This is a genomic window from Mesorhizobium sp. M4B.F.Ca.ET.143.01.1.1, from assembly GCF_004792275.1.
Lineage (GTDB): Bacteria > Pseudomonadota > Alphaproteobacteria > Rhizobiales > Rhizobiaceae > Mesorhizobium > Mesorhizobium abyssinicae.
On sequence record NZ_SRSR01000004.1, the window covers coordinates 1 to 53,785 of the forward strand.

Genomic DNA, 53,785 nt, shown 5'->3' on the forward strand with positions numbered 1-53,785 from the left:
GCACCACGCCGCAAAGGCGGTCGCCCGCTACAGCGCTAGTTGAAGAGCGCGCGGGCGACCGCCTTTGCTCTCTCCAGCGCTTCAGCTCTTGTCGTTGTTTATCAGCGGTTTTCGACCGTCGTCGACAAAGCGAGGTGGACAAAGCCGTTGCGGACTTTGCCAGTCGTTGGCCGGGCCGCTTCGCAACAAATAGTCAGATCAAAGAGCACATAACTAACTCGCTAGGCGAGGAAGCCGGAAAGAATATCAAGGGGTTCCAGCATGTCGTGAAACGGGCGGGAATGACGCCAGTCAGCAAGCCGCTATGGATTAACGGTAAAGCCGAACGTTTCGTTATCGTGCGGGGTTTTGATCCGGCCGGATTTGAAGGGAAAGGCGGGGGCGAGATAATTAAGGAAATAACCGACGCCTACGGTAAATTTACGCTGCAACCACGCTAGCCGCCAAATTATAGAAATTTAGCGCGACGTAATGCAAATTACGCACGACGAAATGCAACGAAATGAGACAACTTCCTTACAGTACTTACACTACTTACAGCTATCTATGAGCTTATAGAAATCGAAAAGGTAGTAGCAATCTGTAGAAGGGGTATGGGCTCCAGAAGCTACTAGGAAGCCTGTAAGTAGTGTAAGTACTGTAAGGCGAAGGTTCCTTACGTTTTTTTGTGCCGCGCAGCCGTGGATACCATCGCGGCGGAGCAATCGTCCGCCATCGAGCCAGCAAACCCGCCGTCTGCGTCCGACAAGTGGACCTTACCCGCCAAATTACCGGTCAAAAATAAGGAATGAATAACCCGTGTACGAACTAACCCTGCCAGCCACACCGGACGGAATTAAGTTCGCCAAGCTCGGCGTCGCCTTTGATGCCGCGATGGAACATTTCCGGGACCGACCATTTGCGCGTCCGCTCCGTCGAGCAACGTTCAATTTTGGCGATGCAAATATCCAGATATTCAGCGGATATGACGACACGCACCGGAACGTCCGGACGACATTTTGGGTCGAGAAGAATTATTGCAGCTATCATTTCCTGATCGACGCCAGAGAATTAATGACCGGCAAGCGTGTGGTAGCAGTGGGCAGCGTAGGCGGTCCGAACGATGCAAATATCGTGTCCGGCAACAATTATTTCTTTGTCGGCATGGACGAAACAATCGTTCACACGCTTGATGAGAAAAACAACCACGGCTTTGCCATGACCGGACCGAATTACGTTGCGGAATTGTTAGACCGATTGCTCCAGCCGTGGAAGGCTTATTCGGTCGAGCGACAGAACAAGTTACAGCCAGTAACGCCAGAAATTGCACGTGCGCTGGTCCGTCTAGGTTATCGATCTAAGGATGCAACCACTTGGGCGGCACCGGGCGCAAATATCGGTAACATTCAATAGTAATTAGCAGTTGTGGATAACTTTCCGCTTGTCTTTGCTTGTCGCGACGGTCAGTCTTATTGCTTTCGCTTAAATACGACTAACTCTAAGCGGAAGGAATACAGACTATGGCAATCAAGGGTTTCAACAAGGTAGCGGGCGAGACGAGGGGCGGGCTCTATCAGTGGTCCAGCCCGGCGGGCGGGTCGTATAGCTGGTATTGGCCTGCACAGTTCGCTGGGGTAAGCGGCGACCTGGATTCTGTCGCTACGGCGCTCGGGACGGGCCTTGGCGCGGCGGCAGCGTCCATTGCCGCCGCAGACGGGCAATTTAAGCGCGTCGAGGACGTGGCGCGCGTTGGGGCGGAAGCTTGCTCACGCTACTGCGGCCCCGGCTTCCGCGCTGTGCGCCAAGCCGCCATCTCCGAACGCCAGACCGTAGCGGCGGCTCGCTATAGTCTGAAACAACCAATCGAAGCCACGGCGACCCCGAACGGTAATGCCGTGGACGTTCTACAGCGCCAAGAAATTAGGCAGATGCTCCGCTCGCAATTCGGCAATGATCTTGGCGCCGCCTACAAATGGTGTGTCGAAGGCGGATTGACCGTACTCAACGCGGTCGTCCCCATGATCGCGTTGACCCAATTCAAGGACGATCCACAGTTGATTGCCTTGCTGGAGGAAGCGTTCGCCGTGGAAAAGACGCTGAAAGTCATGGGTAACGAACCGTCGGACGATTTCTCGACCGCCGCGGATCCGTTGAAGACAACGATGGACAATTCATCGATCCGTCTTCTGGCGAAGGGTAAAGTTGATCAGATCAAGCTCCGTTCGGACGCCGTGGACGCCGCAAACAAGCTCTTGATCGCGACGATCAATTTCACCTCGCAATCGTCTAATTTGAGCGAGACGGAATCGTTCAACTTGTTGATGGGTAAATCCGCCTAGTAATTTGCCGATAATACTAGGCGTGTCGCCCCGGCGATTTCCTTCCTCCTTTGAATCGCCGGGGCGGATTTTCGCCGTAAAATTACCGAAAAATGGCTGACACGGGTGTTAAAATACAATGGTAAATCTTACGCCCAATATCGGCAAAGACGACGGAACCGGTAAAGACGAGCGATCCGGCAAATTCTTGCCAGGTCACAAGGGATTTAAGAAAGTCGGTTCGCGGTCGAAAGTTTCCCGGCAAGCTATCGACATGGCAAACGAGCACGCCGTCACGGCTATGAATATGCTTGTCGGCGCGATGATGGGCGGCGACTTAAAAGCCGCCGAAATCCTTCTCAAGTACGGTGTTGACGCCTTCCTGCCCAAGTCGAGGACCGTAGAGCTTCCCGACGTTCCGGAGAATCCGACAAGCGAGGAATTGGCTAAAACCGTCCTGCAAGCCGCATGGGCCGGGGAAATCTCCCCGGACGAAGCGAAGCAATTGCTAGAGGCTATTACCGCCTCCAAAAATATCGTTGAAGACGCCGACTTGCTCCGTCGAGTGGAACGACTCGAAGTGACCAAGCGAGGCTAAACATGCGTCCCGCTGCCCGTCTCGCCCTGGCTAAACGTCTCGACAAGATCGCTCCCGGCCGAGACGGTCGCATCATGCGCGACGGGCAATTGTCCCGCGACGCACAAGCCTTGCTTGATGCGGTAAATATCACGCTCGCAATGCACTCAACGCCGGCTGATAAATACGCCTACAGCCTGACAAATGAAGGGGCTGCATTGGCCGCCCAATTGTTCCAAGCAACCACACCCGCCGAAAGCGTTGATGTAATTATCCCGACGGATGAACCGATAATCGCACAGGCCAAATACCGGGATTGGGCCGGTTGATTTCCAGCCACAGCGCGTGAGCATCGGTTGTCCGAATAGACGCCAGAGCAGAGGATCGGCGACAAATCCCCAACGAATTCAAAGGCCCACGATCCCCATCGACCCAAACGGGAAGGGCAGGGGTATAGGCGGGGGTAAATTTGATTTCCGCTGGTCAATTCCTTGGCTGCTTGGTGGATTTCCAGCCCTACAGGTCCCGCCTCGGTCGCAGCGCTACGGGGCGCCTATTCACCCTTCGTTCACTATATTAGCGCAAGCTGATAAACGGACATGGAGGGTACAGCGTACATGCCTAAAGCCCTAGCGCCGATACACCCCTCAGCGCTGGGCTTTTTAACCTCCAGAGGTAACGCTACGGGCCTGTGGCCCTTCCCCTACGGGTGGGGTGGGTAGTGCTTCAATGGTTGGCCTTGCCGGGATGTCCTGCCGCTGCCATTTGCTTGTTGAACGCTGCGGCCTCTTGCTCCGTATCGAATGGACGGGCGGTAGCCGTTCCATTGGGAGCAATGACAATAGCCAGGTATGGCAGGCCATTCGCTGGCGGGTGATAGACCGCATAGATCGTGCTGCGCTTCATTCCCTCATGCTATCGGGACTCAAAGACTTCGCCTAGCCTTGCGTTGAATTCAAAAGCCGATCCCGGTGAGCGACGTGCAGAAGCTGCATCTGCTCAAACAGGGTCAAGAGGTCTTCGGCTAAGTCTGCCCTGAAGCCCTTGTGATGGAAGTCGGCAACAATCTCGCGCTGGCGTGCAATGTGTCGCTCGCCCAAAAGCACATGCTGCTCCAGCATCGCCAGAACGGTTTCCTTCATCGCTAAGCGATATCAGATTTCTCGCGCTTCTTATAGGGACCGCGCTTGCCGGGCGTCGGCGACAACAGGGCCGCCGGCTTTTCACCTTTAGGGACGGCGGACGTTTCAAACATGGTCCGTACTGGTTTCTGCAACAGGGCTTCAGACAACTCGAGCAAGCTGTAGCACGTCGCCATCCGTGTGGCGGAGCGCCCTATTGAACGCTCTGTCGCGGCAACGATCCGGAGAGCCTTGAGATATAGCTTTCGGGTTCCGAACAACGTGGCGGCCATCGCCTGCACCCCTGCATTCATAGGCGCTTCGGTCACCGGCCTAAAATAGGAGCCAAATTTTTCAAATTCAAATTGAGACCTCTTGAGCGGGGCTGCGATGCGCCGGACGCGCAATGTCGAACACTCATCAGTTGAAAGTGCGCAGGAAGTCCAGATGCATTTCAAGTTCGCGTTGCACCGCCTCGAAGTCTTGCAAGAGACCTCGGGCCACTTCGGTCCGGTGGCCGTCGAGCGTCATCTCGTCGATGAGTTTGCGCTGGCGAGCAATGCGTGCCCTGCCTTCGCGAACGTGGCGTTCTCCCTTTTCCACCTTGGTCTCGGTGCTCATGCTGAGACAAGACAGCTGATGGCCTTAGGTTCCGCCGCCCCAACGGAACATTTGCTCGCTCCTAGAGTTGGTCGGCATGGACACTTGGACTTCCCTCGATATCAGCGCCGCAGCCCTGAAACGGGCGCAAAAGCTTCGCGAGGAAAATGACCATGTCCGGAAGCAGGCGGCGGCGGAATTGGCCAGGGCTCGCGAACTGATTGCCGATATTGCCGAGCTTCTGGGTGCTCGCGGCCTGAGGCGCCGTTGAACCGCGTGTGACCCGCGGCGTCAATCCGCTGGAACGGACAAGGCCAAGGAACTTAGGTCAGCTCTATCAAATGCCTAATGAGGTCATCGGGCATAACGGGTTTCACAAGACGCCGAACGCCCGAAAATTCGCTTGGGACAATGGTCCGGTCATACCCGGTGACGAATATGAACGGGATACCGTGCGCCTGCAATTCGACCGCGACGGCGAAAGTCGCGGCAGCACCAAGCTTTATGTCAACCGTGGCGCATTCGACGTCCTCGCTGGCGATTTTCTTCGATGCATCTTCAGGATTAGCCACCGGGCCAATGACCCTGCCGCCAGCTTCCCTGATCGCCTCTTCGAGTTCCGCTGCGATCAGATACTCGTCCTCTACGACAAGGACTCGGCGTCCCTGCAGGGGCGCTGCGGGCTGAAACTGGCCTGAATTAGTGGGAACGACGGAACACAACATCGACGGCCCTATTGGGTTGTCGGGTCATAAATAGAGTTTACACCTGTTGGGGGGATTTGCGAGTCAATTTGGCGAGAACCGAATAGCCCGGCTGCTCAGCAGCATGACAGAGCGACAAGGATCGGGCGCCGGGCTATTCAGTAGGCCCGCTGCAGGGTTGGGGAGCTGGCAACGGGGATTTATGACGTGCTTAACGTCGTGACAGGCCACACAGTTCCCGACAATTTTAAGCTTTCGGCTGCATCGCCTTTTTGAGGGGCGCGCCGCCGGGAGGGCGGCCGTTGAAGCCCGCTCGGAACCTACGCACGTCGCGCCAATATCACGATATGTCCAACGTCCTTTATCCAGCCCCAACCAGCACGAACGCTTGATAGCAAGAGCAGCAAACATTCAAACAGGCGTTTCTAGCGGTGTGTTCGCAATTGGTGCGGACAAACATCGACCCACATACGCCGCGCCACCTTCGCTGCGGCGAAAGTCCATTCGTGATCGATTAGCGTGAGCGAATGCTCCAACCGCTTCGATGCGAGAACTTCGTTGCAGCAAAGCCGAATGATATGAAGATTGTTGAAACGGTCGCCCTGTGGTGTCACGCCATATTGCTTCGCCATTTGCTTCATATCCCCGTCAATCGCGACAAGGATTGCGTCATTCGCGAGCGCGGTAGCGCACACCACTTCGTCAACTGTTTGCTCTGGAAGAACGTCGCGATGGTAGATCACCATGTGCCCATATCGAGCAAAAACCTTGCCCACGGAATCAGGAACGCCGGCGTCAAGAAGGACTCGGAATTGGCCATTTGCGGCGTTCAAGCAGCGGCATCGTAGTTGATGGCGGCGCGAACATCCTCCTTAGTGAGGGTCGGATATTCCGCCAGGATCTGGTCAATGGAATAGCCTGCTTCGGCAAACGCCTTGACGCTACGGACCGGGATTCGTGTCCCGGCAATCACCACTTGGTTGTGAACGACCCCACGTTTCTGTTCAAGTTTGCCGACAGTTGAGTTTTGGCGCTGCCACATTGCTCGAACGGCGGTTTCCATGCCGCCAGTGACAACCTGGAGCGCAATTTGAAGGATGCCCTGTCCGGAAAGAATATCCTCCGGCATTTTGGTTTCCGGGTTGATGAAGCCGACTCGCCTGTTCAGCACATGCAGCGTGGTTTTTGCCCACATGTCATCGCCTAGGTGAGCCAGCTTAGCCTTCACCTCACGTAAATGAGACAGGGGCACATTCGATTCATTGCGAAGCGCATCCAGGACTTTGAGGGAGACGATATCCCTGAAAGAATATAAACGGCTGTGGGCTTTACGCCGGTCCTTATACGCAAAGCTTGGGGCAAAAAAATCTATGCGGTCCCAGTAGCGGAGTTGCCGCTTACTGATACCTGTAAGGCGTTCTGTCTGGTCCTCGGTGAACGCCGCGAGGACCACGTTTGCGTCGCTGCCGACCATGGCTGATCTTAACCCCACATGTTGGCGATAAGAAGGGACAATGCGCCTGTAATGAAGGCCAGTTCTCTCTTGCCGAAGCCTTAAATTCTGGTGGGTAAGAGGACTTTATTTCGCAGACCGCTTACAACGCGGTTGCTTGCCACCCCGCCCGGTTGTCGCATCTGGTCGCATGCCGTCCGAATCAATGCCATTCCGAATAATGGGCATTTTGGCGGGTAAGAATATAAAAAATCAGAATTAAGCAACAAAATCAATAGCATGTGGCGGAGGGAGTGGGATTCGAACCCACGGTGAACTTGCGCCCACGCCGGTTTTCAAGACCGGTGCCTTAAACCGCTCGGCCATCCCTCCAAGCCTTGATTTCGTTAGCTTTCTGGCGCTTTGCGCTCGGCCATTTGGGCCGCTGCTACCATTTTGCTACCGAACTAGCTTTAGCTACCGGGCTTTACCGCGCTCCTGATCGCCGCGTCAACCGCCTCGGCAGCATCTGCCTGCATCCCCGGCATGACGTGCGAATAGAGGTCGAGCGTGATGCCGATCGTCGAATGCCCTAAACGCTCGCTGGCGACCTTCGGGTGAACGCCGGCCGCGAGCATCTGCGAGGCGTGGGTGTGGCGCAGATCGTGGAAGCGGATGCGCGGCAGCTTCGTCTTGCCGAGCACGCGAATCCATTCGTGCGTCAGCGAGCGTGGCTGCAGCGGCTGGCCGTCGACCTGGGCCACAACAAAGCTATCGGCATCTGGACGGATGCCGAGGCGCAACTGTTCCTCTGCCTGCCGGGTCCGGTGGGCCTTCAACTCGGCGACGGTGGCGGCTGACAGAGCCACGGTTCGCGCCCTACCTGATTTCGGCTCCTTGTAGCGCACGCCGTCTTTGGTCTGTTCGGCGCTTTCCACGATCGCCAACTGGCGTAGGTTGTCGCCAAGGTCGACGTGGCGCCAGCGTAGGGCGAGGATCTCGCCGCGACGCAGTCCGCACTTCACCGCCAGCAACATCGGAATGAACATGCGGGTCGAGCGAAGCTCTTCGATGAGCTGCGCGGTCTGTGCAGCGTCGTAGGCCAACATCTTCTTGCGCTCGACCTTGGGCGGCGTCGTCGCCGCTGCCGGGTTCCGTGACAGCCGCTCCCAGGTCACTGCCTGGCTCAAAGCCTTTATGAGAACGCGCCGGTAATGGTGGATCGTCCTGGGCGCCAATGGGGGCAGGGGCTTGACCTCCTCGCCTTCCTTGCGCTTGCGATGGTCGGCACGCGGCTTGGTCAACGCCTCAGAGAACGCGGCGTCGATGCGGTCGGTCTTCAGCTTGGCCAAGGTCACGATGCCGATGAGCGGGGCCAGACCCTTGCGGCATATCTCGGTGTAGCGCTCGAAGGTCTTTGGCGCGACCGACGGCTTGATGAACCTCAGCCACTCGTCCAGAAACTCGGCAACCGTCTGTTTGGTAGGCTCGACATAGTTGCCTTGCTTCATCTCAGTGATGAGCCGGGAACATTCCTCCTGCGCCTGGCGCTTGGTGCCCTCGAAGCTGTGCCACTTTCGGCGGCGCTTGCCGGCCTCGTCGTAGAGATCGAGGACTATGGCCCACTTGCCGGGGCTGCGTTCCTTGATGTGGCCTTTCATTGCTTGACTCCGTTCCTGTCCTCCATCCGGCGGCGTATTCGTGTCGCCCAACCAGACTTCAGCCAAAAGGGCTCAAAGCCATATTTTCGGGCGAAGGCGCTGGGGTCGGCTTCTTCTTCAGCCTTCATTTCGCTGATGCGCTTTTCGAGGTAGGCTTCCTGCTCTTCGTCCGAGAGTGCTTGGTACATCTCGTTTTCTTTCAGAGTCTCGTGGAACGAAATGAGCCCGATATATTTGTTTTCCTCCGAGTATTTTTTTTGCTCGGCGGCTTTGTCCACGGCCTCATTGGCGTCGGCGATGCGCTTTTGCACAGCCTTGTCAGCACCCTTGAGCGTTCGGGCAGTAATGATGTCGATGATGACGTTGTAAAACGTCACCAGAATCGCCTGCAGACCGCTGACGCCGTCCAGACCGTTGGAATTGTGCTCATATCCTTGTTCCATCGCCTCACGTAGTTCGCCCTGGGTGAACAGCAAGTCAGATGTTTCCGGGTTAATAAGCAGTCGCTGTAGCCATATCGCGTCCTTCATTTGTTCCGACATGACAGTGACGCCGTCGGTAGCGAGGTCTACGGCCTGCTCAAGCTCGTTGCTTATGAATAGGCCAATCTTACAGAGGCGGCGGATCGCATCGGAGCGGGTGTTTATCCGATTCGCGAACCGCCACTCCTCAATCGCCGCGATCTCTTCTTCCGACATCATTATCGGGACGCGGTTTTCGCGTGGCTTGACCACCTTCGTTTCCCCTTCCGTGCCTTTCTATCCTCTCTTTATAAAAAATCGGCACAAGAAGCACAAGTGGCATTGCTCGGAACGGACAAGGAACTTATAAGAAAAAAAGGCACAAGTGATGCCGGAAACGATTCGAGCAGAAGGAATGACGGGCTATGACGCTCGATGAAGCGCTCACCCAGGCGACTGTGTCCGTTCAGACGGCCGGTCATGTGTTCTTCAAACTGGGCCGCAACGCCTCTTATGAAGCTGCGAAGCGAGGCGACTTCGAAACGATCCGAGTAGGCGGCAAGATCGTGGTCCCCGTGGCGCCAATCGCCGCACGGCTTGGCCTTCGGATGAAACTCAGCGGCGTAGAAGGGGCGGGCGTCCCGACATGAATGACGATGTCACAGTCGAGCAGGAACGCGCCTTCGACGATTGGTGCGAACTGGCTACCCGAGCCGCAGAGACCAAGGCCCTCGTCGATGCCGTCGCGTCGGGAAGGGCGTTCGCCAGGTTCCATTATCTCTTCATTGAATCCGAGCGCGGGGCGAACATCTCGCCACTGCGCTCCGAAAGTGCAGCATGATCAAGAAGAAGGATTTCCCGCTTATCGAACTCGCCAGCATCCGAACCGATGGTGGCACGCAATCGCGAGCCGTCATCGATAAGTCCGTGGCGTTCGAATATTCCGAAGACATTGCGGACGGTGTTTGGTTCCCGCCAGTCATCATCTTCCATGACGGCGAGGCCTATTGGCTAGCCGACGGCTTCCACAGATACGAAGCCCACGCAATGGCCGGCAAGAAGAAGATCGCCGCCGACATCAAGCAGGGGACGCGCCGCGATGCGATCCTGTTTTCTGTCGGGGCCAACGCAACCCACGGCCTGAAGCGCAGCCGAGCTGACAAACGGAGGGCGGTCGAAACCCTTTTGAATGATCCAGACTGGTCGTCTTGGTCGGATTGGGAAATCGCCAGAAAATGCAACGTCTCCAACCATCTCGTGAAAGACGTGAGAGAGGATCTAGGTAGGAATTCTCCCAGTGAGCGCACCTACAGAGACCGACACGGAAACCTGTCCTCGATGGATACTTCCCGCATCGGCAAAGCCAACGGCGGCGACGCCAAGAGTGGGGCAGCCGGATCCGAAAAGCAGGCGCAACAGGCGGAGCATGATCGCCAGTGCGACGAAGCCCGAGCGGGTCTCCCCGATGCCATCAAGCAACATGCTGCAGCCCGTGACGAAGCCGCCGCGCAAGCCAAGACCAGCAAGGTGGCGCCGGCCGACGATCTCGCTGACCGTGTTGCTGAACTTGAGGAAGCCATCCAGGGCCTTGAAGCTGACAACGCCGCGCTGAAGGCCGAGAACGCCAAGTTCGGCGATATGTGGGTCCAATATCAGAAAGGCGGGTTCGACTCGGTCATTGCTGGCAAGGACGAAGAGATTCGCTCCCTCAATGCCCGGCTGATCCAGGAAAGCGAAGACAAAGCTGGCTGGATGAAGCGCGCCAAGTCCTGGCAGAAGCGCGCTACCGATCTCGGCTGGTCCACCGACGTCGTGATCCCCATCGACCAGCAGTCCGACGAGGTAATCCGGCTTGACTGACGTGTCCGATCTCGTCGACCGGATAAGGTCGTTCGGCGCGAACATCGTGCTGGACGGCAATTCCCTGCGCGTCGTCAATCGGCAGAAGCTGCCTCCGGCGGCTGGCGCCTACGTCGCGAAGCACGGAAAGGCGATCGCCGAATATCTGCGGTCTGATGAAAACGTCGAGTTCGAAGAGCGCGCAGCCATTGTCGAGTTCGACGGTGGCGCGCCTCGCGAATGGGCGGAACAGTTCGCTCGCTACCTCACGAAGACGAAACCGGCGACCGCCGGCGCTATGGAATGGTCATGGTTCCTTACGATCTGCGGCCGGATGATCGACGAAGCCCCGAGGGCCGCATGAACGCGCTTCTTCCGATGCACCAGCAGATCGAGCTTCGTCCGCATCAAGTGCGCACAGAAGAGCTGTTGCGCCAGCGTATTCGCGAAGGCGCCCGACGCATCATCCTTGTAGCGCCGACGGCGTTCGGCAAGACGGAAACGGCGATAGACCTGGTGACCAAGAACCAGGCCAAGAAATCTCGAGCCTGGTTCATCGTCGACCGCATCACCCTGATCGACCAGACCAGCGAGCGCTTCGCGAAGTACGGCATAGATCACGGCATCATCCAGGCCGACCACTGGCTGACCGACCCGACAAAGCCTGTGCAAGTCGCCTCGGCACAGACAGTCGGCCGCCGCAAATATCCCGACGACGATCTGCCGAAGCTCATCATCGTTGATGAAGCGCACTGCGAATACCAGACCACGCTGGAGCTGATCGAGCGCGCGAAGGACGCGATCGTCGTCGGCCTGACCGCAACACCCTTCACCGACGGCATGGCCGACCATTGGGATGCGCTGGTGAACGGCGCGACAACGAACCAGCTTCTGGCCGACGGATGGTTGACGCCGCTCAAGATCAAGGCCTGCGTCACGCCGGACATGAAGGGCGCCAAGAAGGCGTTCACCGGAGAATACGACGACACCGACGCCGGCCAGCGCGGCATCACGATCATCGGCGACGTGATCCACACCTGGGTTCAGCAGACGCAGAAGCATTTCGGCGGCCCGGTGAAGACGATCGTCTTTTCGCCGTCGGTCGCGCATGGTGAGGAGCTTTGCCGCCAGTTCGCCGCGGCCGGCTTCAACTTCCAGCAGATCAGCTATCTCGACGCATCCGACAACGAGCGGCGCGAGAAGATCGAAGAATTCCGCAAGCTGGATAGCGCCATACACGGGCTTGTGTCGTGCGCCGTGCTGACCAAGGGCTTCGACGTACCGGACGTAAAGTGCGGCATCTCCTGTCGACCATACCGTAAGTCCTTCAGCTCGCACGTTCAGGAGTTGGGGCGCGTGATGCGCATCGCCGACGGCAAGCAGTTCGGGCTTTGGCTGGACCACTCCGGCAACTGCGTCACGTTCGCCGAAGACACCGCCTGGCTGTTCGAGCATGGGGTGGACAGCCTATCGAGCGCACAGAAGAAGGACAGCGAAGCGCGCGAACCTGCCGAGCGTGTGAAGCAGAAATATTTCTGCGGCGAGTGCGGCCTACAGATGGAGCCGCACCATGACACCTGCCTGTCGTGTGGTTGGCGCCGGCCAAAGTACGGCGAGATCCAGGTGGTTGAGGGCGAGTTGATCGACGTCGACTTCTCGATCAGGAACGCCTTCGAACCTCGCAAGGGCCTGCGCGCCAAATGCCTCGATGATCCACGGGCGATATGGAACACCGCCCTGGCTTACTGCTTGTCGAACGGCAGGAAGGGCGACGAGGCCTCGCGCAAATGGGCCTACGGCATTTGGCGCGGCATCTATCCCGGCAGCAAGCTTCCCTACGGACTGTATGAGACGGCTTGCGAGCCGACAAAGGTACAGGTCGACGAGTGGCAACTGGTCGAGCGTGAAGTGAAGCGCTTCCGCAAAGGTTCTCAGCGGAGGGCTGCGTGACCACCATCGACCAAGCCATCAGCAACGCTTGCGACCAGGCCGGCATTCTGCCGCCCAAGGCGATGACGCGCTTCGGTCAGTGGCTGAAAACCGACACGCTGGCGGGCAAGTCCGGCAAGGGTGACGGGCGAGTGATCGTCAACGAACTGAACGTCACCGCCTGGAACTGGCAGACCGGCGAAAAGGTAACCGTCTGGCTGAAGAATGATGTTTCCCCGGTCGAGCGCCGCAAGATCGCGCGAGACATTGAGGCGGCCAACAAGAAGAGGCTTCAGCGTGCCAAAGAGGCGGCCGGCAAGGCACAAGCGATGATGACGAAGGCCTCACCGTCGCAACATCCCTATCTGAGCAGCAAGGGCTTCCCGCACGAGCGGGCGCTGGTCATCGCGGCCGACGCGGTCAAGGCGATCGGCGGCGAATACAGCTCCTACCTCCTGCCGGACAACGGCGGCGAGCGGGCGATCCTGATCCCGGCGCGCATCGGCTCCAACGTGTCGAGCCTGCAACTGATCTGGGAAGACGGAACGAAGAAGTTTCTGGCCGGCGGCGAGATGGAGCGCGCCTGCCATCGTGTGTCGGCCGGATCCTTCACATGGTTCTGCGAGGGCTACGCGACGGCGCTTTCGCTGCGAGCCGTCGTCAAGGCGCTGCACCGGAACGACTGCATCCTTTGCTGCTTCTCGGCTTACAACGTTCTGGCGGTCGCGCGGTCGACCAAGGGGCGCCGAGCAATCCTCACCGACAATGACAAGCCGCTGACGCAATACGGCGGGCTCGGCACCGGCGAGTATTTTTCGCGCCAGGCCAACATCCCCTTCCTTATGCCGCCCCAGCTCGGAGACGATCTGAACGACGTGCATCTTCGGGAAGGCATCTTCCCGGTGCAGCGCCTGGTGTCCAACTTCCTGCGGGAGGCGATCATGTAGGAGTCGATCGGCCGCAAGGTGCCAAGGCCATGTGGGTAGCGGCGTCATCGCCTGAGCCTGCATCCGGGAGCGGTCTGGTAAAGCCGTTCGTCGCGCCGGACAACAGCGACAACATATTCTGCACCAAGCCCCGGCCGCGCCGGGCGGAGACAATCCGGGATACGAGACCGGCTCCGATCGCAGAGGCACCATTACCCACACAGGACGCACCCGGAAACGAGGTGCAGCCTCTCCTAGATCGTCTGGATGGTCTTTGAGAGGTGCCGCTGCCAGCCGAGGCAGGTGTAGGGCCGACAGGGTAACCCCGGTCCGCGTCTCATCATAGACAATCACCTATCCAGATGTGCGCGTACCCCGTCCCGATCGGCACGGTAGCGCGTCACGCTTCGCTCCTGACGGGCGAAGTGTGTCCGGAGAAGAGGATGCCGGGATTAGGGCAGGCCCGAAAACAGAGGTAGAGATGACACAACAGCAGCCGCTTAGGTTCTATCAGTTCTCATCCTTCAACAAGCGCGGAGGCAAGACACACCCGCGAGTTGCCAGGACGAGGAATCGCATTCTCGATTTGTGGGAGGGCATGGCCAGCTATTCGACCATTGCCGAGGAATTGGACATTTCCATCAGCACGGTGGTCGAGTGCATCGCGAGGGCCAAGCGCCTCAAGGACCCGCGCGCCGACCGACCCTTTCGGCACCGGAAAATTCAGATGGCCGAAAAGCGCCGTCGAGAGATCAGGCGATTGCTCGACGACGGGTATCGGCCGCGCGAAATCGCCAAGCGTCTAGGAGTTTCAAAGAGGCTTGTCCTAATCAGGATGCGAGAGAGCGACGCGTCTACAGTAGAGAAAACTAGATGAAGGGACGGAAGACAGGCGGCAGGATCGCCGGCACGCCGAACAAGGTCACGGCCTCCATCAAGGAAGCCGTGACGGAAGCGTTCCAGAAGGCGGGCGGCGTCGACTATCTGGTCAAACTCGCTGCCGAAGACCCTCGCACATTCTGCGGCCTGGTCGGCAAGGTGATGCCTCTCCAGGTAGACGCAAAGCTTGACGGGCCGCTTACGGTTCAAGTCCTGAAGCTTGCGGGGTCGGATGGCGACGATCCAGCTCCCAAATAATGGCTGGCGCCCTCGCTGGTATCAGCGCAAGGCCTGGGACACATGGGAGCGCGGCTGCAAGCGTCAGCTGCTGTTCTGGCATCGCCGCGCGGGCAAGGACGAGATCAACCTGAACATGCACGCGGTGTCCGCACACGAGCGGCCCGGCACCTACTGGCACATGCTTCCCGAGGCCGCACAGGCGCGCAAAGCCATCTGGAACGCAGTCAACCCTCACACCGGCAAGCGGCGCCTGTTCGAGGCCTTCCCTGAACCGCTGATCGAGAACATGAACGACAACGAGATGTTCGTTCGGTTCAAGGTAGGATCGACGTTTCAGGTCGTGGGCTCCGACAACTTCAACAGCCTGGTCGGCGCGCCGCCGGTCGGCATCACGTTCTCGGAATGGGCGTTGGCCAATCCTGCGGCATGGGCTTACCTGTCGCCGATCTTGGCCGAAAATGGTGGGTGGGCATCCTTCATCACCACGCCTCGCGGCAACAACCACGCCAAGGGCATGCTCGACGCGGTGAAGGGCAACGTGTTCGACCCGGTGACGAATCCACGCGGCTGGTTCAGCGAGGTGCTGCCGGCGAGCGCCACCGGCGCCATCGACGAAGTCACGATCGAGGAGCAGCGGGCGATCTATGTGGGCCTGTTCGGCAAAGAGACGGCCGACATGCTCATCGATCAGGAATACTACTGCTCATTCGCGGGTGCGCTGATCGGCTCCTATTGGGGCGCAGAGATAGCGCGGGCCGAGCGCATGGGGCGCATCGGCACGGCGTTCGACATCGATCCCAGGCATCCGGTGCATACCGCGTGGGATCTCGGCAAGGCGGTCAACAACCCAATCTGGTGCTTCCAAGTCATCGACGGCGTACCGCTGATCGTCGACTTTTACGTTCCCGACAGCGAAGACCTGGAGGATTGGTGCAAGTGGCTCGACGAGCAGGGCTACCACGGCGACGACTTCGTTCCGCACGACATCCTGCATCCGCAGTGGGGAACGAAGCGAACCCGGCTCGACACGCTGAGGGCGCACGGTCGCAAGCCGAAGATGGTCGGCATGGTCAGCCTGGCCGAGGGCAACAACGCCGGCTTGCAGACGATCAAGGTGGCGCGCTTCAGGAACACCGACAGCGTCAACGACGGCGTCGAAGGACTGAAGGCCTACCGGCGCGAGTACGACGACGAGAAGAAGACGTTCCGCGACATCCCGGTCAAGAATTGGGCCGAGCACTACGCATCCGCGTTCCGCTACCTCGGCCTGGCGTGGCGGCAGGCTATCGTGGCGGCCGAGAAGCCAGCAGGCGACAAGGGCGCATATGTCGGACAGCCCGACGGCACGATACGAAGCCAGCAGACCGTCAAGGAAGCGGTCGACGCGATGGTTAGGAGGCGCCGGGCTCGTGGCTGATGAAACCTTCTTTCGGTTTCCGAATTAAACCCCTATGGCACTATATTTCTTCGACTTTTATGACGATGACGTTGCTCAACTCGACACCGTAGGGACGGAGTTGTCTAGCTTCGATGCCGTCAAGCAGGAGGCGGTGAAGGCACTCGTGGATGTTATAAGAGAGGTCCTGCCGGACGGCCCCCACCGGGAGTTGTCATTCAAGGTCCGCGATGAAGCCGGCCGCCAACTTATGCAGGTGATGATGACGTTCCATCTTCAGGGCGCCTAATCACTCGGCACTCCGGCGCTATTGAGAGGGCTCGCAACCGTGCCGCTTCAGGCGGGCCGCTCGCGCGCCGAATTCAGCAATTTTCTGAAAGAACAGCAATTTCGTGAAAGCCGCGCACGTGCAGGCTTTCCAAGCGGCTTAGATTTTCGCGGGCTCGCACTGATCATTGCTCCATCGATAGATTGGAGCAGCTATGCCGCGCGCAGGTGGTGTCTATTCAGCCCCTCCGGGCACCAAGGGAACGCCGAACACCCCGATCGAGTCGGCGAAGTACAACGCGCTTGTCGACGATCTGGTGGGGGACGCGAACGCTGCGCGGCCCGTCACGGCTGGCGGCTCGGGATCGAGCACCGCGGTAGGTGCTGCTGACAACTTCAACGCAGCTGGCGCGGACATGGCATCGGCCGCGACTGTCAACCTGGCAAATACCACAGGTACGCTGGTCAACATCACAGGCACGGTGCCCATCACGGCGCTCGGTACGCTTCCGGCTGGTGCCGAGCGGGATCTGGTGTTCGCCGCGTCGTTGACCCTCACGCACAACGCTACCAGCCTCATCCTGCCAGGTGGTGGCAACATCACCACGGCGGCAGGCGACGTCGCACGCATGCGCTCGCTTGGCGGCGGCAACTGGCGTTGCTTCGGTTATACGCGCGCCAACGGCACACCGCTTGCCATCGCAGCATCGTCGAGCATCGCTACACCCACCCTGACGTTGAAACAGAGCGCCGCGCCGACTCCTACAGCAGAGGGTGATATCCAGTGGGACACTGACGACAACGTCCTGGTGGTCGGCGACGGTGCGGCGCAACAGATTTTCGTTCCGCTACCGAGCGGCGCGGTAGCGGGAGACTTGCTCTACCTCTCGGGTGCCAAAGCCTACACGCGAATTCCCAAGGGGACGGCTGCCCAGCAACTGCGCATGAATGCCGGTGCCACGGCGCCGGAGTGGTTCACGCCCGACACATCCGGCATCGCCAAGGCGTGGGTTTCGTTCACGGTATCCGGCTCGACCGTCACTGTTCGGAAATCATTCAACGTGTCCAGCGTCGTGAGAAACGCGTCGATGGACTACACGATCAATTTCACGAACGCGATGGCGGACGCGAACTATGCGGTCGCGGGAGCCTCTAAGCCACAGGCCGCCACAGAAGCGTGGGGTGTAGCCCCATTCTCTGTGGCCTCACTGCTTGTCGGTTCTGTCCGGGTCATAACCAAACCGGCCGGTGTTTCTGGCGACGCCGAGTTTGTCAGTGTCGTGATCTATGACTGACCAACTCTTCATTCGCGGATGGGAGATCAACCTCTAATGGACCGCAATTTCCAGCGGGCGCTTGCGCTTGTGCTCAAATCTGAAGGCGGCTGGTCGGACAATCCGGCCGATCCCGGTGGGGCGACGATGAAGGGCGTCACGCTGGCGAACTTTCGTCGCTACGTGAAGGCCAACGCGACCAAGGCCGATCTTCGCAAAATCTCGGATCAGCAGATCGCCACGGTCTACCGGCGCTTCTACTGGGATCCTGTCGCCGGCGCCGAGCTGCCCGATGGAGTGGACTACGCCGTCTTTGACTTTGCGGTGAACAGCGGTCCAGGCAGGGCGGCGAAGTACCTCCAGGCGGTGTGCGGCGTCGGCGTGGTCCAGGACGGCCGGATAGGGCCGGCCACGCTTGCCGCGGTGCGGGCCAAGCCTGCCGGCGTCGTCATCGACACGCTATGCGATGCCCGACTGGCGTTCCTCAGGCGATTGCCGACCTGGCAGACCTTCGGCCGGGGCTGGCAGAGCCGCGTGGTGGGGGTGCGCATCCAAGCCATGATGATGGCCGAGCCTGTTTTCGTTCAGCCCGTGCCGACTTCCACGGTCTCCGGCGCGACGCCGCCGAGCGTGCCGCGAGCTCCTACGCCTGCTGCTGCCGCCAAGGAACGCAATCCGCTCTGGGCCGCGCTGTTCGCTTTCCTCAAAGCCATCTTCGGAAGGAAATGACCATGCAGAGCGCAAAGCCTTGGTGGCAGTCTCTGGCGGTTTGGGCTGGCGTGTTCTCGCTGCTCAATTCCGCAGGCCTCGCCGGCATCAACATCGACTTCTCGACAGGTGACTTCAACGGCAACATTCATGAGCTAGGCGCATCGCTGATCGGCTTCGTGACCAGTATCGGCATGATCTGGGGCCGTGTCCGCGCGAAGGCGAGGATCGGCAAATGATCGAAATCGCGACCGCGCTTCTGGAATCTCTGTTCCACAATCCGACCATCATCGCCGCTTTCATCGGCATCATCGGGGCGATCGGCTGGGGCTTCCACCAACGACTTTCCGGCGCCAAGGCCGAACGCAACAGGCAGGCTGTGGATCGCCTGGCAGCCCGTGACGAGGCAGACAAGATCGACCAGGCCGTTGCCGGCATGTCTGACGCCGAGGTTATGAAGGAGCAGGCCAAATGGTCGCGCCCAAAATCCTAGCCCTGGCTGCCTTCATAGCCCTTGCCGCCTGTCAGCACGCGGGCGGCAGTTTCTGCGACCTCGAGAAGCCGAACCGCAATCCCGTCGTCGACATGACGCCGACAGAAGCGCGATCGGCAATGGCACACAATCTCAAGGGCGCCAAACTATGCGGCTGGAGGCCATGATGCACGAATTCCTCGACTTCCTTGGCATCAAAGGCCCCGTAGTGGCTGCCGGCCTCGCTGGCGGCATTCTGCGGGCGCTGTCGCGCCATCGCTACAAGATCCGTGAGATGATCGCCTCGCCGATTTGTGGGGCGTTGGCGGCGGCCTACCTGACGCTGCCGACCGTGGCCTATTCCCAAGCGATCGGTCTGCCTATCCCTGATGCCAAGGATGAAACGACCATCCTGGCCGCCGCTTTCCTGATCGGAGTGTCGGCAATGTGGATCTCGGATATCCTTTTCGAGTTCATCGTGCGGAAGCTCAGGCCGGCAACCGAAGAATGATCCCCTTCGCCATTGAAGTCGTCGTAAGCACCAACTCGGGTGTCGACGGTTTCGAAGATACTAGCGATTCGCACTTCTGGAAGGAATATGCTTCTCTGCTAGTATCTTGGGGAGGGGCAGTATGCGAATTGTGGTTGCAGCAACTGTTTTGCTTTTTTCAATTGGGGCAGCGTCCGCCGATGAAGTCCAAAGCGCTTTCTTCGTGCCGAGTATTGGAGGGGAGCCGGCGAAGGTATTTTACGATGGCACCGATGAGTTAGGTCTAGTCATTGGTGGAAAGTTCGATGCGCCACCTCAGAAATGCCCTAGTGGCGCATACTGGATGACCACCAAGGATACGCTTGTCAGTTGCGCTGGGCAGATAGAGTTCGAACTCGCCCCGCTAGATCCCAAATCATTCGCGGCGCTAAGTGCCCAAGACAGGATAAAGCTTGCCGGAGTGAGAAAGCTAGTCCCGGTATTCACGAGTGGGACAGAGACGGATGAGCATCCGCCAATGAGAAAAGAACCGTCACAGAAGGGGAAAAGGCCATGACTGAAGGCACGACGGTCCCGGACGAAAAGATGGAAGGTCGAAGAGAGCGCCTATACGGCTTTAAGACGGACGTTAGCGCCAAGCTCAGCGACATTGTAAGGTTCATTGGCTTGGGCCTAGTGGCCATTTTCTACACCATCAAGACAGGAAACACTTACGTCTCCTTTGGTTATCTCCAACTTGGGCTTCTGTATCTTGTCGGCCTTAGTGGCGTTTTTGCAATCCTGCTAGATTACATCCAATACGCGAGCAACTATGTCAGTGTCGATGAGGCTTTGAATAGGCCGACCTTGCGATACGACAAGGACTCCAAATCCTATCGCAGGGCCGAATTTGCGTTTGCCTGGAAGCAGCGTCTTACCTTATCCGGGGCGCTCGCGCTCATCGCGTTGGTAGTGCTGACGTGAAGTCTATCGCGCGACCCACCGAGCTGGGCGCCGCCTCCACTTTCTCAGGGCATACCCCTATTAGAATATTCTAATTTGCATTATTATCTACTGCCGTGCGGGAAACACGTGAGGGGCAGGAACATGCAACTACCTTCCAAAGTGACCGTTCTAGCTGTGTGCTTGGTCGTGTGGACGCCTTCCATTGGTGTCTGCGCAGATATGCTACAGTCTACATTGCCCGCGCCGGATGCCTTTGCCCAGCAATTGGTCGGCGCCTACGGGGCCGCTATTGGTGCACATGTTGGGTGCCATGATCGTACCTCTTGGGCACAAATCAATGTGCGGGGCGGCAACTTAGTGGCAATAAATGAGTGCGGCCAAGGTGCCAATCTCACGCTCGATGGGAACCAGACGATTCACTATGGCCCCACGATCACCGGGCGTTACAATGACTATCTGGGTGTCATTTATTTTTCGAACGGCGTCCAATGGGTAAAGGCCGGCGGTCTGGTTGCGAAAGCGCTCGGTGATTACCCTTATGTTGCTGATGGCTTATGCCACGACCACTATTGGCATGCGAGTGTCGAAGTAGTGCAGGGACGGTTCCTAGCCAGAAACGAATGCCACCAGATCACACAGCTTCAGATCACCGATAACGGAAACTTTATCGCTACCGGCTGGAGGAAAGCACTGGGCGTCCCTGACTATAACGGCACGGTCTCTTGGAACACCGGCACGGATTGGTACAAAACCAGCCCCTAGTCTGGGGCATAGGCTCATCGCGCGTCGAGCGAATGCAAGCGGCTTAGAATTTCGCATTCGCCGCCGCCATCCTGCCCGCCATGGCCAAGGCGGACAAGCGAACTTCCGATCAGCAGAAGCAGGGCGAGACCCTTCGCAAAGAGGCGTCGAAGTGGCTCGCGCGTGTCGAGGCGGCCGGCAAGCTTGAAAAGCAGTGGATGGACGACGCCGAAAAGGCGGTGAAGGCCTACACCGGCGAAACCAAGTCCGACGACCTGAGCACGTCTGCCACGCTCGGCAACACCTACGACTTCAACATTCTTTTCGCCAACGTCGAGACCATCGTTCCGGCGATCATCAACAGTCCGCCAGCGCCTGACATTCGGCGCCGCTTCGCCGACGAGGATCCTGCAGCAAAGGACGTCGCAGAGCTGATCGAGCGCGCCATTCGCAAACAGGTCGACGATTCCAAGCTCCAGGTCGAACTGGAGGGCGAGGCGCAAGACGGCTTCCTGGCGGGTCGCGGCATCATCCGGCTTCGCTTCAAGAGCGACATCGTAAAGGACGAGACGACCAATGCAGAGCTAGCCAAGGCGAGCGACGAGCGGGACGGGGGCAAGTCAGAGGAAGCCACGACCGACGACTACGGGGCAGCGGCACCAGGCGCAGCGCCGGGCGAACGCCTCGCGAACGAGTGCATCGAATTCGAAGCGGTAAGCTGGCGTGACTACCGGCACGGTCCGGCGAAGCGCTGGAAAGATCGGCCGTGGGACGCATTCCGCTTCGTCGTGCAGCGCGAAGATGAGGGCGCGGTCTTCGACGCCGGCCTGATCAGCATCCAGACCGACGACCAGGAGAAGAAGGCGCGCGGCGAAGGCGATAGCGACCTGTGCGGCTGGGAAATCTGGGACAAGAGCAGCCGCAAGGTCATTTTCATCGACGACAATGGCGTTGTCCTGAAGAAGGTCGACGACCCGCTTGGCCTGAGCGATTTCTTCCCGATCCCGGCGCCCGTGCAGCCGATCGAGCTGACCGGCAGGCTAATGCCGGTCAATCCGTTTTCGATCTACAGCAGGCTCGCCGACGAGTTGGACCTGACGACAAAGCGCATCGGCGTCATCACCCGGCACATGAAGGTCAAGGGCTGGTATTCCGGCGACGCTGGTGACATCGCCAACATGCTGGCGGCCGATGACACCGAATTCGTGCCGATCGGCAATGCAGACATCTGGGCGGCCAATGGCGGCCTGTCTGGTGCGGTCGCGTTCTGGCCGGTCGAGAAGTTCATTCTGGTGCTGAGGGAGCTCTACAGCGCCCGCGAACAGACCAAGCAGGCCATCTACGAAATCACCGGCATTTCCGACATCGTGCGCGGCGCTTCCCAGGCGAGCGAGACCGCCACGGCGCAGAACATCAAGACGCAATGGGGTTCGCTGCGCATCCAGAAGATGCAGCGCATGATGGAGCGCTGCGCACGCGACATCTTCGTCATGATGGCGGAAATCATCCCGGCGAAGTTCTCGCATGAGACGCTGCAGCAGATGACCGGCGTCCAGATCATCCCGACGCAGCAGGATCTGACGCCGGTGCAGCCGCCGCCGGCGCCACCGCCCGGCGCTCAGGTGCCACCCGAGCAGCAACAGCAGCTTCAGCAGGCCATGCAGGCGGCTCAGCAGGCCGAACAGCAGCGGCAGGCTAAGTTGGCCAAGCTGGAGTCGATCCAGCAGCTTCTGACGCAGCGCCTGGCCATGATGTACCGCATCGACGTCGAGAGCGATTCAACAGTCAAGGCGGACCTGACCAGGCAGAAGGCAGAGACGGCCGAGTTCATGCAGGCGGCCGGCGCCTATTGGGCCGCCGTCGGTCCGCTGATCCAGCAAGGCGAGATGTCGAAGGAAGTGGCGGTCGAAATCTTCGCCGCGAACTCGCGCCTCTTCAACCTCGGCAAGTCGGTCGAGGACGTTCTGGAAAAGATGGTGACCGATGCCAAGGCGCAAGCCGGCCAGCCTCCGCAGCCCAGTGCCGAACAACAAAAAGCTCAGGCGGACGCGAAGGCGCGAGAAGCGGACCAGGCGGCGAAAGTCGCTGATGCAAAGACCAGGCAGGACGCCGCTGCGCAAGACATGCAGTTCAAGCGCGAACAGCACGACATGACGATGGCTGAGAAGCGTCTGGACCTTCAGACGAAGCGCCAGGCCGCGCGCATCGACCAGAACCAGGTCCTGCTCGCCAACGGCATCGTGCCACCGCCCGACCCCGAGCAGATCGACGGCCAGGCGGTGCTGAAAGAGATGGCCGCGCAGCGCGACATGTTCGGGCAGGCGCTTGCCGCGCTCATTCAAGTGCTGTCGCAGCCGAAACAGATCGTCCGGGACGCCCAAGGCCGCGCCGTGACGGCGATCCCGATGCAGCTCCCACAATCAGGAGCCCAGGCAAATGGCTACAACCAGTGAAGTCGAGGTAGGGATGGCTGCCATCGCGCAGCGTCTCAGTGACCAGCGTCAGGTGATGATCAAGGTGAAGGCGAACGCCAGCGTGGCCTCGACGGCCCTTGCTGCGATCCCGAACGACTTTGCCGACGTCATCGCCACCGTCAATGCGTTCGGCACCAGCAACGCCTATGAGGCCGCCGTGAAGGCCCAACTCGCCAAGATGACGGCCGAGTTCACCGCCCTGAAATCGAAGGCTGATGCTGTCGCCGCGGTGGATCTCAATAGCTGATGTTCGGCGATAGCGGCCAGTTCTACCCTTACCAGCCGATCCAGTTCATGGATGGATTGCTGAACCCGTTGATTGGAGTGGCTCCAACATTCGATGTGGTCGGCACTCCTACGAGCGGCGATAACGGCTCATCCAACACCACCTCCACCACGGTTACCTTTCCGACCGGGATCATAGCCGGCGAACTGCTCCTGTTGTGGTTTGCTTCTGACAACCTCATCACACCAACTACGCCGTCCGGCTGGACCAGCTTGTACACCGCCTCTAACGGCGGCATCCGCTTTACCGGCTACTACAAGCAGGCCAGCGGCTCAGAGGGCGCTTCGATGGTCGTTTCTCATGGCAGCTGCCAGACTGCCTGGGGATGCCTGCGCGTCACTGGGCAGACCAGCTCCGTTCCGGAAGCTACGTCGGTTGGCGCGAGCAGTTCTGCTCCCAACCCCCCTTCACTGACACCTTCCTGGGGCTCTGCTAGTGACCTTTGGTTCGCCGCGGCGGCGCAATGGGGCTTCTCCATCACTGCCGGTCCAGCCGGATACGCCAACGTCATCAACAAGGCGAAGGGCACTAACAACTTTGCGCTCAGGGTCGATTATCTGAAAGCAACGGCGACGAGCCAGGACCCTGCCGCATTTGCCTCTGGCGGTTCCAACTCCAACGGCGCCAGTACAACGGCGGTGCACTGAGATGCGCATTCCGAGCGGCAAAACCGACCAGGCCATTTACTTCGTCGCCGTCGACAGCACGGACCTGAAGACCCGGAAGACCGGCCTGTCGTCGTTCACTGTCTATCGCAGCCGCAATGGGGGCACCGCGACCGTCTACACCACGCCGACCATCACCGAACTGTCGGCGGCCAACATGCCGGGGGTCTATTCGCTGCTGATCGACGAGGACACCACCATTGCGTCGACTTCGGACGCGGAAGAGTATTGCGTGCATATCACGCAAGCGAGCATGGCCCCGGTGTCGCGTGTCATCGAGCTTTTCCGGCGAGACACGACGAGCGGCACCACAGCGTTGGTCGACGCCAATGGTCGCGTCGACGTGATCAAGATTGCCGGCACCACACAGACAGCGCGCGACATCGGCGCGAGCGTGCTGCTGTCGTCCGGCACCGGCACCGGCCAGGTGAGCCTTGCGGCCGGCATCGCAGCGGTGAACGTCACGCAATTCGGCGGTGCCGCCGGAACCTTTTCGGGCGGCAGGCCAGAGGTCAACACCACGCACGCCGCCGGCACCGCCTGGAACTCTGGCGCGATCACGGCGAACACCTTTGCGGCCGGCTGTATCACCGCCGCCAAGTTTGCGGCCAATGCCCTCGATGCGGTCTGGTCGACCGCCACGCGCGTACTCACCGCCGGAACGAATATCGTGCTGGCCAAGGGAACCGGTGTCACCGGCTTCAACGACCTCGATGCGGCCGGTGTTCGTGGTGCCGTCGGCATGGCATCGGCCAATCTCGACACGCAGCTTTCGACGCTGTCGGGCAACGACACCACCATCAACAACAACGTGCTGGCGGTGAACACGAAGCTCGGCGCGCCCGCCGGCGTATCCGTCTCGGCCGACATCGCCGCCATTAAGTCGGACACAGGCGCGATCAAGGCAAAGACCGACAATCTGCCCGCTGCACCGGCTGCGGTGGGCGACATCCCGACGGCAAACCAGAACGCCGACGCGCTGCTTGACCGGGCTTCCGGCGTCGAAGCGGGCATGACGCCTCGACAGGGCTTCCGCCTCTGGTCTGCGGCGCTGCTCGGCAAGGCGAACGGTCTCGGGACCGGAACGGCCATCTTCCGCGATACCAACGACACGAAGGACCGCATCAACGCCTCGGTCGACCAGGACGGCAACCGGCTGGCGGTCATTCTGGATCCGAGCTGATGTTTGCTGACCGCTATTTCGGCAAGCGCTATTTCGGAAATCGATACTTCGGCCCGCACGGCGCCGACGTCGATTCACTTTTCAAGCCGGGCGGCGGCTACTATCGCAAGCCGATCAAGTACGTCCGCGATGGAAAGGTTGTCGACCTCGATCAGCCGCCGCCCGCACCCGAAGTGGTCGAGTGGCCAGCCCTTTCGACGGATGTTGTCGCAGCGCTTCTCGCCGGCTTCCAGGCCCCGCCGATCGAGTTGCCGGACACGGCTGCATTGGAGCGGCGCCTTGGCCGCATGGTGATCGATGGGGAGATGGCCGCCATGCGCGACGATGACGACGCCATGCTGCTTCTGCTCATTTGACAGACAATTGCTGACAACTTCTAGCGTTTTAGTAGCCGCTGAAACGGAACGTACGCCAGATTTTTCGTGAACGGATCGAGTTCGTCGACCATCCGACACAGTTGAAACTCAAGCGGCTTAGAATTTCGCGCGACGCCTCGCACCCTGTACCTGCCCGAAAAGCAGGACAGGAAATTGGCCAGGTACGTTTTCCGCGATGGCATCTTCGTCGACCGGCAGACCGGCGTTCCGATGGAAAAGCCGTTCGCTGGCCAGATCGTCATGCCGAACGTCATTTCCGACATCCCGGATTACGCCTCGCCGATCGACGGCCGAATGATCACGTCGCGCTCTGAGCGCCGCGATGATCTGAAGCGCAACAATTGCGTCGAATACGAGCCGTCCCTGTCACCGACGAAGGGCAAATTTCGCAACCCCGATTTCTGCAAGAAGCGGGGTCTTCAGGTGTCAGAGGAATTTCGATGAGCACTACCGTAGCAGAAAGCTTAGCCAACAACGCCCCACCTGCCGGCGCACTCGCCGAGGCCGCGAACAGCAATGCGGCAGCGGCCGATGCTGCCGACGACGCGGCGCTGGAAGCCATCTGGAACAAGAACGAGCGCGACAACGGCGCCGAGCGGGACGAAGGCAAGTTCTCCAGCCCGAATCCCGAGAAGAAGGCCGACGCGAAAGCTGACGCCGGCAAGGTATCGCCCGAGGGCGGTGGCGGAGAGGAACAGGCCGGCGGTGGTCTGACGCCTGACGCAGGGTCGGTTCCTCTCCCGGCCAACTGGCAGGGCATCAAGGGCGGCGTTGCCGAGAACGTCAAGCAGGCTTGGGAGAAAGCGCCGGCCGAGCTGCGCAAGTTCGTCGCCGAGCGCGAGCAGGAGCTTCAGGGCCGTCTGTCCGACCACGGCCGACAGGTTTCGGTTTACAAGCCCATTCAGGAAATCCTCGATCGCAACGGCGGCTACTTCGACCCGAACACGGGCAAGAAGATGGCTGACGGCAAGGTCGTCACGCCAGCCCAAGCAATCGAGTATCTTTTCAACGTCCAGCAGAGCATGGACAAGGCTCCCGTTGAAACGATCATGAGCATCATCGACGGCTATGGCATCCGCGACAAGATTGCGGGTGTCTTCGGCCAGACCGTCCAGCAGGGCGAAACCGAATTGCGGCAGGAAATCGCCGGGTTGAAGCAGATGCTCGCATCTGTCCACAACTCCGCGAACATCGACGACCGCATAAACCAGAGGCTCCAGGAGCGCGACGCCACCACCGCCGCCAATGAAGAGTTGGGCCGCTTGTCAGCCGACAAGCCGCTCTACTCCGAAATCCCTGAGAAGCGGATGGTCACCTTCATCAACGATGCATGGGACCGGCTTGGAGCCACCGCCTCGAAAGAGGCCGTGTTCAACCTGGCCTATGACATGGCAGTCAACGCCGATCCCGATCTGCGGGCCAAGGCAGCCGCCGCGAAACCGGCCGCTCCCAAGGACACCGGAAAGGTCGACGCGGCCAAGCGCGCCAACTCCGTCAACATCCCCTCAACAGCGTCGGGCAAGGCTCGGGTTCTCTCCGAAGATGAAGAACTGGCCGCTGTCTACGACCGCAATCAGAAAGGCTGACCCCGATGGCTGGTCCGTCGACTACCTTTACTGAAATGGTGTCCACCACCCTTCGCAACAGCGCGACGGAAGTGGCGGATAATGTTTCGAAGAACAATGCCTTCCTCAACCGGCTGAAGAAGAAGAACAAGATCCGCAACCTTGACGGCGGTACCGAAATCCAGGTGCAGCTCGAATACGCGGAAAACAGCACCTATCAGCGCTATGCCGGCCTCGACACGCTGAACACCAACGGCTCGGACGTCGTCACCTCCGCCAAGTACGATTGGGCGCAGGTCGCCCTGCATGTCGTGTCGAGCGGCAAGGAGCTTCGCCAGAACTCCGGCAAGTTCGCGATGATCAACCTGGTGAAGACCAAGAAGAACAACGCGCTCAAGACGGCTGCCAACAACTTCTCCGTCGACCTCTACTCCGACGGTTCGCTGGCGAACCAGATCGGCGGCCTGGCCAACATCCTGCAGACCAACGGCCAGGGCATCGTCGGCGGCATCGACGCCGCGACGTGGACGTTCTGGCGCAACAAGTTCCGCGAGGCCACCGGCACCAACCTTGCCGCGACCCCGAACGCGGCCAATGCTGCGACCTTCAAGGCGGACATGAATGCCATCTGGCTCACCCTGAACCGCGGCGCCGACAAGCCGGACCTGATCACGTTCAGCCATGACTTCTACTCGCTATACGAGACCGGCGAGCAGCAGCTTCAGCGGTACATGGACGCCGACATGGCTCAGTCCGGTTTCATCGGCCTGAAGTACAAGACCGCCGACGTGATTTTCGACGACAACACGAATTTCACGACCACGGCCGAGAAGGGCTACTTCCTCAACTCCGACTACCTCTACGTCGACCAGCACAAGGAGGCGCAGTGGACGCAGGACGACGAGAAGAAGCCCGTCAACCAGGATGCGGTTGTCATCCCGTTCTATTGGATGGGCAACGTCGTCTGCACGAATCGCTCGCTTCAGGGCGTGCTCTTCGACGCGGCATAAGGAGCAAGTACGATGACCTCTTTTGTTGGTATCGACGTCACCAAGACGTTCACCGCCGCGCAGCTCACCGGCACCGAATCCGGCAAGGCACCGAAGATCGGCGACACCTACGAAGCATATGACGGCAAGGTCTACCGCTTCGTGAAGTACAACCAGGGCGCCGGTGCGATTGCCGCCGTCGTCGGCAACGTCGTCGGCTTCTACGCTGCCGGCGGTGTTTCTGCTGGCCAGTACAACGAAGTCACGTCCGACGTGTCTGACACCGCCGCCAATGGTGCGGGCGTTCTCGCCGGTGCGCCCGGCAACGGCGAGTACGGATGGATCCAGGTCAAAGGCCCGGCAACCGTCACCACAGCGCTCGTCTCCGGCGGCGATGGCAATGCGCTGATCCTCTCGGCCACCACCGACGGCACCCTGAAGGTGGCCGCCGCCGTGACCGACACGGTTTGCGCCTACGCGATCGACGCCTCGGCGAAGATCATCATGTGCGCATTCCCGTACTGACCGCACCTCGGGCGGGCTGTAACGGCCCGCCTGCCTTTCCTCTCGCAAAGGAGTGCCAGAGATGGCCGACAAGAACGAAGCCCCCGCCGAACCCGTCGCGGTCGATACCCAGGCCGGCATCTTCCCGAAATTCTGCAAGCTTTGGAACGGCGGCGAGCACCGCAACGCAATCAACCTCGCCAATGCCGAAAAGCTGTCTGAAGCCGAGTGGGCGGCGCTGCACGTCGAGTTTCCCCGCATCGTCGCAGTGATCAACCAGTAGGGCGCCGCTGGCGCCCATAACGTTTTCAGGAGCCGAAAAAAATGAGCGAAGCGCAGCCCCTTATCCGCGTGATCGGGTTCAAGACGAGCTACGAGAAGCTGCCGGTCAAGGGCGATCCGGTGAAGGAGAAGTGCGACCATAAAGGCTACAAGCTCGACGCCAGCAATCGGCGCATGCTTGAGCTTCAGCCCGAGGACTGGGTGACCTATTCGCCCTCGCATTCGCCGCTGAACACGCGCACCACCGAACGCATCCGGCATCTCATCCCCGACCCGTCGCTGATGGGCGAGGATCAGGACGGCGAAAAGCTGCGTTTCATGACCGCGCGCTGGAACCAGATCGAGCCGGCCTATGTCGCGTTCAAAAGCGGGCAGGAAATCCCGCTCAACGGGACCGCGCTCGCCGCCTGGTCTGGCGTCACTCCCGAGCAGGCCGAAGTGCTGCGCACCGCCGGCATCCGCACGGTCGAGGAAGTCCGCGACCTGACCGACGGGCAGCTTGACCGCGTGCGTCTTCCGGACATGCGTGATCTGCGCAAGCAGGCGGCGCTCTTCCTCGAGAACAGCGACGCAGCCAAGGCCGCCGAGCGCGAGGCCGCGAAGGATGCCCAGATCGCCGAGCTGGTCGAGCGTCAGGCCGCGATGGAAGCCATGATCGAGGAACTGACCAAGCCGAAGAGCAAGGGCAAGGAAGCTGCCTGATGTCCATCCTCGACGTGGTCAAAGGCGCCGCGACAGTGCTCGGCATGGAAGTGCCGACGCTGGTCTATGGCGCGACCGGTCGAGAGATGGTCGAGATGCAGGAACTGGCCAACGTCATGGCGTCCGAAATCGCGGATGCCCACGACTGGCAAAAGCTGCTGATCCTGAAGACGCTCACCGGCGACGGCGTGTCAGATGCGTTCGACATGCCGACCGACTTCCGGCGGATGCAGAAGACGTCGTCGCTCTGGTCGTCGCGTTGGCAGTGGGCAACCGAACACCTCACCAGCCCGGATCAGTGGCTTGAGCTTCAGGTGACGCCGATCGCCTCGGTGAACGGCTACTGGATCATCTTCGGCGACCAGTTCCACCAGTGGCCGGTGATGGCGAACACCGAAACCGCCAAATTCTTCTACGTGTCGAATGAGTTGGTGATGGCAAGCGACACGTCGAAGAAGACGATATTCACCGAAGATGCCGACAGCTTCCGGCTTTCCGAAGAGCTGCTGAAAAAGGCGATCATCGCCCGCTGGAAGCAGAACAAGGGCCAGGCCTACGAGCAGGATCTGGACGACTACCAGGACATGCTCCTGCGACGGATCGACAGCGACTGCGGTTCCAAGCCGGTCGTGTCCGGCCAGCAGCCCGTGAGTTGGCGCGGCCGGCGCGTAGCTTGGCCTGGCACGGTCACAGGTGCAGCGTGAGGTACGAGCGGTTTCCCGGCCGCCGGAAAGCCGATCCGGCCCCTGCGCGCGCCATGGCGCAACCCTTCACGTTCGGCGCGCCGGTCGCCGGCTGGGTGACCAATCAGAGCCTGGTGAAATCCAAGCCGTTCTCGGCTCAGACGCTTGAGAACTGGCTGCCGACGTCGACCGGCATTATGATGCGCGGCGGCTCGGTCAAGCGCGCCACGATCGGCAGTGACCCTGTCGAGAGCTTCATCACGTACAATGCCGGCGGCACCAAGAAGATTTGGGCGTGCGACGAGACGACGGTTCGCGACGTCACCGCGCCCGCCGATGCTGTCACGCCGCCGGCCGCGTCCGTCACCGGCCAGACGTCGGGCTATTACTCCTACGTCAATTTCACGACGTCGGGCGGCTCGTTCGTCGTGGCAGTCAACGGGACCGACTTCCTGCAGCTCTATTCGACGACGTTCGACTGGACGGCCGTCAACGGCCTCGCGACCTATCGCCTGAACTTCGATGCCCAGACGGTCAACTTCATCAACGGCCAGGTCGTGACGGGCGGCACGAGCGGCGCGACGGCGACCGTGGTCAAGAACGTCGACAACGGCGCGACCGGCTCGCTGATGATTCAGTCGATTACCGGAACGTTCGTCGACAACGAGACGATCACCGGCGCCGGCGGTGGCTCGGCCACGGCCAACATTCCAGGCGACGTCGTTCAGGTTTCGGCCGCGATCACCGGGGTTGCGACCAACGCGCTGTCTCATGTCTGGCTCTATCGGAACCGCCTGTTCTTCATCCAGGGCGGCACGATGAAGGCCAGCTATCTCCCGGTCGATTCCGTGACCGGCGCGCTCGGGACGCTGAACCTGTCCGGCGTGTTCCAGCGCGGCGGCTCGCTCTTGTTCGGCGGAACGTGGTCGCTCGATGCCGGCGATGGCATCGACGACAAATGCGTGTTCGTCACCACCGAGGGCGAGGCGGCGATTTTCGAAGGCAGCAACCCGGCCGGCGCGACCGCTGCTGAGTGGAACCTGGTCGGCCGCTATGACCTCACCACGCCCATGGGCAAGCGCGCCACGATGCGCGCCGGTGGCGATCTGATCGTGGCAACGAAGGAAGGCATGGTTCCGATCTCGGCCGCGATCAACAAGGATGCGGCCGCGCTGTCCCTTGCCGCCGTCTCACGCAACATCGAGCCGGACTGGAAACATGAAGCGGCCCGCCGCCTGTCGTTACCTTGGGAGGTAATCAAGTGGCCGGACATGAACTATGCCATCGTCTCGCTGCCGATCACGGCCGAGGGGCAAGAGGCCTGGTCGTTCGTCGTCAATCTTGAAACCGGCGCCTGGTGCAAGTTCGTCGGATGGGCGACCCGCTGCATCGAACTGCACGATAGCCGGCTGTTCTTCGGGACGAACGACGGCAAGGTCTTCGAAGGCGAGATCAACGGCAACGATGACAGCGGGCCGATCTACTACACCTATGTCGGCAATCCCGACCACATGAAGACGCTTGGCCGCCTGAAGACCGTGCACCAGGCGCGGCCGACCTTCCTCGCCTCGACGCCGTTCAACCCGAAGATTTCGTTCTCGGTCAACTACACGGTCACGCTGCCGACCGCGCCGGACGCGGCGGATGGCGGTACGGCTGACCTGTGGGATTCCGGCCTGTGGGACGTTGCCCTTTGGGACCAGGCGGCACCGGTGGCGACTGTCAGCGGTGGCCAATGGATCTCGATCGGCAAGACCGGATACGTGCTGCAGCCGCAGGTGCAGGTCACCGGCTTTCTCAACCGCCGCCCTGATGTCGAATTCGTGCAGCTCGACGTGACATTTGAAAATGGCGGGGTGGTCGTATGAGCTACGACATCGCCATTGAGAACTTCAACGAGGCCTGGCCGGAGCTCGAACCGCTTAGCCGCCGGCATTACGGCGAGATGCAGGCGCGCATGGCGGCCGAGGGCATGACGATCGGCGAGTTCAAGCCGCGCCTGAACGTCTACGGCTCGGCCAGTCATCTGCTCTGCTTCGTGGTCAGGAACGAGGGCGAGGCCGTGGGCTACGCCTTCATCTGGATCACGCAGGACATGCACAACAGCGAACACATCGCCATGGAGGACACGATCTATATGCGGCCGGATCACCGGAACGGCATCGGACGCCGTTTCACCAGGCACATCCTGGCCGAACTCAAAGCGCGCGGCTGCGTCAGGGCGCACGTGACCATCGCCACCGATCTGCGCGTTGCCAAGATGTGCGAGCGCGTTGGCTTCAAGCGGTCGGCAATCGCAATGACCTATTTCCTTCAGGAGGCCTGACAAGATGTGCGCGCCCGATCCTCCCGCCCCGCCGGATCCCAAAGAAACCTCTGCGGCGTCGACTTCCACGAATGTCGGCACGGCTGTCGCCAACGCGAACCTTGGCAACGTCAACCAGGTCACGCCTGACGGTTCGCTGACCTATAAGCAGTCCGGCACCTATAAGTGGAACGACCCCTATACGGGCAAGTCCTACGACATCCCGACCTACACGGCGACGCAGACCCTGTCGCAGACGGGGCAGGCGATCAAGGACCAGACCGACCAGGCCAAGCTCAACCTTGGCGAACTGGCCGCTGGTCAGTCGTCGTTCCTGAAAGACTGGTTGTCGAAGCCTGTCGACCTGTCGAACGACGCGACCGAGGCCCGGCTGATGGACCTCGGCATGAAGCGGCTGCAACCGGCGCTGGACGCCCGCCGCGCGGCAAATGAGGCGGACCTGATCAACCGAGGCATCCGTCCGGGTTCCGACAACTACGCCCAGGCGCAGAACATTCAGAACCAGGGCGAGAACGACGCCTATGATCAGCTCCTGCTGCAGGGTCGTGGCCAGGCCGTGCAGGAAGCGCTGGCGCAGAACTCGGCGCCGATCAACAACCTGACCGCGCTGCTGTCCGGTTCACAGGTGAGCCAGCCGAATTTCGTCAACGCGAACATGCCGACCATCCCGACGACCGACGTCGCCGGCCTGATCAACACCAATTACAACCAGAAGCTCCAGAACTGGCAGCAGAGCCAGGCGAATACCCAGAACATTCTGGGTGGCCTGTTCTCTCTCGGCGCGTCGTTCATCTAGGAGGGGATCATGGGTTTCATCTTCGGTCCCGGCCAGCAGTACCAGACGCCCGAGGAACTGGCGAAGGCTCGCGCCGTTGCCGAGGCGCTGCTCAACCAGCAGCCGATCGCGCACAATGTTGGCGAAGGCCTTGCCGTGGTCGGACAGGCGATCAGGGGCAGGCGCGACCTGAACCGCATCATCAAGGCGCAAGGCGACATGCGTGCCGGCGGTGACGGTGTCTTTTCGGCGCTGTTCGGCGGTGGTGCACCGGCAGCAACGTCGACCGTGACGCCGCGCGGCGGCGGTGCGGTCGCTTCGGCCCTTGGTGGCGGCTCGATGGGCAGCGCTCCGGACCTTTCCGGCAATGACGTCTACAACGGCTTCATGGATACGGTGAAAAGCAAGGTCACCAATCCTTACGGCCTCGCTGCCGTCGCCGCGACCGCCAACGCCGAAAGCCGCTTCAGCCCGAAGAACGCTTTCGGTTCCTGGTCGGACCCGAGCGAAAGCGGCCAGGCTGGCACTGCCGGCGGCATCCTGTCCTGGCGGGGTCCGCGCTTCGCCGCGATGCGTACCTTTGCCGGCAGCAATGGCGGCGATGCAAATGCTCCGTCGCCCCAGCTTCAGGCGCAATATTTCCTGCAGGAAGACCCCGGCCTGATCGATGCGCTGAATGCTGCGAAATCGCCGGAAGAAGCGCAGCGCCTGATGAACAACGCCTGGAAATTCGCCGGCTACAACCGTCCCGGTGGCGAGGCCGCGCGCCGCATTTCCATGGCCAATTCCTTCACATCGCGTTTCGCCGATGCCGCGCCGGTAAACGTGGCGAGCCTCGAACCGGGCGCGGGCGTGTCGGCGGCGCTGAACAAGCGTCCGGCGCCGGACGGCCCGGCGGCGGTCGCACAGCCTGTTCAGTCGCCGCGCGCGGCAGAACCGCCTCCGGTGGCCGCGAAGCCGGCTGCGGCGGCGCAGACGGTCGCACAGGCCAATCCAGCCTCCGGTGGTCCGACCGTGCAGCAACTTCTGCAGGCCTCACAGGATCCACGCCTGTCCGAGCAACAGCGAGGCGCCGTTAACCTGATGCTGAAACAGAAGCTCGACGAGCAAAATCCGGCAAACCAACTCGAACTGGAAAAGAACCGGCTGGAAGTCGAGAAGCTGCGCAATCCGCAGATTGAGCCGGGTGACAAAGCGCGCCTCGATTTCGACCGGGAGAAGTTCGCGGCCGAGCAAAGCAAGCCGATCGAGGTTGGTGGCGTCCTGGTCGATCCCAAGACGCACGAGCCCGTTTACAGCGGCCAGCAAACCGATTGGGAAAAGCTGGACGAGCGGACCCTGTACAACAAGCGCACGGGCGAGACGCGGGCTGTCAGCATCGGCAATGGTCCGAACGCTGGCCAGTTCCGGTTCACGGGCAATTCCGTCGAGGCTCAGGCGCTCAACGGCCTGATGGATGGTGGCGGCCTTACGGTCGAGCAGGCGCAGCAGCTCGCCGCCGGCAAGACGATCAGCGGCCCGAATGGCGAATTGCTGTTCCTCACGCCGCAGGGCGTGTTTGGGCAGGCTTCTGCCGGTGGTCCGGCTATGCCTGTAACGACCAAGGCGGCACCGTCCGCCGTGCCGGCACCCGAAGCTCCGAGCGCGCAAGCGAGCCCGCGCGCGGCCAATCCGCCGCCGAGCGAGAACGCCGGCATCCTGCCTCTCACGGGCGCGAAGCAGAAGCCGCTGAACGAGCAGCAGCAGCGCGACAACAAGCTGTACTCGGTGGTCGCACCCGAGCTGCAGATTGTCGAAAAGAACTTCTCGGCCCTGTCCAATCCGTCGGATCAGGCCCTGTCGGCTATCCCGCGCGGATCCGACTTTGGCGCCGAGTACCTGAAATCGCCCGAGTATCAGCGAGCGTCGAACTCGCTGCGCACCATCATCGCATCCTACCTCTACAGCGTGTCCGGCGCGACGGCGGCGCCGGCCGAAGTCGAGAACCAGGCGGCCATCCTGACGCCAAAGCCTGGCGAGGCGAAAGCATCCCTCGACGACAAGTTGGCGCGTATCCGGCAGATGGTCGACGCAATCAAGAGCGGTGGCGGTTCCGCGCCGGCTGGCAACGCGGGCACCGGTGGCGGCACGACCAGCAACGGCTTGAAGTGGAGCATTGAACCCTGATGCCTACGCTCAACATCCAAGGCCGCAAGGTACAGGTAGACGAGGGGTTCCTGTCGATGACGCCCGAGCAGCAGAATGCGGCGGTCGAAGAGATTGCCAAGTCTCTGCCGTCAGCAAACGCTGATGTTTCCGCGGCGGATGCCCGCGCGAAAGCCGGCATGGCCGCTGCTCAAAAGATCATGGATGCTGGTGGCCCCGAACCGGGGAGCGGTCACGACGCGCCCGGAATTGCCTCTCCCCGCGCCATGGGCGCGTCGGGAACGTTCCTCAATGCGATCGGCGAAGGCATTCCGATTGCCGGCCCCTATGTCGACAGGGGCCTGACTGCCACGGCGGCGGGTATCGGCTCGCTGCTGACCGGGGAGCCTGCTTCCGAGGTCAACCAGGAGATGACCGACATCCAGCAAGAAAGCCGTGCCGCGCACCCGATCGCGCGCACTGCCGGCAACGTGACGGGCGCCATGGCCGGCACGCTTCCGGCGATGGCCGCAGCGCCTGAATTGTTCGGCATCGGAGTCGCGTCGACCCCGTTGCGGTTGCTGGCCAGCACAGGTTCCGGCGCAGCTATTAACGGTGCGGATGCAGCCGTGCGGTCAGGCGGCAACCTTAAAGAAGCAGGTATTGGAGCAGGCATCGGTGCTCTGACAGGCTTTGCCGCCCCATTTGTCGCTCCGCTTGTCGGCAAGGGCGTCAAGGCCGTCGCCGACCGGGTTCAGCTCAGCGCCATTGCCAAGGCGCTTGGCCTGGACAAGAGCGCCACCAAGATTCTGGCGAGCGCTGTCCGACAGGATGCCGTAGAGCCCGGCGCACTGGCGCAGCTCGGCGACAATGGCATGTTGATGGATCTCGGCCCGAACCTGCGTCATACCGCTGGCGCCATCGCGGCAACGCCTGGAGAAGGCAAGGCCATCGTTCGCGGCGCGATTGGTGCGCGCGATGCCGACGCCAACTGGCGCATCCGGTCCAGCCTCAACGAGACGCTTGGCGAGGCTCCTACGCCGTCGCGCATCATCGACCGCGCGACCCGCAACCAGGCAAGTCTACAGCCGGAATATAGGGAAGCCTTGCGCGAGGCCTCACTGGTCGATTCTGCACCAATCGCCCGCTATCTCGACGCCGAGGCCCAGACGCTGCGCGGCGAGGCGCAAAAGGGCGTTCTGCGGGTTCGGAACATGCTCAACTACACGCCGACGCCCGACGAAATAGCCCGCGCTCGCTCCGGCGGTCAGCCGCTGCCCGAGCCTGGGCTGATCAGCGACGCCGGGACGCTGCTGAACGCGCGGCACGCCGTCGATGACCTGCTGGAAACCACGCAGGGGAGCAACGCCCTGAACGCCCTTCAGACCGCACGCCAGGCGATCGATGATGAACTTCGTGCCGCGGTGCCCGGCATCAAGGAAGTGGATGCGAAGTACGCCGAGCTAGCTCGCCAGAAGGACGCCGTTCAGCGCGGCCAGACGGTGCTTTCCAGCGGCCGGGAAGCGCCGCGGCCCGACGAACTCGCCGAGGAAGTCAGGCAAGCCGCGCTGCCGCAAGGTTTGCAGGTGGGTCCGTCGGCCGTGCCGCTTCGCCTTCGTGAGGGCGCCCGCGCGGAGATCGAGCGCATTGTAGGCACCAACGCGAACGACCGCGTCGCGCTTCAGCGCCTGATCAAGGGGGAAGGGGATTGGAACCGGGCGCGCCTGTCGACCTTGTTTGGCTCCGACCGGGCAAAGGCGATTATCGATCTGCTCGACCGCGAAAAGCTCTTTGCCGACACGTCGAACATCGTCACGCGCAATTCCGAGACGGCGGCGCGCATCGCGGCCAGAGATGCCATCGACGGCGGTGGCAGCAGCGGTTTCGGCGTGCGCGAGGGCTTTATTGCCGGCGGCGCGCGCGGCGCAGCACGCGCGGCGGGTACTCGAGCTGTAGAGACCATCATCGACGCGCTGCGGAACGGCGGGAACGACAAGGCAATTACCGATATGGCTCGCAGCCTCACAGGCGGCCCGCAGCAGAGCGCCGTGCTCGATGCGCTGATGCGGGTTGGCCAGGGATCTAGGCTTCAGCAGTCACAGGTCGATCGTGTGGCGCGCGCTCTGCTGCTCAGCGGACCGGACGCCGTCGGTCGCCCTTGAACGGCGTTGCTTGCGGTCTTCGTAGATCCAGACCAGCAGCACCAGGAACATTCCGAACATCATTCCAAGGCTAAAGTCGAGCGACAAACGGCTTAGAAACCAGTCGGCACCTTGGTGGATGGCGGTCAGGACGGCAATGGTGATCACCGCTGCGATTAGCTGAAGGACGGTGGTTCGCGACATGGCGCGGAACATAATGCGAAACCCTAGAAAGCGAAAGGGATGCCCTGGCGCGCCGCTCTTGGAACAAATCCGACGAAGCGCTGTTGAAAAGGTGTCTGCGATTGTTCCCCTCAAAGCTTTCGCAGACTGGGTGGAAACACCGGCCCGCGTCCTTTGCCGAGAGGGCGCGGGTTCTCCATTTTAACGGGTCGCTGGATTCTTCCTGTATCTTTGACGGAAAACACCGCCGCTCCCGCCTTGCTTCTCAAAGTTCGGGCGAGCGCGGGGGCGATTGGATGGCGGGCCTTTTTTCGTATTGACAACGGAAGGCCGCATGGCGATGACAGCATCGATTCAAACACGGGGAACTGCATGACAAAGAAACCATATGTGAAGCCTTCACTAGCGAAGAAAGCGAAGCTGTCGACCGTGGTCGCATTCAGCCTGTCCGGGCCGCTTCCACCGACCTGAGACATCTGCGTGGGACCGGCCCGCTGGCTTCGGCCGGCGGGCTTTTTTGTTTCAGCCGATCGCTAGCCTCCAGATACGCAATGTCTATTAGGTACGTCAGCAGATCTTCACCATCCTCACGCATCCGATGGCGGATTACGCCCAGCAGGGATGCAACAAAGCGCAAGTTCTCCAGCTTGCTTGGCGAATCCATGATGCGCCTCCTAAGTTGACGATTCGTGCTATAATATTAGCGTATGCTTTCGCGAACGTCCCGCCCGCAATATTTGGCATTTTGAAAAGGCGCCCTTAAGGGTCGGCGCCCGGCGATAGCGGGAGTAATCTCCTACCTTCTTCAATGGCTCATGTCGTCTTCCGTTTCGGCGCCACGTAGCTGGTGACAAGCCGCACCGTGTTGAGCTTGACCGTGACTGGAACGCCAAGGTTCACCGTCACTCTGTCCTCGTCGACATGCGTGACGTCGCCCACCAGCTCAATCTTCTGCCCGCTGCTCACGTTTGGCGACCGATCTACGATCGAATGCGGCTGGTGGTAGGAAGGGATCAATACGGCGATCCGGTCCTCTGTGACGCGCTTGCGCACAGTAGCGGTGATTGCGACCTCGTCGCCGACTTTGATGCTGCCCTTCGCCATGCCGATACAACTCCGACACGGCAAATAGGTTCGCAAGTGATTGCTAATGTATGGTTGCAGGATTGTCAGAGAACTGACGGATCAACTCGTAACTGGCCGTGGCCGTTGACGCCATTGCATGACCTGCAAATAGGCCGCCGCGGCTGCGTCGCATTGATGGCGAGATGGGCCATTGGAGTGCAGGATGACTTCGGCCACGCGTCTTGGAATGCCGTGCTTCGCTGCAAAAAATCGACCTCATAGGGAAACTGGTCCGAGTCCGGGTCGCTGCTGTTCAATTGCTTGCCCAAATGATCCTCCGCCGGTGCCTGGGATCACATAGAACGAAGTCGGCCATCATTGGTTTCGGCCGCGCCGTGGTTTTCGTCAATGTGCTGGTGCCGGGGGCACGTATGTGGGCGAGGACACCAATCTTTAAAATTGTCTGGAACCATCCCACCCCATGGTATACTGTTCCCCTAGCGGTCGATTTCTCAGGAATGTAGCCGCCCTCATTGAAAGCCCGCCCGTGGCCCCTCCATCGTGGCGGGCTTTTCATTGGGACGGGCCACTGAATTAAGCGAAAACTCATGCCTGGAGCGTACTAAGCAGAGATGCCTTCACGCCAAACCTTAGTAGAGTACGCCATCCTCGCCACGTTGATCGTGGCAACAGCATGGATCGGGCTACACGACTGGTCATGGGCTTCCCAGTAGGGAGCTAGCCATCATCCTTTCGGAGGCAGAGTGCGCGGTGCCCCCCGCGTAGATTAAGCGAGCCGGGCGCTCGAAACAAAAGCTACCTTCAGCGGTTCTTCTTCATTGGAGGTAACAACCCATGTGCCCAGCAATCGACAATGGGGGTGATCGCCAAGCCCATCTAAAGCTGCTGGCAGAGCGACTGACGAGAGAAACTGGCATCAAGGAGGAAGAGGCCAAGCAGCTGATCGAGCTGGTTGGAACCGATTGGAATTCGCTGCTTCGCGAGGCTAGGTTCCTGAAAGGTCGACACTAGACGGTTGCCGGCCCGGCACTAGCGGATCCGCTGGATGCGGCCCTTTTCGAGACGAAAAACACCGTTATGACCGCCTTGCTTCTCAAAGTCGGTTTGTAGCTCATCCCAGGTGCCAAGATACTCTCCACAATCGTCGCAAGAAATCGGCGTCTCGGGACGAGCGTCATCGGGAATTCTCAGCCGGATGGTGAGGCAGTAGGGGCATTCCAACCGATGATCGAGGTATTTGGTTGCCATCGACCCGTTCAGGATCCATTCCACAAAGTCAAGATCAACGGTCTCGAAGCCGGTGAAATCGCGGACCATTTGCGCGGCGAAGTCGCGCCATCGGCTTTCGGGAATTTGCTCTTCATCAATCGCTCGGCGAAGGGCGTTTCGCAGGATATCGCTGTCGAGTGACGATACCTTGTCGCGTGACATAGCCTACCCCCCCGCACATAAGGCCTAAGCATCCCACCCGCGCATAGCTCCTGTTTGGTGCGGGCGACTTGGGGGGATTATACGCCGTCTTCAGGAATCGGCGAGCGGAATGTAACGACAATGGCCCGCACCGGAGAGGGGACGGGCCACAGCGTGGCCCAGCGGTCGGGGGTGTGGGGCTTGGGGTTCGCCCGCCGGGCCTACCGGCAAACTGGATAAGGGGACGTTTGTCGGCGGGCCGCATTATAGGCGGACATAACGGGATATAGAATAAGCAGCTGCCGTTAGGGCCATAAGCTGCGGTGACGGCCTAAGCCAAGCGGCGCTTAGAAACGGCCTGCAATAGTTCCCCTTCGTCCGTGAGCCCGTTCCGGAAAACGCTCACGATGTCCGCTGCGAGGTCTTCCCTCTGTTCCTTGTCTTGTTGTGCTAAGCGGAGTTCGACGCACAACTGGTCAAACACGCGCTGGAGCAAGTCCAAGTCAGCGGGTTCGAATACTCCGCTGTAATGCGATAACGGCATAACGGCAGCCCTCAAATTGCCGTCCCTTACCCTATTATTCTGCCACCAACTACGACCAACCTCAAGGCGTCCAGCAGATCCAAAAGGCCCGCCGCCAAGGAGTTAGCGGCGGGCAGTTCAGGGTTACCGCAGATGGAGGGGATAATCTCCTGCGACTGCTACCAATGAACTGGCGGGCCGTTGTTTCCTGTGCTCAGACCTATGCGTGCGGCCATCGGACCTCAGTCGCCAATTGGGACGTGAGGCGAGCTCGAGTTCACCTTCCCCAAAGGCATACCTTGCGGGCTGCCTAGACAGGGCGCACTGTAACGGGGCTTCGACACCTCCTCGATGTCGGTGCATGGCCCGGCCCGCGAAATCCTGTGTCACCTCGATAAAGCGAGCCGGGCTGTGGGTGTCTTCCCCGGTGACTTCCCGCCCGGTTCAACAGCGCCTCAGGCCGCGAGTATCCAGAAGCTCGGCAATATCGGCAATCAGTTCGCGAGCCCTGGCCAGTTCCGCTTCCGCCTGCTTCCGGACACGGTCATTTTCCTCGCGAAGCTTTTGCGCCCGTTTCATGGCAGCCGCGCTGATATCGAGGGAAGTCCAAGTGTCCATGCCGACCAACTCCAGGAGCGAGCAAATGTTCCGTTTGGGCGGCGGAACCTAAAGACCATCAGCCGCCTTGTCTCAGCATGAGCACCGAGACCAAGGTGGAAAGGGGAGAACGGCACGTTCGCGAAGGCAGGGCACGCATTGCTCGCCAGCGCAAACTCATCGATGAGATGACGCTCGGCGGCCACCGGACCGAGATGGCCCGAGGTCTATTGCAAGACTTCGAGGCGGTGCAAGGCGAACTTGAAATGCACCTGGACTTCCTACTCACATTCAACCGATGAGTGTTCGACATTGCGCGTCTTGCGCATCGGAGCCCCGCTCACAAAGTCTCAATTTGAATTTCAAAAATTTGGCTCCTATTTTGGGCCGGTGACCGAAGCGCCTATGAATGCAGGGGTGCAAGCGATGGCTACGCTGTTCGGAAACCGGATGCGCTATCTCAAGGCTCTCCGGATCGTTGCCGCGACAGAGCGTTCAATAGGGCGCTCCGCTTCACGGATGGCATCATGCTACAGCTTGCTCGAGATGTCTGAATCGCAGTTGCAGAAACCAGTACGGACCATGTTTGAAACGTCCGCCGTCCCGAAAGGTGAAAGCGGCCCGGCGGCGCTATTGCCGCCGAAGCCAGGCAAGCGCGGTCCCTATAACAAGCGCGAGAAATCTGATATCGCTTAGCGATGAAGGAAACCGTTCTGGCGATGCTGGAGCAGCATGTGCTTTTGGGCGAGCGACATATTGCGCGCCAGCGGGAGATTGTTGCCGACTTCCACCATAAGGGCTTCAGGGTAGACTTAGCCGAAGACCTTTTGACCCTGTTCGAGCAGATGCAGCGTCTGCACGTCGCTCACCGGGATCGGCTTTTGAATTCAACGCAAGGCTAGGCGAGGTTTTTGAGTCCCGGTAGCATGAGGGAATGAAGCGCAGCACGATCTATGCCGTCTATCACCCACCAGCGAACGGCCTGCCATACATGGCTGTAGTCATCGCTCCCGATGGAACGGCTACCGCCCGTCCATTCGAAACGGAGCAAGAGGCCGCAGCTTTCAACAAGCAAATGGCAGCGGCAGGACATCCCGGCAAGGCCAACCATTGAAGCACTACCCAGCCGTAGGGGAATGGCTACAGGCCCTTTAGCGTTACCTCTGGAGGTTAAAAAGCCCCAGCGCTGATGCAGGCCGATTCTGGGCGAGAGCGGGTTTAGTCAAGAGATTGCTAATTTATGCGAACGGCATAGGAACAAACGATCCCCACCCTCGTTGAAAGGGCTGGCCGGATGCCCTTGTGTCCCAATCCCCTCTTCCGGCTAGCCTTGAAGCCAAGCCCGCTGCTGTCCCCTCGGCAGCGGGTTTCGCATTAGTGCCACAGCATGTAGGCGCCCATGCCGGCCATTAGCAGACAGGCAGCCATGCCCATCATATCGCGCTGCCTGTATCGCCAGATCGCGCCGGCAAGCATCGAGGCGGTGATGGCGGCGATGTAGATCGGAATGGCCATACTTCGTCCTGCGCTCAAATTGCAAACCTGAAGACCGAATCTTCGTCGGTCAACGTGTCGATCCGACGAAGATCCTCTGTGCCGGCCATGGGCGCATCCAGCGACAGAAACTTGAACCTGTCATAGACCTTGTTGTACCGGCGGAGATGTTCCGCCACGCTTCTGCGGATGCCGTCCATCTGCAGCTTGCCTTCGAGCACGGCCAGCATCATCTCCCCGGCAACCTCATCTCGGATGAATTTCGGCAAGGCAGCCGGGATCGCGGCATAAACGGCTTTCATCAGGGCTTCGGGAGAGTGGTTCGCTTGCAGTATCGACCGCTTGCGGGCATATGCGGCCCTCTGTTGTGCCAGGATTTTGTCGCGGTCGAGACGATAAACCTCACGATGGCGGGCGTTTATCTCCGCGCGATTCTTGTCATGGTATCGTTTTGTGGATGCGGCAGCTGCTTCCGGATACCTCAACCGATACTGGGCCTGTCGCGCTATAAGAGCGTCCCGGTGCTTTTCTCTATATCTTTTGTCGGCAGCGTGTTGCCTTTCGCGTGTACCTGGCTTTGCTAAATATCTTTGCCGAGATAGGCGGACTTTTTCGGGATTGCGCGCGCGGTAGGCGCGTCGTTGCTCGCGTTTTTTTTCAGCTCGTTCGGCATCGGTCACAGCGCTCTCCATTGCTCGAGAGCCCGCCGCCTGAAGCTGACAATGACAGAGACGTCTGAGTCGCTCTAGCAGAGCCTAGGTCTGCCGGAGTTGAACGCCAGGGCGTCCATGGTTCAGGAATTCGACCCCGCGAGTTTCCAGCACGCGCTGGACTGCCTGGACGTTCTGTGCTCGGCCGGCAATTGGCCCGGCGCCGGCAGCTTCCATGCTGCGGATCGTGTTGACATTGACGTTAGCAAGTTCAGCCACTTCCTTTTGTTCAACTCCGACCAGTGCGCGGGCGGCCTTGAGCTGATTTCCCGTAGTGAGCATCCGTCCCTCTCAAATTGGTGTTTCTAGTTACCATACCTAGAAACCCATTGACAACCTCTATGCCTGCTTCTAGGTTATCAAACATAGTAAATCAGTTCCGATAACCAGTACGGAGAGAATGTGATGCCGAACACAACTGTTCGGGCAACCGCCGAAGGTTTGCCCGCAATCAACCGCCGCAAGGCGCTCGCCTTCCTAACCGGTGGCATTGCTGCTGCCGCCGTGACGGCATCACCCGTTGTCGCTAATGAGCCGCAGGCCTCAACCGTTCAAAACGTTCTGTCAGCCTGCCATGCGGCGGAAAATCGCCTTTGCATCTGCGAGGCTCGCGAGGCCTCGATCGCCGAAGCTCTCGGGGATGCATTGTTCCCTGAATGGAAGACGCCTAGCGGCGTCGCTTCTCGTTGGTCACACGTCCCGATCATTTTCCGCACCTCAAAAGCCCTAGAAGCCGAAATCGAGAGCAGGCGGGAGCTGATTGAAAAGTCCTTTGGGGGTGGTCTCATGAACCGGCCCGCCTATGAGCGATGGATGCGCGACATGGAGGCGCAAGGCGCAGAGGGCTTGGCGTGGCTCCGAGGGCAGGAAGCCGTCATCGACGCAAGCGGGTATCACGACGCGTCTGACCAGACCGATCAAGCCTTCGCTGAAGCGCGCGCTGCCTTCCAGGCCGTGATGGAACTGCGCTGCCAGACCATCGAGGATGTTCGCGCCAAGGCTGCCTGCATCATCCGCGTCTATCACCGCCTCGGCGTTGAAATCGACGGTGACGACCTCGTCGCCTGCATGACGTCGCTGTGCGAGGAGGCGTGACCATGGGCGAGGTAGTTCAATTCTGCCTTCGGCCGGCGCCGGGCGCCAAGGACGAACTCGCCGAACTCTTGGTCTGGATCAAGCCCGCCAGCGACTGGTGGACTGGCCGCATGCAGATCGAGCTGGCCCATCATTTTCGTATGACCGCGGACTTTCGGCGCATACTCGTGGCGCACGCATTGGGCAAAGGAAGCCCGGAGGCCGCCGAAGCGAGCCGGCTCGCAGAGAAGGCCTTCCAAGCATGGCGGGTCGAATGCCTGAAACAGGTATTCATCCCCGCCGAAGCCGTTCGTCACCTTCGATGGAAACAGGACTGGTTGCGGCAGCATGGCGGCGGCACTCCTGAAACGGCGCTGGCAATCGCCCGCGACGAGGCGGCGCTGGTTGATCGCCTCGGAGCGGTCGCGCGACAGCAGGCGGGACGTGCACGCCGGAAGGCGGTGCGGGGATGAACGCGCCGGTCGCCTTTGGCAAGAATGTCCGCCGTGCCGTCGAAGACGAGATCGAGCGCCTGATAGCTCTGTTGGATCTGATGGAGCCCGACGCCGATCTGGAGCCGTGGCTTGCGGGCGGTATCGAAGTCGTCGGCACCGATGACCGCGAGCAAGACAACAGCGACATTGAAGAGGGCGGCGATTCGGAACGCAGCCTCGGTTGGCCGGAGCCGTGCAGCCAGGGTCGCGACGAATGGGAGCGGCAACGCATTCCGTACATCGCCGGCAGCGACAGTAACGACTAGAACGGGGCCAGAACGTCTTGCTACCATTTTGCTACCGAACTCGGTAGCACAGGCTGGCATAGGGCGGGACAGTTGAAGCCGGCGCGGGGCCGGAGCGTTGAAAACTAAGGACTGTGAGGGACTGGACGGGGTAGGCCGGGACGGCTGCAAGCGAATTTCAAGACCGGTGCCTTAAACCGCTCGGCCATCCCTCCATCGTGATTTTTCAATCACTTGGGTGCTTTCGTTGATCTCTGACGTTGCCCTTGGCGCGCCAAGGCACGAGATCATCATCCGCACCGCACTGCTCTAGTGCGGGGCGTAAAGACCTGTCAACCGCGCCAGGATCGAGTGGTTACATATTGCCGAACGGCAACAGCTTCCAACCATCGGTCTGGCCCCGATTGACAATGCGGCGCAGGGCTGGCCAATCTGTGGCGTGGCCATTTTGCCCCCGGGGTTAAGGGAACTATGAGAAAGACCTACGAAAAGCCGGTTCTGATCAAGCGCGAGAAGCTGTCGGTTGTGACGGCGCAGGTGGTCACGTCGACGGATTGATCGGCGCGCTCGGATCGGCGCCGGGGGATAGATCCCGGCGGACGTCCTCCTTCGCCTTTTTTGTTTAGATGCCGGCTCTCCAACCTCCGGCGTCACACGAGTACTGTCGTGTGTAGCAGCCACACCGGTGTCCTGCCACAATCTCGCCCCCTTCCGACCACAATCGGTTAATACCGTGATAAACAATTCCTGCGCACAAGGGGATTGGGGATCCGGGTGTCGCTGGCAAGTGTCGAGTGGGTGCTTTGGCTCCGCTGACGTTCAGCTGGTGGCGAGACTGTAGGGGACATCATAAAATGCAGACTTCGGCGCGCCCGCGTCTTCGTCGCGCTCCCGCTCTTGCACTGTGCGCGCTGTCGGCGGTGCTGCTTGCGGCCTGCACATCGACACCGCAGCCGAAGGCGATGGTCGACAAGAGGCCGCGTTCCAAGGAATATTTCGCTGAGACCGAATATGGCGTGAAGGCGAGCCCGCGCGTTGCCTTCATGCGGCGCGGCGGCGGCCGCGACCAGCTCGGCAAGCCCTACCAGGTGCGCGGCAAATGGTATTATCCCAAGGAAGACAAGCGCTACCGCAAGGTCGGCCTGGCATCCTGGTATGGCGATGCCTTCCACGGCCGGCTGACCGCCAACGGCGAAGTCTACGACACGGCGCAACTGACGGCGGCGCATCCGACGATGCCGCTGCCGAGTTACGCCCGCGTCACCAACCTCGAAACCGGCAGTTCGGTCATCGTGCGCGTCAACGACCGTGGCCCGTACCATGAGGGCCGCATCATCGACGTCTCGCAGCGCGCCGCGCAGATGCTCGACTATGACAAGGTCGGCACCGCTAAGGTGAAGGTCGAATATGTCGGCCGCGCGCCGCTCGATGGCAATGACGACCAGTATCTGATGGCCTCCTACCATCCCGGCAACAGGCGGCCGGATCCGTCCGACGGCCTGCCGACCGGCGTGATGGTGGCGATGAACGGGCCGACGCCGGTCCTGGCGGCGGGCGCGACTGCCGCCGCCGTGCCGTTCCCCGGCCAGCTGACGGATTCCGGCCAGGCGCCGCAGGCCGAGCCGGCAATGTCTTCGCAAGCGCCCGGCGACGTGGCGCTGCCTGATTTCGGGCCGATCGTGCCGGAGCGGCCGGACATCAGCCTGCCGCCGAATTCGCCCTTTGCCATGGCGTCGCTTTCCTATGCCGATGAGCGCGTCGGCCGCGCCGATGTCTTCGCGGCTTTCGATGGCGCCGGTATGTCGCCCTCCGACATCCTGCAGTCCTGGAAGAGATCCAATTCGACGTCGCCGGATGTTACCGACTATGTCGCCGCCGGCTCCTTCGATGATGCCGCCGAGGCAAAGCGTGTGGCCTCGGCGCTCAAGCCCTTCGGCCGGACCGAAATCCAGCGGACCGAGCTCGACGGCAATGATTGGTACGCGGTCAACGTCTATCCGGACGGCCATGGCAGCGTCGATGATCTGCTGAAGGCCGCCTGGTCGCACGGCGCGCCGGACGCGCTCGTCGTGCGCGACTGATCTATTTCAACCGCACGGTTGATCCGCCGGAAAAAAGCCTGATAGCTTCACCGAAATTGCCAATACCGGCTAACAGGTCGAGCCTTTATGCAGTTGCGCCTTTTCCCGCCCCTCGCAGGGCTCTGCCTTTTGTTGCTTTCCCTGATTCCGGCCAATGCGCAGCTTTTCGAGACCAAGGCGGCGCAAGCCTTCATGATCGATGCCGACACCGGCACCGTGCTGTTCGCCAAGGATGCCGACAAGCCGATCCCGCCGGCCTCGATGGCCAAGCTGATGACGATGGAAGTGGTCTTCAACGCCATCAAGTCAGGTCGCACGACGCTCGATGACACATTCGTTGTCAGCGAGAACGCCTGGCGCACCGGCGGCGCGCCGTCGGGCACCTCGACCATGTTCGCCAAGCTCAAATCTGCGGTCCGCGTCGAGGACCTGATCCAGGGCGTGACGGTGCAGGCCGCCAATGACGGCTGCATCGTCCTGGCCGAAGGCATGGCCGGATCGGAAGCCAATTTCGCCGCGCAGATGACCGAGCGCGCGCGCCAGCTTGGCCTGCCGAAATCGACCTTCGTCAACTCGACCGGCTTGCCGGCCGACGGCCAGCAGACGACCGTTCGCGAGCTTGCGCAGCTGGCGCTGCATCTCTGGCGCGACTATCCCGATTTCTATCACTACTACGGCCAGGCCGATTTCACCTGGAACAAGATTACCCAGAGAAACCGCAACCCGCTGCTGGCCATGGGCATCGAGGCCGACGGCTTCGTCGCCGGCACGAGCGAGGCGGCGGGCTTCGGCATTGTCGGCACGGTCAGCCACAATGGCACGCGCGTCATCGCGGCGATGAGTGGGCTGGCGAGCGACCGCGAACGGTCGGAGGAAGCGCGCAAGCTGCTCGACTGGGGCGTCCGCTCGTTCCAGAAGACCGAGATCTTCGCCAAGGACGAGGTGGTCGGGGAAGCCCAGGTGTTCGGCGGCGCCAAATCCGGCGTGGCGCTGAAGGCGAAGGGACCGATCGATATCTTCCTGCCGATCGCCAACCGCGACAAGCTGACGGCGAAAATCGTCTATGACGGCCCGGTCTCGGCGCCGGTGGAGGAGGGGCAGCCGGTGGGCAAGCTGCGCGTCTGGATCGGCGACACGCTGAGCCAGGAGACGCCGCTCTTCGCCGCCGAAACGGTCGGTGTCGGCACGCTGCCGCAACGCGCGCTCGATGCCGCCAAGGAACTGGCCGTCGGCTGGCTGCGTTAGCTCGTGGACCTTTTCTCAGACGAGGGCTATGACAGCGTCGAGCACGGGCAGAGGCTTTTTCTGGTGGCGAGCGGATTTTTCATCACCTTCGAAGGCGGCGAAGGGGCAGGCAAGTCGACGCAGATCGAGCGGCTGGCAAAGCGGATGCGTGCCAAGAAATACGACGTCCTCGTCACCCGCGAGCCCGGCGGCTCGCCGGGCGCCGAGGCAGTTCGGCACGTGTTGCTTTCGGGCGCTGCCGAGCCCTTCGGCCCGAAGATGGAGGCGCTGCTGTTCGCCGCCGCGCGTTCCGACCATGTCGAGCAGGTCATCCGACCGGCAGTGGAGCGCGGATCGATCGTGCTTTGCGACCGCTTCATCGATTCCTCGCGTGTCTACCAGGGCGTCACCGGCGGTCTGGATCCGGCCTTCATGGAGACCCTGGAGGAGGTCGCCATCAACGGCATGGTGCCCGACATGACCCTGGTCTTCGACATCGATCCGGCCGAAGGCCTGCGGCGCGCCACCGCCCGCCGCGGCGCCAATGACGGTCCAGATCGTTTCGAGAAGGAAACGCTCGATATCCACCGCCGCAGGCGCGAGGCTTTCCTCGCCATCGCCGCCGCCGAGCCGGGGCGCTGCATCGTCGTCGACGCCTCCGCCGACCCTGACACGGTCGAAAACGTCGTCACCGCCGCCGTCTTCGCCGCGCTTGAGACGATGACGCCGGCCGAGCAGCGGCAGACAGCCCCGGCATGATCTTCGAACGCATCGCCCCAGAGCAGCACGACACGCTGGACGGCGTGCCGGAACCGTCCGAGACGGCTCGCCTCATCGGCCACGGTCAGGCGGCTTCCATGCTCGCCACTGCCTATCGCGCCGGCAAACTGCCGCATGCGCTTATCCTCGCCGGACCGGTCGGCATCGGCAAGGCGACGCTCGCCTTTCACCTCGCGCATCATCTCCTGAAGCACCCGGCATTCGAGCGGGCGCCGGACGTTATCGCCCAGCCGGACCCGGCCTCATCGCTGTTTCGGCAGATCGCCACCGGGGCGCATCCTTCGGTGCTGCACCTGACCCGGCCGGCGAACGACAAGACCAAGAGCTTCAAGACGGTCGTCACCGTGGACGAGATCCGCAGGGTCAGCCGCTTCCTGTCGATGACCTCGCATGACGGCAGCTACCGGGTCGTGATCGTCGACCCGGCCGACGACATGAATACCAATGCCGCCAACGCCTTGCTCAAGAATCTCGAAGAGCCGCCGGCGCGCACGCTGTTCATCCTCATCGTGCATGCCCCGGGCAGCCTTTTGCCGACGATCCGCTCGCGCTGCCAGATGGTGCGCCTGACGCCGCTCGGCGACGAGGAACTGATGACCGTTCTGCAAGGCATCGAGCCGCCACCACCCGAGGAGCCTGCGGCGCGCGCGGCACTTGCCGAGCGGGCAGGGGGCAGCGCCCGCAACGCGATCCTTCTGACGCAGTATGGCGGGCTGGAGATCGCCGCCGCGCTCGACGCCCTGGTTGCGGCGAGGAAGGGCGACGTCGCCGGCGCCCACCGGCTGGCCGAGGCGGTTGCCGGCCGCGACCAGGCGATCCAGTTCGACATCTTCAACCGACACGCGCTCGACCTGTTGTCCTCACGCGCCAGCGAGGCGGCACTCGCCGGCGATCTCGCGCGGGCCAAGGCGCTGTCCGAAGCTTGGCAGGAAGCCCAGAACGCTATATCTGAGACCGAGACCTACAATCTCGACAAGAAGCAGCACGCTCTGATCATGATCGACCGCCTGAATTCTGCGATGCGAATGTGATGGCCCGCTCGGGATGGCAATCGCCATGCCGATAGGATATCCACCCCCACAACTCACATTCAGACTTTCATGACGGTTCATTCATGTCACGCGACACATTCTACATCACGACCGCGATTTCCTACCCGAACGGCAAGCCGCATATCGGCCATGCCTACGAACTGATCGCCACCGACGCGCTCGCCCGCTTCCAGCGCCTTGACGGCAAGCAGGTCTTCTTCCTCACCGGCACCGACGAGCACGGCATCAAGATGCTGCAGACGGCGCGCAAGGATGGCCTCTCGCCGCGCGAACTTGCCGACCGCAACTCAGCCGAGTTCAGGCGCATGGCGGCGGTGCTCAACGCCTCCAATGATGATTTCATCCGCACCACCGAGGAGCGCCACTACGCGTCCTCGCAGGCGATCTGGAAGGCGATGGCCGCCAATGGCGATATCTACAAGGGCGGCTATGCCGGCTGGTATTCGGTGCGCGACGAGGCCTATTACGGCGAGGAGGAGACCGAGGTTCGCGCCGACAACGTCCGCTACGGGCCGCAGGGGACGCCGGTCGAATGGGTCGAGGAAGAGAGCTATTTCTTCCGGCTTTCGGCCTATCAGGACAAGCTCATAGCGCTTTACGAAAGCCAGCCCGACTTCATTGGGCCCGCAGAGCGGCGCAACGAGGTGATGAGCTTCGTCAAGTCGGGGCTGAAGGACCTGTCGGTCTCGCGCACCACTTTCGACTGGGGCGTGCCGGTGCCTGGCGATGAGAAGCACGTGATGTATGTGTGGGTCGACGCCTTGACGAACTACATCACCGGTCTCGGCTATCCCGATGAAAGCGATGATAAATGGAAGTTCTGGCCGGCGGATGCCCATATCATCGGCAAGGATATTGTGCGCTTCCATGCGGTCTATTGGCCGGCTTTCCTGATGTCGGCGGGAATCCCGCTGCCCAAGCGCGTCTTCGGCCACGGCTTCCTGTTCAACCGCGGCGAGAAGATGTCGAAATCGGTCGGCAACGTCATCGACCCGTTCACCATGGCCGAGCACTACGGCGTCGACCAGGTGCGCTATTTCTTCCTGCGCGAGGTGCCATTCGGCCAGGACGGCAACTACAGCCATGAAGCGATCGTCAACCGCACCAACGCCGATCTCGCCAACGGGCTCGGCAATCTGGCACAGCGCTCGCTGTCGATGATCGCCAAGAACTGCGGCGGCGTGGTGCCGACGCGCGGCGAACTGGCGGAGGCCGACACGGCGATCCTCGACCAGGCCGTGGAAGCTCTCACAGTGGCGCGCAGGGCGATGGCGGAGCAGGGCATCCACCTGGCGCTGGCGGCGATCTTCGGCGTGGTGGCGGAAGCCGATCGCTATTTCGCCTCCCAGGAGCCTTGGGCGCTGCGGAAAACCGATCCGACCCGCATGGAGACCGTGCTGTGGACGACGGCCGAGGTCGTGCGGCGGGTGACGGTGCTGTGCCAGCCCTTCATCCCGGGATCAGCGGCGAAGCTGCTCGATCTGCTGGCGGTGCCGGCGGACAGGCGCGGTTTCGAGCATGTCCACGCCGATCACGCGCTGGTGCCAGGCACGCCGCTGCCGGCGCCGGAGGGCGTTTTCCCGCGCTATGTCGAGCAGGATGCCAAAGCCTGATGCTCGTTGACAGCCATTGCCATCTCGACTTTCCGGACTTCGCCGAGGAGCGGGCGGCCATCGTCGCCCGCGCCCTGGCGGCCGGCATCGGTCGCATGGTGACGATCTCGACGCGCGTGAAGCGGTTTCAGCAAATCCTTGAAATTGCTGAAACTTTTAATGACGTCTATTGCTCGGTCGGCACCCATCCGCACAATGCGGCGGAAGAGCTCGACGTGACCGCCGACGAGCTCGTGCGGCTCTCCGCGCACCCCAAAGTGGTGGCGATCGGCGAGGCCGGGTTGGACTACTTCTACGACAAGGCGCCGCGCGATGCGCAGGCGCAAGGCTTGCGCACGCATATCGCAGCGGCGCGTCAGACCGGCCTGCCGCTGGTCATCCATTCGCGCGATGCCGACGACGATATGGCCGCAATCCTCGAGGACGAGACGGGGAAGGGCGCCTTCCCCTTCATTCTGCATTGTTTTTCGTCCGGGCGCAGGCTGGCCGAGGTCGGCGTGGCGCTAGGCGGCTATGTCTCGTTCTCCGGCATCCTGACTTTCAAGAACTCGGCCGAATTGCGTGCCATCGCAGCCAACGTGCCGCATGACCGGCTGCTGGTCGAGACCGATGCGCCTTATCTCGCGCCGATCCCGTTTCGCGGCAAGCGCAACGAGCCGGCCTATGTCGCCAACACCGCCAGGGTGCTGGCCGAGACGATTGGCGTCAGCGAGGCCGAGATAGCCGCTATCACCACGGACAATGTCTTCCGGCTGTTCCGGAAGATGCCACGCCCCGAAGCGCCGGGCGCCTGACAAATGAGCGATCGGCTGCGCCTCACCATTCTCGGCTGCGGCTCGTCGCCCGGCACACCGCGCATCACCGGCGACTGGGGCAATTGCGATCCCGCCAACCCCAGGAACCGGCGCATGCGCACGGCAGCACTGGTCGAGCGGATCGCCGCAAACGGCGCGCGCACGACCGTCGTCGTCGACACCGGACCGGACTTCCGCGAGCAGATGCTGCTGGCGTCGGTCAGGCGCATCGATGCGGTCGTCTACACGCATCCGCACGCCGACCATATCCACGGCATCGACGATCTGCGCGGCTATGTGCAGGAGCAGCGCCATCTGATCGACATCCATGCCGATCAGCCGACGATGCAGCGCCTGCGGCAAGCGTTCGGTTATTGTTTCGAGACGCCG

At 61.1% G+C, this 53,785-nt stretch carries 71 protein-coding genes and 1 tRNA gene (1 of these 72 cut by a window edge); 56 read left to right on the forward strand and 16 right to left on the reverse strand.

Going from position 1 to position 53,785, the window contains the following annotated elements; genetic code table 11:
- The 5 genes from EN786_RS10520 to EN786_RS10540 form a co-directional block, all read left to right on the forward strand.
- Positions 1-440: hypothetical protein (locus EN786_RS10520; RefSeq protein ID WP_210238900.1), on the forward strand; the 440-nt coding region annotated here is incomplete at its 5' end.
- A gap of 358 nt (positions 441-798) precedes the next feature.
- Positions 799-1,392 carry a hypothetical protein gene (locus tag EN786_RS10525; protein ID WP_127310291.1) on the forward strand — a complete coding sequence of 198 codons (594 nt, stop codon included), beginning with the start codon at positions 799-801 and terminating at the stop codon, positions 1,390-1,392.
- Positions 1,393-1,499: 107 nt separating this feature from the next.
- A complete protein-coding gene (locus tag EN786_RS10530; RefSeq protein ID WP_127310290.1) occupies positions 1,500-2,318 on the forward strand; it encodes a hypothetical protein in 819 nt (272 codons plus the stop codon).
- Positions 2,319-2,436: 118 nt separating this feature from the next.
- A complete protein-coding gene (locus tag EN786_RS10535) occupies positions 2,437-2,895 on the forward strand; it encodes a hypothetical protein (RefSeq protein WP_135908311.1) in 459 nt (152 codons plus the stop codon).
- Positions 2,896-2,897: 2 nt separating this feature from the next.
- Positions 2,898-3,203: a hypothetical protein gene (locus EN786_RS10540; RefSeq protein WP_127400436.1), complete on the forward strand. Its 306-nt coding sequence runs from the start codon at positions 2,898-2,900 to the stop codon at positions 3,201-3,203.
- A gap of 397 nt (positions 3,204-3,600) precedes the next feature.
- On the opposite strand, the gene EN786_RS10545 is transcribed toward EN786_RS10540, so the two are convergent.
- The 4 genes from EN786_RS10545 to EN786_RS10560 are packed head-to-tail and all read right to left on the reverse strand — an operon-like array spanning position 3,601 to position 4,616.
- Complete coding sequence (locus EN786_RS10545) at positions 3,601-3,780, reverse strand: hypothetical protein (RefSeq protein ID WP_127312268.1); 180 nt, start codon at positions 3,778-3,780, stop codon at positions 3,601-3,603.
- A gap of 32 nt (positions 3,781-3,812) precedes the next feature.
- Positions 3,813-4,016: a hypothetical protein gene (locus tag EN786_RS10550; protein WP_127312267.1), complete on the reverse strand. Its 204-nt coding sequence runs from the start codon at positions 4,014-4,016 to the stop codon at positions 3,813-3,815.
- 2 nt (positions 4,017-4,018) lie between these two features.
- Positions 4,019-4,402 carry a hypothetical protein gene (locus EN786_RS10555; protein WP_135908313.1) on the reverse strand — a complete coding sequence of 128 codons (384 nt, stop codon included), beginning with the start codon at positions 4,400-4,402 and terminating at the stop codon, positions 4,019-4,021.
- Between the two features lie 13 nt (positions 4,403-4,415).
- On the reverse strand, positions 4,416-4,616 hold the full coding sequence (locus EN786_RS10560; RefSeq protein WP_135908315.1) for a hypothetical protein: 201 nt from the start codon (positions 4,614-4,616) through the stop codon (positions 4,416-4,418).
- A gap of 257 nt (positions 4,617-4,873) precedes the next feature.
- On the opposite strand from EN786_RS10560, the gene EN786_RS38550 reads away from it, so the two are divergent.
- On the forward strand, positions 4,874-5,293 hold the full coding sequence (locus EN786_RS38550) for a hypothetical protein (protein WP_246688727.1): 420 nt from the start codon (positions 4,874-4,876) through the stop codon (positions 5,291-5,293).
- Positions 5,294-5,724: 431 nt separating this feature from the next.
- Here the strand turns inward: EN786_RS38550 and EN786_RS10570 are convergent, their stop codons facing one another.
- From EN786_RS10570 to EN786_RS10590, 5 genes are all read right to left on the reverse strand, one after another.
- On the reverse strand, positions 5,725-6,132 hold the full coding sequence (locus EN786_RS10570) for a DUF5615 family PIN-like protein (protein WP_127310404.1): 408 nt from the start codon (positions 6,130-6,132) through the stop codon (positions 5,725-5,727).
- Positions 6,129-6,773, reverse strand: coding sequence for a DUF433 domain-containing protein (locus tag EN786_RS10575; protein WP_135908319.1), 645 nt, complete (start codon positions 6,771-6,773; stop codon positions 6,129-6,131). The genes EN786_RS10570 and EN786_RS10575 overlap by 4 nt, the downstream gene beginning before the upstream one ends.
- Before the next feature lie 261 nt (positions 6,774-7,034).
- A tRNA-Ser gene (locus tag EN786_RS10580) sits at positions 7,035-7,124 on the reverse strand.
- An 80-nt stretch (positions 7,125-7,204) separates the two neighbouring features.
- Positions 7,205-8,392 (reverse strand): site-specific integrase, encoded by a 1,188-nt coding sequence (locus tag EN786_RS10585; protein WP_135908321.1) that lies wholly within the window; start codon positions 8,390-8,392, stop codon positions 7,205-7,207.
- Positions 8,389-9,126 carry a hypothetical protein gene (locus tag EN786_RS10590; protein ID WP_127310407.1) on the reverse strand — a complete coding sequence of 246 codons (738 nt, stop codon included), beginning with the start codon at positions 9,124-9,126 and terminating at the stop codon, positions 8,389-8,391. Before EN786_RS10590 ends, EN786_RS10585 begins: the two co-directional genes overlap by 4 nt.
- Before the next feature lie 152 nt (positions 9,127-9,278).
- On the opposite strand from EN786_RS10590, the gene EN786_RS10595 reads away from it, so the two are divergent.
- The 35 genes from EN786_RS10595 to EN786_RS10770 all read left to right on the forward strand — a co-directional run bounded on the left by EN786_RS10595 (position 9,279) and on the right by EN786_RS10770 (position 38,056).
- Positions 9,279-9,503 (forward strand): DNA-binding protein, encoded by a 225-nt coding sequence (locus tag EN786_RS10595; protein ID WP_189340520.1) that lies wholly within the window; start codon positions 9,279-9,281, stop codon positions 9,501-9,503.
- Entirely contained in the window at positions 9,500-9,694 is a 195-nt protein-coding gene (locus EN786_RS10600; protein ID WP_127310408.1) for a hypothetical protein, read from the forward strand. Before EN786_RS10595 ends, EN786_RS10600 begins: the two co-directional genes overlap by 4 nt.
- Positions 9,691-10,713 (forward strand): ParB/RepB/Spo0J family partition protein, encoded by a 1,023-nt coding sequence (locus tag EN786_RS10605; protein ID WP_127310409.1) that lies wholly within the window; start codon positions 9,691-9,693, stop codon positions 10,711-10,713. The genes EN786_RS10600 and EN786_RS10605 overlap by 4 nt, the downstream gene beginning before the upstream one ends.
- Before the next feature lies 1 nt (position 10,714).
- Positions 10,715-11,056: a hypothetical protein gene (locus EN786_RS10610; RefSeq protein WP_135908324.1), complete on the forward strand. Its 342-nt coding sequence runs from the start codon at positions 10,715-10,717 to the stop codon at positions 11,054-11,056.
- A complete protein-coding gene (locus EN786_RS10615; protein WP_210212303.1) occupies positions 11,053-12,642 on the forward strand; it encodes a DEAD/DEAH box helicase family protein in 1,590 nt (529 codons plus the stop codon). The genes EN786_RS10610 and EN786_RS10615 overlap by 4 nt, the downstream gene beginning before the upstream one ends.
- Positions 12,639-13,568, forward strand: coding sequence for a hypothetical protein (locus tag EN786_RS10620; RefSeq protein WP_127310411.1), 930 nt, complete (start codon positions 12,639-12,641; stop codon positions 13,566-13,568). Before EN786_RS10615 ends, EN786_RS10620 begins: the two co-directional genes overlap by 4 nt.
- Positions 13,569-14,145: 577 nt before the next feature.
- Complete coding sequence (locus tag EN786_RS10625) at positions 14,146-14,424, forward strand: helix-turn-helix domain-containing protein (protein ID WP_187331299.1); 279 nt, start codon at positions 14,146-14,148, stop codon at positions 14,422-14,424.
- Entirely contained in the window at positions 14,421-14,684 is a 264-nt protein-coding gene (locus EN786_RS10630) for a hypothetical protein (RefSeq protein ID WP_189340522.1), read from the forward strand. Before EN786_RS10625 ends, EN786_RS10630 begins: the two co-directional genes overlap by 4 nt.
- Positions 14,659-16,083 (forward strand): hypothetical protein, encoded by a 1,425-nt coding sequence (locus EN786_RS10635; RefSeq protein ID WP_127310412.1) that lies wholly within the window; start codon positions 14,659-14,661, stop codon positions 16,081-16,083. Before EN786_RS10630 ends, EN786_RS10635 begins: the two co-directional genes overlap by 26 nt.
- 34 nt (positions 16,084-16,117) lie before the next feature.
- A complete protein-coding gene (locus EN786_RS10640) occupies positions 16,118-16,351 on the forward strand; it encodes a hypothetical protein (RefSeq protein ID WP_127310413.1) in 234 nt (77 codons plus the stop codon).
- A 193-nt stretch (positions 16,352-16,544) separates the two neighbouring features.
- A complete protein-coding gene (locus tag EN786_RS10645) occupies positions 16,545-17,624 on the forward strand; it encodes a hypothetical protein (RefSeq protein ID WP_189340524.1) in 1,080 nt (359 codons plus the stop codon).
- A gap of 36 nt (positions 17,625-17,660) precedes the next feature.
- Positions 17,661-18,332, forward strand: a complete 672-nt coding sequence (locus EN786_RS10650) for a glycosyl hydrolase 108 family protein (protein ID WP_127310414.1) — start codon at positions 17,661-17,663, stop codon at positions 18,330-18,332.
- 2 nt (positions 18,333-18,334) lie between these two features.
- The gene (locus EN786_RS10655) at positions 18,335-18,550 is read left to right on the forward strand and encodes a hypothetical protein (protein WP_135908327.1); all 216 of its coding nucleotides are present in this window, start codon (positions 18,335-18,337) and stop codon (positions 18,548-18,550) included.
- A complete protein-coding gene (locus EN786_RS10660) occupies positions 18,547-18,804 on the forward strand; it encodes an ABC transporter permease (protein ID WP_127311291.1) in 258 nt (85 codons plus the stop codon). The genes EN786_RS10655 and EN786_RS10660 overlap by 4 nt, the downstream gene beginning before the upstream one ends.
- A 166-nt stretch (positions 18,805-18,970) precedes the next feature.
- Positions 18,971-19,294 (forward strand): hypothetical protein, encoded by a 324-nt coding sequence (locus tag EN786_RS10670; protein ID WP_127311293.1) that lies wholly within the window; start codon positions 18,971-18,973, stop codon positions 19,292-19,294.
- 121 nt (positions 19,295-19,415) lie between these two features.
- Positions 19,416-19,829 (forward strand): hypothetical protein, encoded by a 414-nt coding sequence (locus EN786_RS10675; protein WP_127311294.1) that lies wholly within the window; start codon positions 19,416-19,418, stop codon positions 19,827-19,829.
- Entirely contained in the window at positions 19,826-20,236 is a 411-nt protein-coding gene (locus tag EN786_RS10680) for a hypothetical protein (protein ID WP_127311295.1), read from the forward strand. Before EN786_RS10675 ends, EN786_RS10680 begins: the two co-directional genes overlap by 4 nt.
- Positions 20,237-20,359: 123 nt before the next feature.
- On the forward strand, positions 20,360-20,980 hold the full coding sequence (locus EN786_RS10685) for a hypothetical protein (protein WP_127311296.1): 621 nt from the start codon (positions 20,360-20,362) through the stop codon (positions 20,978-20,980).
- 80 nt (positions 20,981-21,060) lie between these two features.
- On the forward strand, positions 21,061-23,412 hold the full coding sequence (locus EN786_RS10690; protein WP_245478399.1) for a hypothetical protein: 2,352 nt from the start codon (positions 21,061-21,063) through the stop codon (positions 23,410-23,412).
- 13 nt (positions 23,413-23,425) lie between these two features.
- Positions 23,426-23,680: a hypothetical protein gene (locus EN786_RS10695; RefSeq protein ID WP_189340621.1), complete on the forward strand. Its 255-nt coding sequence runs from the start codon at positions 23,426-23,428 to the stop codon at positions 23,678-23,680.
- Positions 23,680-24,366 carry a hypothetical protein gene (locus EN786_RS10700; protein ID WP_127311298.1) on the forward strand — a complete coding sequence of 229 codons (687 nt, stop codon included), beginning with the start codon at positions 23,680-23,682 and terminating at the stop codon, positions 24,364-24,366. Before EN786_RS10695 ends, EN786_RS10700 begins: the two co-directional genes overlap by 1 nt.
- 1 nt (position 24,367) lies before the next feature.
- Positions 24,368-25,567 carry a hypothetical protein gene (locus EN786_RS10705; protein WP_135908329.1) on the forward strand — a complete coding sequence of 400 codons (1,200 nt, stop codon included), beginning with the start codon at positions 24,368-24,370 and terminating at the stop codon, positions 25,565-25,567.
- A complete protein-coding gene (locus EN786_RS10710) occupies positions 25,567-25,923 on the forward strand; it encodes a hypothetical protein (protein ID WP_135908331.1) in 357 nt (118 codons plus the stop codon). The genes EN786_RS10705 and EN786_RS10710 overlap by 1 nt, the downstream gene beginning before the upstream one ends.
- A gap of 174 nt (positions 25,924-26,097) precedes the next feature.
- The gene (locus EN786_RS10715; RefSeq protein ID WP_126093992.1) at positions 26,098-26,388 is read left to right on the forward strand and encodes a hypothetical protein; all 291 of its coding nucleotides are present in this window, start codon (positions 26,098-26,100) and stop codon (positions 26,386-26,388) included.
- Positions 26,385-27,530 (forward strand): hypothetical protein, encoded by a 1,146-nt coding sequence (locus EN786_RS10720; protein ID WP_189340580.1) that lies wholly within the window; start codon positions 26,385-26,387, stop codon positions 27,528-27,530. The genes EN786_RS10715 and EN786_RS10720 overlap by 4 nt, the downstream gene beginning before the upstream one ends.
- Before the next feature lie 35 nt (positions 27,531-27,565).
- Entirely contained in the window at positions 27,566-28,519 is a 954-nt protein-coding gene (locus EN786_RS10725) for a phage major capsid protein (protein ID WP_281034793.1), read from the forward strand.
- A 12-nt stretch (positions 28,520-28,531) separates the two neighbouring features.
- Positions 28,532-29,023 (forward strand): hypothetical protein, encoded by a 492-nt coding sequence (locus tag EN786_RS10730; RefSeq protein WP_127287261.1) that lies wholly within the window; start codon positions 28,532-28,534, stop codon positions 29,021-29,023.
- Between the two features lie 61 nt (positions 29,024-29,084).
- Positions 29,085-29,285: a hypothetical protein gene (locus EN786_RS10735; protein ID WP_127310900.1), complete on the forward strand. Its 201-nt coding sequence runs from the start codon at positions 29,085-29,087 to the stop codon at positions 29,283-29,285.
- A gap of 41 nt (positions 29,286-29,326) precedes the next feature.
- Entirely contained in the window at positions 29,327-29,986 is a 660-nt protein-coding gene (locus EN786_RS10740; RefSeq protein ID WP_135908333.1) for a hypothetical protein, read from the forward strand.
- Positions 29,986-30,690: a hypothetical protein gene (locus EN786_RS10745; protein WP_135908335.1), complete on the forward strand. Its 705-nt coding sequence runs from the start codon at positions 29,986-29,988 to the stop codon at positions 30,688-30,690. The genes EN786_RS10740 and EN786_RS10745 overlap by 1 nt, the downstream gene beginning before the upstream one ends.
- Positions 30,691-30,743: 53 nt before the next feature.
- Positions 30,744-32,537: a hypothetical protein gene (locus EN786_RS10750; protein WP_189524278.1), complete on the forward strand. Its 1,794-nt coding sequence runs from the start codon at positions 30,744-30,746 to the stop codon at positions 32,535-32,537.
- Positions 32,534-32,995 (forward strand): GNAT family N-acetyltransferase, encoded by a 462-nt coding sequence (locus EN786_RS10755; protein WP_127310896.1) that lies wholly within the window; start codon positions 32,534-32,536, stop codon positions 32,993-32,995. The genes EN786_RS10750 and EN786_RS10755 overlap by 4 nt, the downstream gene beginning before the upstream one ends.
- A 4-nt stretch (positions 32,996-32,999) precedes the next feature.
- Complete coding sequence (locus EN786_RS10760; RefSeq protein ID WP_189340578.1) at positions 33,000-33,791, forward strand: hypothetical protein; 792 nt, start codon at positions 33,000-33,002, stop codon at positions 33,789-33,791.
- A 198-nt stretch (positions 33,792-33,989) separates the two neighbouring features.
- The gene (locus tag EN786_RS38260) at positions 33,990-35,936 is read left to right on the forward strand and encodes a phage tail tip lysozyme (protein WP_210236116.1); all 1,947 of its coding nucleotides are present in this window, start codon (positions 33,990-33,992) and stop codon (positions 35,934-35,936) included.
- Positions 35,936-38,056, forward strand: coding sequence for an ester cyclase (locus tag EN786_RS10770; protein ID WP_135908341.1), 2,121 nt, complete (start codon positions 35,936-35,938; stop codon positions 38,054-38,056). The genes EN786_RS38260 and EN786_RS10770 overlap by 1 nt, the downstream gene beginning before the upstream one ends.
- On the opposite strand, the gene EN786_RS10775 is transcribed toward EN786_RS10770, so the two are convergent.
- The 4 genes from EN786_RS10775 to EN786_RS38555 form a co-directional block, all read right to left on the reverse strand.
- Positions 37,991-38,251, reverse strand: a complete 261-nt coding sequence (locus tag EN786_RS10775; RefSeq protein ID WP_127421786.1) for a hypothetical protein — start codon at positions 38,249-38,251, stop codon at positions 37,991-37,993. The genes EN786_RS10770 and EN786_RS10775 overlap by 66 nt on opposite strands.
- A 406-nt stretch (positions 38,252-38,657) precedes the next feature.
- A complete protein-coding gene (locus tag EN786_RS10780) occupies positions 38,658-38,882 on the reverse strand; it encodes a hypothetical protein (protein WP_127312208.1) in 225 nt (74 codons plus the stop codon).
- Between the two features lie 149 nt (positions 38,883-39,031).
- Positions 39,032-39,322 carry a hypothetical protein gene (locus EN786_RS10785; RefSeq protein ID WP_127312207.1) on the reverse strand — a complete coding sequence of 97 codons (291 nt, stop codon included), beginning with the start codon at positions 39,320-39,322 and terminating at the stop codon, positions 39,032-39,034.
- Positions 39,323-40,333: 1,011 nt separating this feature from the next.
- Positions 40,334-40,735 (reverse strand): hypothetical protein, encoded by a 402-nt coding sequence (locus EN786_RS38555; protein WP_245494782.1) that lies wholly within the window; start codon positions 40,733-40,735, stop codon positions 40,334-40,336.
- 853 nt (positions 40,736-41,588) lie between these two features.
- Between EN786_RS38555 and EN786_RS10800 the strand changes: the two genes are divergently transcribed.
- From EN786_RS10800 to EN786_RS10820, 5 genes are read left to right on the forward strand one after another with little or no spacing between them, the layout of a single operon-like run.
- Positions 41,589-41,936 (forward strand): hypothetical protein, encoded by a 348-nt coding sequence (locus tag EN786_RS10800; RefSeq protein ID WP_135908343.1) that lies wholly within the window; start codon positions 41,589-41,591, stop codon positions 41,934-41,936.
- Positions 41,933-42,136 (forward strand): hypothetical protein, encoded by a 204-nt coding sequence (locus tag EN786_RS10805; protein ID WP_127421785.1) that lies wholly within the window; start codon positions 41,933-41,935, stop codon positions 42,134-42,136. Before EN786_RS10800 ends, EN786_RS10805 begins: the two co-directional genes overlap by 4 nt.
- A 10-nt stretch (positions 42,137-42,146) precedes the next feature.
- Entirely contained in the window at positions 42,147-42,530 is a 384-nt protein-coding gene (locus EN786_RS10810; protein WP_127312068.1) for a hypothetical protein, read from the forward strand.
- A 2-nt stretch (positions 42,531-42,532) separates the two neighbouring features.
- Complete coding sequence (locus tag EN786_RS10815; protein WP_127312069.1) at positions 42,533-42,736, forward strand: hypothetical protein; 204 nt, start codon at positions 42,533-42,535, stop codon at positions 42,734-42,736.
- A gap of 32 nt (positions 42,737-42,768) precedes the next feature.
- Complete coding sequence (locus EN786_RS10820; RefSeq protein ID WP_127286836.1) at positions 42,769-42,948, forward strand: hypothetical protein; 180 nt, start codon at positions 42,769-42,771, stop codon at positions 42,946-42,948.
- A gap of 260 nt (positions 42,949-43,208) precedes the next feature.
- Here the strand turns inward: EN786_RS10820 and EN786_RS37670 are convergent, their stop codons facing one another.
- The 3 genes from EN786_RS37670 to EN786_RS10830 all read right to left on the reverse strand — a co-directional run bounded on the left by EN786_RS37670 (position 43,209) and on the right by EN786_RS10830 (position 44,320).
- On the reverse strand, positions 43,209-43,349 hold the full coding sequence (locus EN786_RS37670) for a hypothetical protein (protein ID WP_189340792.1): 141 nt from the start codon (positions 43,347-43,349) through the stop codon (positions 43,209-43,211).
- 14 nt (positions 43,350-43,363) lie between these two features.
- Positions 43,364-44,008: a hypothetical protein gene (locus tag EN786_RS10825; protein WP_127421783.1), complete on the reverse strand. Its 645-nt coding sequence runs from the start codon at positions 44,006-44,008 to the stop codon at positions 43,364-43,366.
- Positions 44,009-44,083: 75 nt separating this feature from the next.
- Positions 44,084-44,320 carry a helix-turn-helix transcriptional regulator gene (locus EN786_RS10830; protein ID WP_127311988.1) on the reverse strand — a complete coding sequence of 79 codons (237 nt, stop codon included), beginning with the start codon at positions 44,318-44,320 and terminating at the stop codon, positions 44,084-44,086.
- A gap of 123 nt (positions 44,321-44,443) precedes the next feature.
- On the opposite strand from EN786_RS10830, the gene EN786_RS10835 reads away from it, so the two are divergent.
- The 10 genes from EN786_RS10835 to EN786_RS10880 all read left to right on the forward strand — a co-directional run.
- On the forward strand, positions 44,444-45,133 hold the full coding sequence (locus EN786_RS10835) for a hypothetical protein (protein ID WP_127311987.1): 690 nt from the start codon (positions 44,444-44,446) through the stop codon (positions 45,131-45,133).
- Between the two features lie 2 nt (positions 45,134-45,135).
- A complete protein-coding gene (locus EN786_RS10840; RefSeq protein ID WP_127311986.1) occupies positions 45,136-45,585 on the forward strand; it encodes a hypothetical protein in 450 nt (149 codons plus the stop codon).
- Entirely contained in the window at positions 45,582-45,872 is a 291-nt protein-coding gene (locus EN786_RS10845; RefSeq protein WP_127311985.1) for a hypothetical protein, read from the forward strand. Before EN786_RS10840 ends, EN786_RS10845 begins: the two co-directional genes overlap by 4 nt.
- 833 nt (positions 45,873-46,705) lie before the next feature.
- Complete coding sequence (locus tag EN786_RS10850) at positions 46,706-47,932, forward strand: septal ring lytic transglycosylase RlpA family protein (RefSeq protein ID WP_127393820.1); 1,227 nt, start codon at positions 46,706-46,708, stop codon at positions 47,930-47,932.
- Positions 47,933-48,019: 87 nt separating this feature from the next.
- Positions 48,020-49,177, forward strand: a complete 1,158-nt coding sequence (locus EN786_RS10855) for a D-alanyl-D-alanine carboxypeptidase family protein (protein WP_127312082.1) — start codon at positions 48,020-48,022, stop codon at positions 49,175-49,177.
- A gap of 63 nt (positions 49,178-49,240) precedes the next feature.
- Positions 49,241-49,915, forward strand: coding sequence for a dTMP kinase (gene tmk, locus EN786_RS10860; RefSeq protein WP_127312083.1), 675 nt, complete (start codon positions 49,241-49,243; stop codon positions 49,913-49,915).
- The gene (locus tag EN786_RS10865; protein ID WP_128347066.1) at positions 49,912-50,967 is read left to right on the forward strand and encodes a DNA polymerase III subunit delta'; all 1,056 of its coding nucleotides are present in this window, start codon (positions 49,912-49,914) and stop codon (positions 50,965-50,967) included. Before tmk ends, EN786_RS10865 begins: the two co-directional genes overlap by 4 nt.
- Before the next feature lie 83 nt (positions 50,968-51,050).
- A complete protein-coding gene (metG, locus tag EN786_RS10870; RefSeq protein ID WP_127310508.1) occupies positions 51,051-52,601 on the forward strand; it encodes a methionine--tRNA ligase in 1,551 nt (516 codons plus the stop codon).
- Complete coding sequence (locus EN786_RS10875) at positions 52,601-53,395, forward strand: TatD family hydrolase (protein ID WP_127310507.1); 795 nt, start codon at positions 52,601-52,603, stop codon at positions 53,393-53,395. Before metG ends, EN786_RS10875 begins: the two co-directional genes overlap by 1 nt.
- 3 nt (positions 53,396-53,398) lie before the next feature.
- On the forward strand, positions 53,399-53,785 hold the 5' end (the start) of the coding sequence (locus EN786_RS10880) for an MBL fold metallo-hydrolase (protein ID WP_127284323.1). Its footprint extends 435 nt past the window's final position; the window shows 387 of its 822 coding nt (coding positions 1-387); the start codon lies at positions 53,399-53,401; its stop codon lies off the right edge, out of view.

Bases quoted from the DNA above. Each gene is read 5' to 3' on its own strand.
- EN786_RS10750 (WP_189524278.1), top strand. From the start codon at position 30,744: ATGGCGCAACCCTTCACGTTCGGCGCGCCGGTCGCCGGCTGGGTGACC.
- EN786_RS10760 (WP_189340578.1), top strand. From the start codon at position 33,000: ATGTGCGCGCCCGATCCTCCCGCCCCGCCGGATCCCAAAGAAACCTCT.
- EN786_RS10725 (WP_281034793.1), top strand. From the start codon at position 27,566: ATGGTGTCCACCACCCTTCGCAACAGCGCGACGGAAGTGGCGGATAAT.
- EN786_RS10690 (WP_245478399.1), top strand. From the start codon at position 21,061: ATGGCCAAGGCGGACAAGCGAACTTCCGATCAGCAGAAGCAGGGCGAG.
- metG (WP_127310508.1), top strand. From the start codon at position 51,051: ATGTCACGCGACACATTCTACATCACGACCGCGATTTCCTACCCGAAC.
- EN786_RS10595 (WP_189340520.1), top strand. From the start codon at position 9,279: ATGACGCTCGATGAAGCGCTCACCCAGGCGACTGTGTCCGTTCAGACG.
- EN786_RS10830 (WP_127311988.1), bottom strand. From the start codon at position 44,320: ATGCTCACTACGGGAAATCAGCTCAAGGCCGCCCGCGCACTGGTCGGA.
- EN786_RS10705 (WP_135908329.1), top strand. From the start codon at position 24,368: ATGCGCATTCCGAGCGGCAAAACCGACCAGGCCATTTACTTCGTCGCC.
- EN786_RS10670 (WP_127311293.1), top strand. From the start codon at position 18,971: ATGCACGAATTCCTCGACTTCCTTGGCATCAAAGGCCCCGTAGTGGCT.
- EN786_RS10745 (WP_135908335.1), top strand. From the start codon at position 29,986: ATGTCCATCCTCGACGTGGTCAAAGGCGCCGCGACAGTGCTCGGCATG.
- EN786_RS10575 (WP_135908319.1), bottom strand. From the start codon at position 6,773: ATGGTCGGCAGCGACGCAAACGTGGTCCTCGCGGCGTTCACCGAGGAC.
- EN786_RS10820 (WP_127286836.1), top strand. From the start codon at position 42,769: ATGAAGCGCAGCACGATCTATGCCGTCTATCACCCACCAGCGAACGGC.
- EN786_RS10730 (WP_127287261.1), top strand. From the start codon at position 28,532: ATGACCTCTTTTGTTGGTATCGACGTCACCAAGACGTTCACCGCCGCG.
- EN786_RS10600 (WP_127310408.1), top strand. From the start codon at position 9,500: ATGAATGACGATGTCACAGTCGAGCAGGAACGCGCCTTCGACGATTGG.
- EN786_RS10875 (WP_127310507.1), top strand. From the start codon at position 52,601: ATGCTCGTTGACAGCCATTGCCATCTCGACTTTCCGGACTTCGCCGAG.
- EN786_RS10815 (WP_127312069.1), top strand. From the start codon at position 42,533: ATGAAGGAAACCGTTCTGGCGATGCTGGAGCAGCATGTGCTTTTGGGC.
- EN786_RS10720 (WP_189340580.1), top strand. From the start codon at position 26,385: ATGAGCACTACCGTAGCAGAAAGCTTAGCCAACAACGCCCCACCTGCC.
- EN786_RS10755 (WP_127310896.1), top strand. From the start codon at position 32,534: ATGAGCTACGACATCGCCATTGAGAACTTCAACGAGGCCTGGCCGGAG.
- EN786_RS10615 (WP_210212303.1), top strand. From the start codon at position 11,053: ATGAACGCGCTTCTTCCGATGCACCAGCAGATCGAGCTTCGTCCGCAT.
- EN786_RS10740 (WP_135908333.1), top strand. From the start codon at position 29,327: ATGAGCGAAGCGCAGCCCCTTATCCGCGTGATCGGGTTCAAGACGAGC.
- EN786_RS37670 (WP_189340792.1), bottom strand. From the start codon at position 43,349: ATGGCCATTCCGATCTACATCGCCGCCATCACCGCCTCGATGCTTGCC.
- EN786_RS10775 (WP_127421786.1), bottom strand. From the start codon at position 38,251: ATGTTCCGCGCCATGTCGCGAACCACCGTCCTTCAGCTAATCGCAGCG.
- EN786_RS10560 (WP_135908315.1), bottom strand. From the start codon at position 4,616: ATGAGCACCGAGACCAAGGTGGAAAAGGGAGAACGCCACGTTCGCGAA.
- EN786_RS10650 (WP_127310414.1), top strand. From the start codon at position 17,661: ATGGACCGCAATTTCCAGCGGGCGCTTGCGCTTGTGCTCAAATCTGAA.
- EN786_RS10655 (WP_135908327.1), top strand. From the start codon at position 18,335: ATGCAGAGCGCAAAGCCTTGGTGGCAGTCTCTGGCGGTTTGGGCTGGC.
- EN786_RS10835 (WP_127311987.1), top strand. From the start codon at position 44,444: ATGCCGAACACAACTGTTCGGGCAACCGCCGAAGGTTTGCCCGCAATC.
- EN786_RS10735 (WP_127310900.1), top strand. From the start codon at position 29,085: ATGGCCGACAAGAACGAAGCCCCCGCCGAACCCGTCGCGGTCGATACC.
- EN786_RS10635 (WP_127310412.1), top strand. From the start codon at position 14,659: ATGGCGACGATCCAGCTCCCAAATAATGGCTGGCGCCCTCGCTGGTAT.
- EN786_RS10700 (WP_127311298.1), top strand. From the start codon at position 23,680: ATGTTCGGCGATAGCGGCCAGTTCTACCCTTACCAGCCGATCCAGTTC.
- EN786_RS10585 (WP_135908321.1), bottom strand. From the start codon at position 8,392: ATGAAAGGCCACATCAAGGAACGCAGCCCCGGCAAGTGGGCCATAGTC.
- EN786_RS38555 (WP_245494782.1), bottom strand. From the start codon at position 40,735: ATGTCACGCGACAAGGTATCGTCACTCGACAGCGATATCCTGCGAAAC.
- EN786_RS10530 (WP_127310290.1), top strand. From the start codon at position 1,500: ATGGCAATCAAGGGTTTCAACAAGGTAGCGGGCGAGACGAGGGGCGGG.
- EN786_RS10605 (WP_127310409.1), top strand. From the start codon at position 9,691: ATGATCAAGAAGAAGGATTTCCCGCTTATCGAACTCGCCAGCATCCGA.
- EN786_RS10770 (WP_135908341.1), top strand. From the start codon at position 35,936: ATGCCTACGCTCAACATCCAAGGCCGCAAGGTACAGGTAGACGAGGGG.
- EN786_RS10545 (WP_127312268.1), bottom strand. From the start codon at position 3,780: ATGAAGCGCAGCACGATCTATGCGGTCTATCACCCGCCAGCGAATGGC.
- EN786_RS10695 (WP_189340621.1), top strand. From the start codon at position 23,426: ATGGCTGCCATCGCGCAGCGTCTCAGTGACCAGCGTCAGGTGATGATC.
- EN786_RS10785 (WP_127312207.1), bottom strand. From the start codon at position 39,322: ATGGCGAAGGGCAGCATCAAAGTCGGCGACGAGGTCGCAATCACCGCT.
- EN786_RS10710 (WP_135908331.1), top strand. From the start codon at position 25,567: ATGTTTGCTGACCGCTATTTCGGCAAGCGCTATTTCGGAAATCGATAC.
- EN786_RS10840 (WP_127311986.1), top strand. From the start codon at position 45,136: ATGGGCGAGGTAGTTCAATTCTGCCTTCGGCCGGCGCCGGGCGCCAAG.
- EN786_RS10845 (WP_127311985.1), top strand. From the start codon at position 45,582: ATGAACGCGCCGGTCGCCTTTGGCAAGAATGTCCGCCGTGCCGTCGAA.
- EN786_RS38260 (WP_210236116.1), top strand. From the start codon at position 33,990: ATGCGTGCCGGCGGTGACGGTGTCTTTTCGGCGCTGTTCGGCGGTGGT.
- EN786_RS10805 (WP_127421785.1), top strand. From the start codon at position 41,933: ATGAGCACCGAGACCAAGGTGGAAAGGGGAGAACGGCACGTTCGCGAA.
- EN786_RS10535 (WP_135908311.1), top strand. From the start codon at position 2,437: ATGGTAAATCTTACGCCCAATATCGGCAAAGACGACGGAACCGGTAAA.
- EN786_RS10660 (WP_127311291.1), top strand. From the start codon at position 18,547: ATGATCGAAATCGCGACCGCGCTTCTGGAATCTCTGTTCCACAATCCG.
- EN786_RS10855 (WP_127312082.1), top strand. From the start codon at position 48,020: ATGCAGTTGCGCCTTTTCCCGCCCCTCGCAGGGCTCTGCCTTTTGTTG.
- EN786_RS10800 (WP_135908343.1), top strand. From the start codon at position 41,589: ATGTCGGTGCATGGCCCGGCCCGCGAAATCCTGTGTCACCTCGATAAA.
- EN786_RS10540 (WP_127400436.1), top strand. From the start codon at position 2,898: ATGCGTCCCGCTGCCCGTCTCGCCCTGGCTAAACGTCTCGACAAGATC.
- EN786_RS10640 (WP_127310413.1), top strand. From the start codon at position 16,118: ATGGCACTATATTTCTTCGACTTTTATGACGATGACGTTGCTCAACTC.
- EN786_RS10675 (WP_127311294.1), top strand. From the start codon at position 19,416: ATGCGAATTGTGGTTGCAGCAACTGTTTTGCTTTTTTCAATTGGGGCA.
- EN786_RS10865 (WP_128347066.1), top strand. From the start codon at position 49,912: ATGATCTTCGAACGCATCGCCCCAGAGCAGCACGACACGCTGGACGGC.
- EN786_RS10550 (WP_127312267.1), bottom strand. From the start codon at position 4,016: ATGAAGGAAACCGTTCTGGCGATGCTGGAGCAGCATGTGCTTTTGGGC.
- EN786_RS10780 (WP_127312208.1), bottom strand. From the start codon at position 38,882: ATGGATTCGCCAAGCAAGCTGGAGAACTTGCGCTTTGTTGCATCCCTG.
- EN786_RS10630 (WP_189340522.1), top strand. From the start codon at position 14,421: ATGAAGGGACGGAAGACAGGCGGCAGGATCGCCGGCACGCCGAACAAG.
- EN786_RS10685 (WP_127311296.1), top strand. From the start codon at position 20,360: ATGCAACTACCTTCCAAAGTGACCGTTCTAGCTGTGTGCTTGGTCGTG.
- EN786_RS10680 (WP_127311295.1), top strand. From the start codon at position 19,826: ATGACTGAAGGCACGACGGTCCCGGACGAAAAGATGGAAGGTCGAAGA.
- EN786_RS10645 (WP_189340524.1), top strand. From the start codon at position 16,545: ATGCCGCGCGCAGGTGGTGTCTATTCAGCCCCTCCGGGCACCAAGGGA.
- EN786_RS10850 (WP_127393820.1), top strand. From the start codon at position 46,706: ATGCAGACTTCGGCGCGCCCGCGTCTTCGTCGCGCTCCCGCTCTTGCA.
- EN786_RS10625 (WP_187331299.1), top strand. From the start codon at position 14,146: ATGGCCAGCTATTCGACCATTGCCGAGGAATTGGACATTTCCATCAGC.